The sequence below is a fragment of the Luteibacter sp. genome, assembly GCF_009912395.1.
In the GTDB taxonomy this organism is placed as follows: Bacteria; Pseudomonadota; Gammaproteobacteria; order Xanthomonadales; family Rhodanobacteraceae; genus Luteibacter.
On record NZ_WNDO01000026.1, the window covers coordinates 1 to 57,671 of the forward strand.

A 57,671-nucleotide genomic window follows, 5' to 3' on the forward strand; every position below is an offset into this window, starting at 1 on the left:
GGCAACTGCTACGACAACGCAGCAATGGAGAGTTGGAACCACAGTCTGAAGGTCGAGGCCATCCATGGTGAACACCTCGCCACACGGGAGCAGGCCAAGGCTCATGTGTTTGACTACATTGAGGTTGACTACAATCGGATCCGGCTGCACTCGACCCTGGGCTACCTCAGCCCAGAGCAGTACGAGCTGGCCAATGTCGCTTAGATAGGTGTCCGTAAATCAGGGGCAAGATCACGGTTCGAAGGAGGTACACGTGTGAACGCGCCTATACAGCCGCTGCGTCGAGGCATTCGTATCGTTTACGCAGATGAAAATCCGGGTTTCCACATCGATGTGACTCCCGCTCGGAACGTTCATGGCAATAGCGGAAAACACGGTCACGGCGCCCTTCAAGTTCCTGATCGGACAGCAGGGTGGAAGGCGAGCAGCCCGATTGCTTATTGCGACTGGCTGGACGAAGTGGCCAACATGACGCTGCCCGTGTTTGCAATGGAGTCGCTTACCGCTCGAGCGATGACGTTCGACGCCTCTCAGGAGGACATGCCAGCTTATGGCGAATATGTGGACGCGAACGTCCTGCGAGCGACCATCAAGTTGTTGAAGCGCCACCGGGATATGTGGGCTCTTGAAAATCCGCTGCGAGACTATCGGCCGATTTCCGCAGTACTCACGACGCTCGCGGGACGGGCCTACGAGCACATGTCGCATGGATCCGCTCTGATCGTTCGTCGTCCGATCGAGGCGATCATGGAACTGGTGGAGATCATGCCGCAATTCATCAACGGCAATTTGGACCACTGGCAGGTCTGTAATCCTGTGGACGATGGGGAAAACTTCGCCGAGAAATGGAACAGGCCCGACGGTCATAAATACCGGACTGCTTTCTTCGATTGGCACCGGAGCGCGAAAGAATCGTTCCATCTGGGTCTTCGCGAGACTGCGTCGCTTGAATCGTTCCAGGAAGACATGAGCCGATCGTTCGGGACTAATCGAACCTTGCTTGACAGTGTGTTGAAGGATATTCCCGCGAATTGGAGCATTCCCGGTCTGGCCCCCGGAGTAACGCGGGCATCGCTTGCATTGAGCGCGCTGAGCGGGGAGGCTGTGGCCAGTCGAGCCTCTCAGCGCCACGTGGGTTCGGTCGATCGCCTTGGCTGAGATGGCGGTGGGTCCGGCAATTCAGCGCGGCGTCCAACAACTCAGGCGTTGCTTTGGTGATGCCGCGCTTTATCTCGAAGAAACGAAGGCAGTGGGCGGTGAAGCCGCTGCCTTCTGTTTTGCTCTTCCGCCAGATTACCTTGGAATAAAACGTCGCCTAAGAATTGGATTTCCGACAGCATTTCCCTATCTTCCGTTGGATTTTTCGATAACGCCTTCTCCACGTGTGGATTGGCCGCATTGTATGGAGGGCGGGCTCTGCCTTTACACCGATGGTGAGCAGCCCGTTACATCGACGCCCGAAGCGGCGGTGGATGAGGCGATCGAAAAGGCTTTTGCGCTGATTCGGTTTTCCCTCGCCGAAGCTGACCAAGGCCGACGCGATGCGGAATTTTCCAGGGAAATTCGATCCTACTGGATGATGCAGCAGGCAGTCACGCCATACCGATTGACGTTGGTGGGAGTGCCGGCATGCAGTGGGCCCCTCTATGTGGTTAGTGATCGATCGGACTTGCAGCGAAGAAATTTTCGATACGTTGCCGCATCGAGTTACGAAGAAATCTCGTCGTTCGAGCAGCGATTCGATAGGCGCGTCTTGTCGCAGCGTTCGACGGCCCAGGCCGGTTTTTTTGCGCGACTGAGCAGTTCGCCGCCTCCGCGGCTGCCAGCAGCCGACTTCATTCCGTGGTTGATACCTCACATGGTCGAGGAAGATGTCCCCGCATTCATGCGGTGGACGAAAGACAGCGTTGATCTCGCCTCGCGTTGGCTCGTCGTTAGTCTTCCCGTGGAAGGCCTCGCGATTCATACTTTTCACCTTCGTAGCTCGGAAATTGACCGCAGACGGGCCCGTGTATACGGGCGTCGTTCAACCCGGCGAGCATCAATTCAGGCGTCAAATAGAAGTTACGCCGCAGAGTTCACGCCGACTGACGTCATGGATCCGATAGTGATTCATCATCGCGCCGGACCCGGGGTCCAAGCTCTTATGGGAAAGCGCACGGTATTGGTCGGCGCCGGCTCTCTGGGAGGGGAGACCGCGGTGCTATTGGCGCGGTCAGGCGTGGGCCACTTGACGCTTGTGGATGCGGATCGGTTTGAAGACGTCAACATAGGTCGGCACGTTCTGGGCACGCAAGCGCTTGGCGAAATCAAAGTGCAAGCTTTGCGTGCCCGTATTCTTAGGGACGTGCCAAGTGTCTCCGTGACGGCTATTCCATGTCCCGTTCAGGCCGGCGGCGCTGCGCTTAAATCAGAGCTTGAAAGGGCAGACGTTGTTATCGTTACCACTGCGAACTGGCCATCGGAAGAATATCTATGGAGCTTGAAGTCGGCCGGGGCAAATTGGTCGTTAATTCATGCGTGGAGTGAGCCACATGGTTTTGTTGGCCACGCCCTGGTTGCCCCGTCGGGTAGCTATGATGCCCGTAGGCTGTTTGACCGAGGGAGGTTCACCTCTCGGTTCTCGAATTGGCCGAACAATGGCGTGTATGCCTTGCCCGCGTGCGGGGCAAGTTACATTCCGGGGGCGCCGGTTGCGCTGTCCCGCATCGCGGGAATGACGGCTCAGTTGGCATTAGCTACGTTGATGGGGCAGCCTGCCAATCCTAGGTGGCATTCGACGGTAGGAAATCTGGATCAGCTATTCAAATATGGAGGCTCTTACGAAGGTCCCGGTTTGCCTGAGGGAGCCCATTTTCTTGAACGTGAGATGCCTTGGCCCGAGGCAATGGTTTGAACGGGTCACCGGTTTCGTGGACTTGGTCATGGCCGGACTTTGGCGTGGATCTCCTCGTGAGTAATGCGGCGCGCGATGTGTTGCATGCGGGCCGTCAAGCTCTCGGCGGTATCGAGCGAGGAGGGCTTCTCTTCGTTGATAGCGGCGACGCTCGGGGGCTGATCTTATCCCTGGTGACGCCTTCGCACCCAGATGATAAAGCCGACTCATATGCGCTTCTGCTCAGCGATACTCGCTGCCGGTTAGAGATTGAAGCAGCCAATGAGCGTGGGCTGAGGTTGATCGGCTTTTGGCATTCGCATCCCGAGACGGTTCCTCATCTTTCTGGAAAAGACATCGCAAGCTTCAAATCATTTGGTCGTCGAAACCACGTGGATATGCCCTGGCCAGTAGCAGTCATTGTCGGGCGCAGCAACTCGGTCGACGGTGTAAAGGCGTGGTCTATACGACCTTCTGGCATATATGCTGCGCAGTTAGTTGCCCCTCTTTACACGTACGTCGAAGAGTCGCCAGAGAACTAGGCCTGGCGGGGACAATTCTTGCGGCCAGATAGATCCAGACCGGTAGACCTCCCCGGCAAGATTTATCCAGCGTTGTCAAGGTTTGCTTTGGGTGGGTCAGTCTGATTTGATAGGTGATGACGACCTGAAAGTTTCGGGCTTTCGGGCGAGTCGGGTCGCTGTATCACCGTTGGATGGTACGAATCGTGATTCCTGGTAAGACTGGCTCATAAGTGGGAGGGAACCCATTGGCCACCAAGAGTGCGTTCTTGGTGTTCAGAGGAGTTTGCAACCAAATGAGATAGGCCTGCTCAACGCAAAGACCAGGAAAGTGGGTGAACGGATCGAAGCCCTGAAACATCTTGAACTTGCTGAGAACCAGATCACTCAGGAAGTAGTAATCATCACCGAGTAGGTTACGCTCCGTCGCATCCCGGCAAAGTTCACCATACAAGTCCGTCATGATTTCAATCTTCTCTCCACCTTGTGCATCCATGGGGAGTTGAAGGTTAGGGCGGCCGTTGAATCCTTCATGGGCTTCCTTGTGGCAATCTGGGCATAGGGAAATTCCATTCCCTGTCATCAATTGCATCTCTGGCATGAAGCTCTTTCGACAGATGTGGTGTGCCGATATGCCTTTGGTTTCTTTACATAGGACGCATCGATTGCCATCCCGTGTCCGAATGAATTCGCTCCAGAGTTTTAGGCAGGTTCTGAGCCTTCGGCGTTTATGAACTGCCGTGTGCAGCCGAGCAAGTGCGGCATCGATTTCTTTGATTCTTTCCACTGAATCTCCGGTGGCGTGATTTAGATAGCTGGCCAAGGATATCTATTTATCCCTCTGACGATGTCACTGCGTGGTTTTAAGAAGAGAGAGCGGATATGACGTATCAGGATGATAGTTATATTTGGTGATGACGTTTCAGAGGTGCAAAAAGGGGGCAGTATGCAAAAACTAACGTTCACGCCGTCTGGGCATGTTCCAGACAAGGAGGAGTCGCCCATTGTCTGGGGATGCCACATCTACTTAAGGGAGGATGGCACTTTCGAGTCGGACATGAAGGGGTGGCGTACCCCCAGACTTGAGTAGTAGCCGGTTTCGAATCCAATTCTCCGTTGAACCTGTCCCCAAATCGTTAGCACCTTAAATTGGAGCTGTCGGCGGGTTTGATCCCTTGCGGAATGCTTCCGCGAACTGCGCTGGCGTCCTATCCGCGAGGGAAGAGTGTGGTCGTGGGGTTAACACCAGCTTGTGTACGTAACTAACTAGCTGCTAGAAGCACGCTGATCTCGTTGTTGGACATTCCAATGCCCAGCTTTCCATCCATGTATCGCCAAGTGATCTCATGGTGCTCAATATCGTGTGATCCGATACAGTCTTTAGCCAAAATTATCTTGTAGTCTCGCTGATAAGCGTCAACAACAGTCGTACGTATGCATGCATGGGTATTGACGCCGGCAACGATGAGCTGCGAGCAATCTAATCGAGATAGCCGGTCATCCAGGTCGGTTCGAAAGAAAGTGCTGTAGCGTTTCTTCACAACGACTTGGTCATGGTCTTGCATATCCAACTCAGGAAGAATTTTCGCTCCCGCTGTGCCCGCAATGACCACGTTGATTTTCGCTGTTTTACCTCAAGCGAGGCATCGCTCAGATCCGGTGAAAATTCCTGTTTCACCCAAATCACGCTGACGCTTGCGCGCCGTGCACGAGAGATCAAGTCATTTGTGCTTGCGATAAGCTTGCTTCGTCGCTTGAAAAGCTCGTCATGGACGAAGAAGTCCGATTGCATGTCGACAATCAGAAGGGCAGTAGTCATCCTTTTCCCCAGGGGCCTTAGCCAAATGCGGCGCTGGATCAATCTTGTGCTAGCAGTCCCATTCTACTGTCCAAAACGTTCAAGGATGCGATTCTGGTAGGTGGATCCGCCGTGGTCGCCACACGTTTGAGTTCATCTGCAAGAACGGGCGATTACGCACGTACGGACCTCCTTCGTGCTAACAACGAATGGACACTTTCCGTTATTTTGTCCCATTGCTTTGCCGTTTCGTTCAAGCGGGGTGATGGATGGGTAGTTGATCACCTTTTGAATGATTCGCTTGCTTTCATGAAGGCCTGTCATGTCCCATCACACATCGCCAAAAAGCGTTTCCTCACCGGTAGCCAACCCGAGACAATGGCTTGAAGAGGCATGCGCTCTCTTTGAAGCCGGTGATCGCACCCGATCCATCGAGCTCTTCCAGAAAGCAGCTTCCGAAGGCAATCCTCAGGCACAGGTCAACCTCGCCAACATCTACGACAATGGGGATGGTATTGCGCGCGACTTTGATAAGGCGCGTTACTGGTACAAGCGCGCCGTCAGGAACGGTATGCCCGAGGCCGCATACAACCTCGGGGTCAGCTATATGGCCAGGGGAGACAAACGCTGGGCCATCCATTGGCTGAAGGTAGCCCTTGCGATGGGTGATATCGACGCTGCCGAACTCCTCCATCGCACCATGTCCGAACACCATGGATGACATTCGAGGGCTAGGCGCCCTCGTTTGTCGCGCGCAGCAGATGTCTCCAGCGACGACTTACCAGCCGTAAGGCGCCAACCGCGGCCCATCCCCATCATGGAAGAACCCACCCGTAGGTCCCATCCACCCAAGCGTCGCCAGGCGAACTGCAATCACCGCACCTTGCTCCACCGTCCTGGGCGCCCACTCACCACCCATGTCAGTGGCGACCGACCCCGGGCAGGCGGCGTTGACCTTGATGCCTTCGTTCAGAAGCTCCTTCGCCAGCTTCACGGTGAACATGTTCAGCGCGGTCTTCGACGCCGAGTAGCCGGTGGCGTGGAGGCTCCAGATGGGGGCGGTCATGTCGGCGGTGAGTGAGATCGAGCCCAGTCCGCTGCTGATCATGACGATACGTGCTTCCTTTGACTTGCGTAGCAAGGGCAGGAATGCCTGGGTGACGCGCATGGTGCCGAAGAAATTGACCTCGAAGACGGCGGCGATGCTGCCCAGGTCTTCCTCGCTGGGCGGTGACTGCAAGCCGCTGCCGATGCCCGCATTGTTGACCAGGACATCCAGCCGCCCGGACTGTGCCTCGACATGCGCCACGGCCGCGCCAACACTGGCCTCGTCGGTGATGTCGAGTTGCACGAAGTGCGCCTGGATGCCGGCCGCACGCAGCTCGTCCGCAGCGCGGGTGCCGCGATCTACATCGCGACATCCCAGCCAAACGGTATGGCCCAGCACGCCAAGCTGGCGTGCGGTTTCACGTCCGATTCCTTTGTTCGCGCCCGTGATCAGGGCGATGCGTTCAGCCGTCATGAGAGTGCCTTCGTGGGAGGAGGCTCATCGTAGGAAGACGGGTCGGAAGCGGCATTCCCGATCGTGCCGGACATTTGCCTAATTCTTCCATTCCATCTACCGTGCGCCCATGAGCCCTCGGACCAACATGGCCAGCCGCGTATTGGCGGAAGTCGCCCCTTTCGTGGCTTACCAGCCCGATGCACCGGGGCTGGCCACGCCCATTCCTCGTTTGACGGTGTGGTCCAGCACGCGCCCGACGCCACCGGCCCAGGCCACGTTCTGCCCGGTGTTCTATGCTGTTTTACAGGGCACCAAGGCGCTGACGGTCGGTGGCAATCGTTTCGAGCTGACCTCGGGCGACTGCGCGGCCGCTTCGTTCGGCCTGCCTTTTACCAGCCAGTTGGTCGAGGTGAGCCATACGGCGCCTTATGTGGCGACATGTCTCCAACTCGACACCGCCCTCCTTATCCGGGTCATGCTCGATATGCCCAAGCGGGAAGACCGCTGGGTGTGTTCTGCGGCCGGGGGGAAACTGGACGGCGCCGTGGGAGAAGCCTTCATTCGCCTGGTGGGGCTTTTGTCATCACCCGACGATATCCCGGTGCTCGGCGCCCATCATGAGGCCGAGCTGTATTACAGGCTTCTGCAGAGTTCGATGGGCGATACGTTGAGGCAGCTCGGCCAGGGCAACGGTCGGATACGCCAGATTCAGACCGCCGCCAACTGGCTTTGCGCAAACCTGGATAGTCCGTTCGTCGGCGCCGACCTGGCCGCGTCGGTGGGCATGAGCCTCACGTCGTTCCATCGTCATTTCAAGGTGGTCACCGGCTACAGCCCGATTGCCTTCCAGCGTCATGTACGCCTTCTGGAAGCGAGGAAAATGCTGATGTCGGGAAGCATCAACGTATCGGGCGCGGCCTATGCCGTGGGCTATCTCAGCACGTCCCAGTTCAGTCGCGAATACAAGCGCATGTTCGGTACGCCGCCGCTGGCCGATCTCGCGAGCGCCCACGCGGCGGTGTGATTCAGCGTGGCGCGGAGACCTGCGTGTCATCGAAAGCACGCATCGCCGCGAGACTACGTCCGGCCGCGGCAATGGCGATGCGCGCGTTGCGGGGATGCCATCCCAGGAGCTGCGTCGCCTTGGCGTTGTTGGTTCGCTTGGCATAGCCAAGGTCATGCACGAACGGTCGGACTTCCGCTTTGAAGATCGCCATGATCCGCATCACCCAGTCCGGAATGAGGCGGTGGGGTACCTGATACGCGGCCTGCCCGAGTTCGGCGCGCAGGATGTCGGCGATCTCCCGCATCGGCAGGGTGGGGCCATTCGATAGCAGGAAGCGTTCGCCGGCTGCCGCAGGGATGCTCATGGCCAGCACGTGCGCTCGCGCGACATCGCGGACGTCGACGATGGGCAGGTGAAGGTTCGGTAGCCCTGGCATATCGCCCATGAGCATGCGCAGGATCACGCGGTTGGCGCCCGAGATGTCCGGTCCCATGATCGGGCCGACGACGGCGACCGGCAAAAGCGTGGCCAACTGCATGCCATCGCCCTCCCTCGCGATGAAGTCCCAGGCGGCACGCTCGGCCAGGGTCTTGGCCTTGGTGTAGGCATCCACGCCCGGACCTTGCAGGTTGGACCAGTCGGCCTCGGTGAACGCGTGGCTATGGCGCGGATGACCCCAGCTCACGGCATGGAACGCCGATGTCAGCACGACGCGCCGGACGCCGGCCCGGCGAGCGGCGCGCAGCACGCGCAGTGTTCCGTCGTGGGCCGGTACGATCGCATCGTCTTCATGGTCCACATGTCCGGGAAGTACGGGCGACGCGACATGCATGACGGTATCCACGCCGTGGGTGGCCTCGGCCCATCCCTCGTCGCGGAGCAGGTCCGCCGTCACGAAGCTCAGGTTGCTGCCGTGAGGTACGCCGGCGTCGGTGAGTGACCGGCGAACGCGGGCTTCCTGATCGGGAGACCGAAGGGTGGCACGCACCCGGTACCCTTCCTGCAGTAGTTGAAGAAGGCAATGCCCGGCAATGAAGCCGGAGCCGCCCGTGACCAGCACGTGGACGTGACTCATGGGGTTCCTCAAGGGTTCAACGAAAACCGGCGCCGTGCCGTGCACGCCATCGCAGTGGTGTCGTCCGCTCCCATGCTCGAAACGCTCGCGCGAAAGAGTTGGGTTCGACAAAGCCCACCAGCATGGCGATCGCGATCGGGTCCAGGTCGGTGTTGACGAGCAGACGGCTGGCCGTGATGCGGCGTACCTGGTCCAGTTGCGCCTGGAAGCTGGTACCGCAGGCGATCAGTCGTCGCTGGAGCGTGCGAGCGCTCATGCCCATGCGCGTCGCGACGTGGGCGAGGCTGGTGCGGCGACCTTCACTGAGTTGCCGCGCGATGGTCACGCGCAGGTCGTCGACCAGCGCGTCCGCATCGCGAGACTCGACGAGCTGGCGCTCAAGCCCGTCGATGATGCGGGTGAAGGCGTGCTCGTCGGCGCCGACGAACGGCGCATACAGCACGTCGATAGGCAGGATCATCGCATCGACCATCGCTCCGAACGTTACGGTGCATCCGAAGTGTTGTTGGAGAAGAGCGGCGTCGGCTGCCGGTCGCGCCAACTCGATACGGATCGGCGCCACCCGTCCTTCCGATCCCTGCCGGATCATCGCGGCCAGGGAGGCCATCGTGGTATCGACCAGAAGGCGCGGTACGCGCTCTTTGGCGTGTAGCCAGCGGTAACGCACGCGTATCTCGGTGCCTGCGGCCTCCACGTCCACCACTTCTGGGCAGGTAAGGCGCTTGTAGCGGGCCAGTGCCAGCAAGGCGCGCCGAAGGTCGGGGGCGTGGGTTGCCACGATGGCGGCGTGGCTGAAGCCTTCGGCGACCGCCCTTTCGCCAAAACGCAGCCCGGCCGAACGATCGTCAAGGAGCTCTTCGGCCGTGGTCCAGAGGCGGAAGAAATCCTCGGTGCCCAGCGACGGTGCCGGGACGACGCCGGCCTGTGCGCATAGCGCATCGAACGCGATGCCGGTACGCGCGAGGGCGAGGGGGGAGACCGGGAACGTCGAGGGCGATGCCATGGGGCCAGCATAGGTAACCTCATGGGGCGGAACAAATCCGATCGCGCCAACCTGCCTGGGGTGGCCGGCGTTGCCTTCAGGAGGACGTTACGGCCCTATGGACGCGGTGGATCCCCGGACGCGGATGCTGGCGCTATAGTGAGGACAGGCGCCTCTCCGGTTAAAAGTCCGGGCTCTCACCCACAGAAGTGCAAGGGACTTGCTCATGCTGGCTAAAGGTCGACGGTTGGTCATGCTCGCCTGTATCGCTCTTACTGGCGTGCATCAGGATGTATTCGGGCAAGGCGTAAGTCGGTTCGATCAGCTGATAGCGATAGAGCGCGCAGCGTCCACGGCGGAGGCTACAGACCGGTCATCGGGTTTGAAAATCACCCAGGCATACGAGAGGCTCTATCCCTTCGATCGAAAATCGGTCTCCCGCATGGATGGGGCGACCGCGCGGGAGGGTTTCGATGCCGCCGAGGTGGCGGCCTTCTACGGTAGCGATTCGTCTTACGTCGACCAGATGCATGCCTATCTGACTCGGCTCGAAACGCTGCATGCCGCCAGCGATCGACAGTACGCCAAAATGCAAGGCATCGATGTGATGCATCGGCGATTCAAGGACGCCATCGCGATAGCCCGAAGCCATCCGGTCGAAGGCATGCAGTCCGTGCCGCGCGTTGAGGGCTGGGTGGATCAGGGTACCTCGCCATCGTACCTGGTGCCCTCCGATGATCGTCTCTCCCTCCATTATGCGAATGCATCGCTGCACGGTCGGCAGGTCATCGTCATCGCTCACCCGCTCTGCCACTTCTCCGTCAATGCCATGCATGCCATGGAAGCGCGAGGCAAAGCGACGGTCGAGGCATTAAAGCGCATGCGCTGGATGACGCCGCCAGAGATGAATCTGTCCCTCACTGCCATCACCGGGTGGAATCGCGACCATCCTGAAGCGGCCATGGCCTTGGCTACACGGTTGTCGGATTGGCCCATACTCGACGACTGGAAGACCCCGACGTTTTACTTCATGGAAGACGGCAAGGTCGTTGAGAAGATTTCGGGATGGCCGCCTGTCGGTGGAGAGGAACGCTTTTACGCTACCTTCGACCAATGGACGGCCGGGGGCTCTGGCCAGAAACATCCATGATCGAGACGCCTAGCCGAACGTGTCCTCCCTGATCACTTTGCGCCATGTGCTTGTATAAGAACGGACTGCCCTTTCGGGGCATCGAGTATGCCGTTGATGGCATCCGCAATGGCATAGACATCGTTCCGGTTCTGGCTGGTCATGAGGATGATGGTTCGCCCCTTTGCGGGGAAAACCATCAGCAGCGCCTCGAAGTTGTGATCGTTCCCGTCATGCACATGTTTCACCAGCCGGTCGCCATCCATCTCGCCGTGGCCCAGGCCGGTCTGTCGCTTGGGGTCAGGGCTGGCCAGGATCTGACGCGTGCTTTCGGGTGTTATCAGGCAAAACATCGTGATGCAGTTGGACCAATGGAAAAGGTCATCCACGGTCAGCGCCGGCCAGCCCGAGAGATAGACCTTCAGGGTGTCCTGCGTGAGGTTAGCGCTGAACCCGCGCGCTACGCGCGGCGTGCCCTCGACGGGGTCGATGACGGCATCGGTGACCTTGGCCTTCGGAAAGACACGGCTTCTGACAAAGTCGTTGAAGCCCATGCCGCTGACCTTCTCGATGATCCGGCGACGCAAGAAGGTATTGTTATTGTTGTACGCGTAATGGGTCCTGGGCGGAAAATCGAGCTTCTCCAGCGCGCGAAGATTTCGAAAGGCATCGGCGTCGTTGTTCACCGTATTCCAGTCGATGTCAGGCAGGCCGCTCGTGTAGTGAAGAAGGTCGTTGATCGTGACGCTCTTCGACCAGGACGGAAGGTCGGGTATGAACCGGGACACGGGGTCGGAGAGCGACAGTTTGTGCTCCTGGGCGAGCATCAGTATCCCGACAACATCGAACTCCTTGGCGATGGAACCTATATCGAACCGGTCCGACAGGGAGAGCGGCACCTTGCGTGTAGCGTCCGCATAGCCAACCGCCCTGCGCAGGATCACCTTTCCCCGGTCGGCGACCAGGACATTACCGTTGAGGGTGCCGGTATCGCGTGCATGGTCGAGATAAGCATTCAGGGAGACCACCTGAGGCTCGGTGGCCATGGCCGTGCCGGAAAAGGTGGCAGTACATAAGGCCCCGAGGGCCACGCACGAGAGGATGAATTTCACGATCGGAGCCCGGGCGGTTCGAGAAGCCCATTCGATGCGAACGGCCCGGGAAGGGTTTACATGAAAGATAGTGCGATTTAGGGCTTGCTGGTATCCACTGGCACGCACTTGGGCGGCGTGTAGATCGTTTCATCGCCAGCCATGCCAGGAATCTTGAGGTCCGAGCAGGTAAAGGTGCGGCCATCGCGCTTGATGGTGGTGCGATAGGTGAGCGTCTGCGGCCGTATGCTGCCCGGCGCGGTGCTCTCCAGGCTGTCGAAGGTCAGTTCGGAGGACGAGTGAACGCCGAGCGCGTCGACGGTCTTGATCATCAAGGGGCCGGGGATCGGATCAAGGGACGTGTTCGTGGCGCATCCCGTCAGGGAAAGCGGTAGGCAAAGAAAGAGCCACTTGCTCTGCGTGGCGATCATTCGGGACAGTGGTGTCGAAGGCATGCGGCATGACCCTGATAAGAATGAGATTTTGTACATGGAGCTACATCAAGACATTGTCATGATGATAATCGATGGGCGGGGTGGGCATATCTGGTTTTCGAGTATGCGCGCCATGCGGTCATTGCTATCCTTGGCAGCGCGACGGTGAGGCGTCGAACCCCAAGCACACGTCAAACCATGGAATCGGATTTACCTATGAATAGAGGGTGTTGGATTCTTCATGGCGTTATAGGCGTGGCTGCTGCCACATGCGGTTCACCTGCTTCGGCCCAGTGGATATCGACTGCACCGCAGCCGCCGATAGAGAACATTTCCAGCATCATCCAGGAAAGGAAAAACACCCAAGTCTTCCAGGAGGCGGTGACCAAAGCCGGAGGATGGAGGATCTTCGAAAAGCTTGGTGATATCACGGTCATGGTCCCCGACGACGATGCGTGTCGTATCGCGCAGGTCAACGGAAGCTTCAGTGGGCTTCACACCGAAACGGAAGCTCGTGACTTCGTATTTCGCCATGTCGTCAAGGGCCAGGTCAACCTGCAAAGTGTCGATCGGCCCAGGACCCTCGGCGTCATTGAGGGCGAACGCGTGATAGCGAACTGGGTGCCGGTCAGCAGTCCCGTGCAGTCGGTAAGGGAAGGGCAGGTTGCCTATGCGACCGCACTTTCGGGAGCGCCGCTTCCCCTCAGGGTCGAGAAAGGAAGCGCCTATATCGGCCGTGCCCGGATTCAGGGCGCGACGGGTTTTGTCGTATTGGGCGGTAGTGTCTTCGTCGTGGACGGGTGCGTTATTTGAACTGAGCGAAGTCCACGGGCTCCTTGACGAAGTGGCCCGTGCCGGTCAGCACGCGTTCGACATCTGCGATCACGGCGGTGTTGTTGACCTTCGCCGAGATGAAAAGACCCCAGATATCGTCGTCGATCTCGTAGTGGCCGCCAGGGTAGCGCCAGTAACCGAAGTAACGATCCTGGGACATTGCGATATGGGGATCGTCGAGGCCTTCCGGATGGCGGAGCTGGGTTGCGCCCAGCGCATCGCGCAGTATCAAGCCGATGTTGGGAAAGCCTTCTTCCCGGTGATCGTCCATGATCTCAACAAGCAACTCGCTACCGTGATACACCGGGCGAATCCTGAAACGGATGGCTTTGGACATGGCTGCGCTCAGATGTTGCGGTGATAGAACCGGTTGTCCACGGCCATGCGTGGAAACGTTTCAGACAGGGCATTCGGATCGATGGATACGACGCCGTGCTTTTCATGGAAGCGACACCCATCGGTATGCGTCGAAGCAAAAAAAGATGCAACGATAAGTTGCAAATTCCCCACGCACCTACAGACATGACGAAAGCGATCTGATACTTTCGCCTCGTTGCCTGTGGATCGGATGCAAAGAAGAAGCACAGGCAACCTCGCTCACCCCATGGGTGATAAGCGCAGCCGCCCGGGTGCTTGCAACACCCGAACGGCCACTTCCTCAACCTTTCACAACAAGGCTGAAGCAATGTCGAAGTCTACGTCATTCCCGTGTCCACCGCTTGGACGCGGCATTCCCCCCGACGATCATCGCCCGGCCCTGAGTCCTTCCGGACGCAGCTGACGCGCCTCGGCGCCCTGGCGATCACCTGCCTGTTTGCCTTGCCGATCCTGCCCGGCGCGTTGCCGTGTGGGCGGAAGGGGTCGCCTGACGCCGAATCACTGCGCTGGACGCCGGCTTCCCGATGGGGGAGGCACGGGAGCCAGCGCTTGTCACCCGAGCGATGAGGGGCGCGTCGAGAGGCGCGCTCCGGGGTGTGGCACGGCTACAAACGTGCCGCACCTCGGGTCCGGGTACCCTGGGGAGATATCTCAATGAACGCACCGAACGACGCCGAGCGGCTTGGCGAGGGCAGTTACGTGCTCGATCCGGAGGTCGGCCTGGATACCTTACTGGACGACGCGGGCGAATGGCTGGCGTATGCGGAAGGCATCAACGAAGTGTTGGCCGAGTGCTTTGCCGATCTCGATGTACCGAACAGGCGCCATCTGATTCGACTTCTGGGTGCGAGTACGTTGCTGACGCGCATGGGTATGCAATGCGTGGCGCAAGCAAAGGTGCGGCGTATCTGGGATGCGAAGGCCGTGCTGGGTGCGCAATGATGGATCTACCTGTTGTTCCGATTCTCACCGGCGGTGTGGTGCTGCTCGCGGTGAACGTGATGGTCTACCTCGACCGCATGAACGGTCGTTCCCGGGCCTGCCAGAGCGCGCGGGATTTTTGCTATGTGTCGTTTGCTTTCTTTCTCGCCGGAACGTTCGCGTTGCTCGATCTCACGACGCATGCGTGGATCGATCCGATGACGAACGTGGCATTGGCCGTGCTCAAGGCAACGGGCGTGGGCCTGGCATTGACGACAGCCTCGGCGCTCGGCTTCTGCATCGCCTCCCGCACACACCTGTAGGAGCGCGCTTGCGCGCGATGGGGCTTGCGGTGGCCTGCATCGCGCGCAAGCGCGCTCCTACAAGAGCTGGCATGGGCAGCCTGCGAGGCTTGTCGTGCCAAAAACATCTGTAGGAGCGCACTTGCGCGCGATGGGGCTTGCGGCGGCCTGCATCGCGCGCAAGCGCGCTCCTACAAGAGCTGGCACGAGCAGTCCGCGAGGCTTGTCGTGCCAAAAACATCTGTAGGAGCGCGCTTGCGCGCGACGGGGCTTGCGGCGGCCTGCATCGCGCGCAAGCGCGCTCCTACAAGAGCTGGCATGGGCAGTCTGCGAGGCTTGTCGTGCCAAAAACATCTGTAGGAGCGCGCTTGCGCGCGATGGGGCTTGCGGCGGCCTGCATCGAGCGCAAGCTGTAGTGGCCCCGGGGAGGCGACGAATCCTTTAGTTAAAGAGGCACTGGACGCGGTACCGAAAATATTCGTCCGCTGTTTCACGGTTGTTTCGGGGAAATCAACGCTTACAGCAACCTTCTCAATACCGGGACGAAGATCCAGGGGGGGGCTGCGGCCGCCGTACGAGTGCCAGGAGGCTACGCGCTCAAGATATGGGAGGCGTGTCCTTCGTTCCGTTCCGTATCGGAGTATCTTGGTGTCAACCTTGTATCGCCAAAATGACTCGGATCAAATCGATGTACGCCGATCCTACCAATGCTGTGCAACTCGTAGCCTGTATCTATGAGGCAATCGATCGAATCGACGTATCCCGCGACTTCCGGACCATTCCGCTTGTTGCCGCGAGTTTTTGCGACGCAATTCACGACTCCTTTTGCGATTCCCATAAGAATGCATTGGCGGCCGCCCATCGGTATCTATCGTCGGGGGAAATCACTGAAGCCGACCAGTGGATACATGTATTAGCAGGGCGAGTCGGAAGCAGCTATCCATCAGGGACCGACGCATCATTCATAGCGAGGGAACGCCTTGTGTGGGGGGAGCTCAACAGAAACACCGTGCCTACTGTAGAGGCCATTGAGTTCCTTCTTCGGAGTGGAAAGATCGCTGGTGTGCCTTTCGAGCGAATGCTCGAAGCGGTCAAACGATCCATGGGCGGATTTTTTCCGGATCCGTTGCATGCGGAAGGCGATTCGCCTGAGCCAACGTGTCCGTCGAAGGGGAAAACCTCAATGAACATCGCCATCCAGTCCGATCCGCTTCCCGACATATGTCAGCTTGTCCGAGCCATGGGCTCTTCGCTGGAAGATTTCGACTGGCATGTTGGGAATATGGAGGCCGTGCCTTGGCCTGTTGACAACCGAGAGGGTTGGCTGAGCGGTCGCGAGTTGTCGGAGCGCCTTCTCGTGGAGCCCGTACAAATTTTCTGGGGCGTGCTCGATGCATTCCCTGTAGGGATGCGGACGGATGTCGAGATTCTGCCATGGGCCGATGGAAATCTCTCGGTCTGGGAGCCCGGCGCAAAACCACAGATCGACGGCGCCCGTTTCGAGATTGTTTTCTGGGATAGCGGAGAAGTCTTGTTGATAGGACTTTCCGAGGCGGAGCGTGTCCGGGTGAAGGACGCCTTTCCTGAAGCGCGCTTCGTCGGTCATTCGACAGGCTAGTCTGAACGCATCCAGAGAGGACTGCTCGAAGCGATTCAGGCACGGGATGTTGCGTGTGCGTAGTGCTGAGCTCTGCACCCCGCTGACCAGTAGGAGCGCGCTTGCGCGCGACCCGCGGCAGCGGGCCAGATTGCCGCTGCCGCGGGTCGCGCGCGAGCGCGCTCCTACAGGGTGTTACGTCAGAACGAGTAGCGGGCTGTCAGCTGCAGCGACCAGCGCGACTGTGCACGATCGTCTTCCGTGACGTACGTGCCCGGGTTGTAGTTGCCCTTCGCATCCACCGGTAGCGCGTACACGTACTTTCCCGTCGCCGGATCCACGCCCACGAAGTTGGCCAGGCTGCGCATGTACGGGTAACCGATATCGCGCACCTGACCCCACCGCTTGTTGATCAGGTTGGTGACGTTGAAGATATCCAGGCGAAGCTCGCCCTTGTTGCCCTTGAACAGGCCCGGGATCTCCTGGCGGATGGAGAGATCCACCTCGTTCACCCACGGCGAGTGCGCGGCGTTGCGCTGGGCTACGCGGCCCTGGCTGTCCTTCAGGTAGCTGTCGCGGCCGATGTAGCTGTAGAACTGGTCGATCGTGCCCTGCTTGGTACCCGCCTGGAACAGCACGTCACCCGGCTTGGGGATGTACGCCAGGCCCAGCGGCGAGGACGTGCCGGTGGCGGCGATGCCACTGACGTCGTTGCCGAACACCCAGCTGTATGGCTGGCCGGTGTGGCCGTCGTAGAACGCCGAGACGCTGGTGTTGTAGTCGCCGAAGAAGCGGTGCTGCCAGCTCAGCGACGCGATGATGCGGCGCTGAACCTCGAAGTTGCTATGGCCCGTGGCATCCGCATTGGGATTGAACACGGCATCGTTCGCCCAGGTGCTGGCGGCCACCTTCTCATTGCCCGAGCTCACATCCTTCGAGCTGCCGAACACGAAGCCCAGCGAGCCGGACCAGTCGGAGTCGGACGTGAACGGCTTGGACAGCTGCAAGGTGCCGTAGGTGGCCTGGCCCTTGCTGGTGTTGCTCAGGTAGATCACGTTGCCGAAGCGCGGATCGCGGTTGGCGCGCGGCGCGGCGCAGATGCCGCCCTGCGTGGCGCAGATCGCCTGGCCGGTGGCCGTCTTGCCCACCGTGCGGAAGGCGTTGGGATCGGTCGTGGTCCAGTAGCTCTGGCGACCGTCCGGCAGCACGCCGGTAGCAGCGCCCAGGTTCAGGTCCTGGAAGCGCACGCCGTTCTTCGTCTCCAGGTGCTCCACCTCGGCGGTGAACACGAGGTTCGACCACGGCAGCTGGTGATCGAAGCCGAGGCTGGCCTTCCACACTGTGGGCATCTTGAAATTACGGTCGGTGACGTCGACTTCGGGCGAGCCGCCCTTGCGCACGTTGTTCGGAATCAGCGGGTTCATTGGGTCGGCCGTGAAGCCGGTGCCGTTGGACGACGAATAGCTGGTGAGCGACAGGCCGTTGTTCGTGTACGGGTTGGAGAGCCACACGCCCGGAGGTGCGCCTTCCGACAGACCGATGCCGCCGCGCAGCTGGGTGGCGCGCTCGCTGTCGAACGCGTAGTTGAACGACGCGCGCGGTTCCAGCACGCCGTTGCCGTCGATCGTCGCGTTGTTCGGGTAGCCCGGGAACGCGGCGTTGAAGGTCGGGTTGGCCATCGGCGAGCCGCTGACCTTGGGCAGGTCGTAGCGCAGGCCGTACTGCAGCGAGAGGTTGCCGAGCTGCCAGGTGTCCTGGGCGAAGAAGCCCCACTGGGTCAGGTCCCACTTCGCGGCGATGCTCGACAGATCGCCGTCGGTCGGACGATAGACCGAGTAGCTGAAGTAGTTCTTGTTGGCGAAGGCGTCGATGCTCGGGAACACGTACGCGCCGAACTCGGTGCGACCGAACAGGTTGTAGAACTCGTCGCGCTGGTAATCCAGGCCGGCCTTGATCGAGTGGTCGCCCACGTTCCAGGTGCCGGCGAAGAAGCCATTGTAGGAACGGATGCCGAGGATGTTGTAGTGGCGGAATTCTTCCTCGCCCAGGTTCACCGACGGACCGGTGATGGTGTTACCGGTGATGGTGCCGTTGGTGTAGACGCGCACCTGCGGCTGACGCGTGGCGACGGTCGGCGAGGCATCGTACTTGGAATACGAGAACGAACCTTCGGTGGAGAACGAATCATTCCATTCGTCGTAGGTATTCAGCACCCACTGTGAGTCTTCGCGGTGCTTGGTGAACCAGTAGCTGGACAGGCTCAGGCTGGGCGAGGTTGACGAGGTGCTGTAGCCGTTGAGGTTGGGCTGCTCGCTCTTGGTCTTGTCGTAGCGCAGGCTCAGGCGGTGGCCGTCGGCGATGTTCCAGTCGATCTTGAACAGGCCGCGCTTTTCTTCCTGGTTGGCGCCGCTGGCCGTGGCCGTGCCCGGGTTCATGCCCAGCTGGCTGGCGATGGACGAGATGCGGTCGATGTCGCCCTGGCTGATGGGGACGATATTGCCCTTGCCGGAGCCGAGCGGGCCGAAGTTCGGCGCGGAGGCGACCGTCTTGGACTTCTCGACGCTGGCGAAGAAGAACAGCTTGTCCTTGATGATCGGGCCGCCGAACGTGGCGCCGCCGGTCCACTGGCGGGTATAGCCCTTGAACTCGTTGCCCGCGCGGTCGTCGCCGACCATGTTCGAGGCGTTGCGGTACACGTAGTAGGTAGAGCCGTGGAAATCGTTCGTGCCGCTCTTGGTCACGATGTTGATGTTCGCGCCCACGGCACGCTTGTTCACCACGTCGTAGTCGGCGGTGTTGATGTTGTACGCCTCGATGGCGTCCAGCGACACGGGCTGGTTCAGCGCGGGCAGGCCGTTGTCTTCCAGGCCGAACGAGTCGTTGGTGGGCACCGAGTCGATCGTGATATTGTTGTAGCGGCTGTTCTGGCCGAGTGCCGAAATCTCGCCCTTGCTCTTGTTGGTGATGGTGATCGCCGGATTGAGGCGGGCGATGTCCTGGATAGAGCGATTCGGCACCGGCAGCACGTCGAGCTGCTGGCGCGATACGCGCACACCCATGCCCTTGTTGTCGGCGTTGAAGGTCTGCGCCATCGCCACGTCGGAGGCGTTGGCGTGCACCTGCACGTTCTCGAGGTTCGTCGCGGTGGAGGCCGGGGTGGCCAGCGACAGATCGAGGTTGGTGTCCTGGGCCAGCTGGAGGTAGACGCCGTCGCGCTCCGCCGTGCCGGCGGGCGTGGTGGCGATCACCTCGAAGGGGCCGCCCAGGCGCAGGCCCTGCGCGCGGTAGCGGCCATCGGCGTCGGTCGTCACTTCCCGGGTGGTGCCGGAGGGGACATGGACGATCTTCACGGTGCCGCCCGAGACGGGGGCGCCGCTGGCGTCCAGCACGCGGCCGCTCATGGAGGAGGAGGTGTTCTGGGCCTGGACGGCGCCCACGGCGAACAGAGCAGCGATGGCCACGCACAGCGTGCGGCGCCGGACAAGAAGTTCCATGTTGTTCCCTGACGATGGTGCGGAGTGGTTTCCGCGTGTGAGGCTGCGGCCGCGCACGGTACGTCAGGATAATTTACGATCCGCTGCAAAATTCTTGCGGACCGGTGACGGGCACCCGCCAGATGTCCGTTCTGTGAGGCAGGTGGCACTCCGCGACCATGCGCCGGGCCGGTCGGGCCCGGCGCATGGGGGCGAGGTCACTCTACGTGATAGAGCACCGCGGCACCCGGCTTGGCCTCGAAGGCTGGCACGGTACGCTGCTTCAGCGGCTGGCCCTTGGCGTCCCAGACCAGGGTATCCTGCGGGTAGTCGTCCTTGCGGGTCATGGCGTCGATCTGCTTCACGATCACCGCCGTGCTTTCCTTCACTTCGGGGTTCCATTCGAACACGCCCACCCGGCCGTAGAAGGCCGCCGGTGCATCGGCGTCGAGGCGACGATCCGGGCACATCACGAGACCGCGTTCCAGCATCACACGTAGCGCACCCACGGGAACGGCCTTCACGGTCGGCGTGGTGCGTTCGGTACTGTGGCCCGGGCAGACGTTGGCAGAACGGGTCACCATGTTCTCCACCACTTCGCGGTCGGATTCCGCGAGGGCAGGCATGGAGGCGAGTAGCGCGAGCAGGACGAGCGGGGACTTCCAAGACATGGACCAACTCCTCTGAAGGTAATACGGATCCCGATGATTCCCCGGGCCTATTATCTACAACTGGCTTCAAGGTGGGGAATGTAGGATTCGCAGGCGCGCACTGGTCCGTTGTTTGTCGATCGGGTACCTTCGCCCCGATAGGGGCACTGGGGTGAAAGCGTGGGAGTGACGAGTACATGGACGCATCGCATCGGACTGCTTGCCATGGCCTTGGTGAGCACGACCTGTTTTGCAGCGAATGACATGACCGTGTGCCAGTTGTACGAAAGTCGGAATAACGCGCCATCGGGTCGCATACGCGTTGTCGCGACTGCATGGATGGATCGCGGTCATGGGGCCATGTTGAAGTCTTCTACCTGTCGCGCGGGAGAAACGATCGACTTTCGATTCGCCGGCGATGTACCAGAGGGCACGCGAATGAAGGCGTTCGACCAAGCCTTGACCGGAGACGTCATGGATCGATCCTTGCGCGCTTTCGATGTCCGGGTCATAGGCCACTTCACCGGTGCTTCTGTCGCGAACTCCCATGGAATGTTTCATATCGAGGACGTGGAATGGTTCCGTCGTACCTCGGAAGAGCATGGCCACTGATGGCGAGCCCGCCATCCTGTCGATGTAAGAATGTTCTTAATCTGTTAAGATCGCCGTCCAAACGATGAGCCAGCCCGTGAGCAAGCCCCAGTCGTGACACGAACGAGGGCGCCACGCGTGGGCGCCCGGGGTCTCTATCTCGGGGTTTTCATCATGTCTCATCGTATCCAGGGCCGACCACGGCTCTCCCTGCTTTGCCTTGCCTTGATCGTCGCGGTTCCCACCATGGCGCACGCGTATGTCGATCCGGATGTCGACGACAAGGACAAGAAGGCCACGACGCTCGACGCCGTGAAGGTGCAGGGTGAATCCGCGCCGACGTATACCGTGAACCGTTCCGCTGCCACGACGCGCCTGCCGCTCACGTTGCAGGACACGCCGCAGTCCATCAGCGTCATCACCGAGCAGCGCATCAAGGACCAGAACCTCACCAGCCTGCGCGCGGTGCTGGACAACACGACAGGCGTGAATTCCACCGCCTACGATTCGGAACGAGTGGTGTTCTGGTCGCGCGGTTTCCAGATCGAGAACATGTCGTACGACGGCGTACCCATCGCGTCGAGCCTCAACATCAGCTCGGCGGATTCGTCGCTCGATCCGTCCATCTACGAACGCATCGAGGTGGTCCGTGGCGCGACGGGCCTGTTGAGCGGCGCCGGCAGTCCGTCGGCCATGATCAACTTCGTGCGCAAGCATGCGGACAGCCGCACGCCCGAGGCCGAGGTGTCGGTCAGCTATGGCTCGTGGAACACCCAGCGCGAGACGGTGGATGCGTCCGTGCCGCTGAATGCGTCGGGTAGCGTGCGCGGCCGTTTCGTGGCGGCGCACCAGGATGGCGATTCGTATATCGACCGCTACCACAGCCAGAAGAACGTGGCGTATGGCGTCATCGATGCGGACCTGGACGACAACACCACGCTGAGCGTGGGCTACGACTGGCAGAAGACCCGTCCTACCGGCGTCACCTGGGGTTCCTATCCGGTGTTGTTCTCGGATGGCGGTTTCATCCACTGGCCGCGCGGCTTTTCGTCGGCTGCGGATTGGACGCACTGGAACAACACCACGCAGACGGCCTTCGTCGACCTGAAGCACGCGTTCGCCAATGGCTGCCAGGTGCACGCGATGGCCAGTCATCGCAAGACCGATGCGGACTCCACACTGTTTTACGTCTTCGGCGCACCGGATCGCCAGACGGGTGGGGGCCTCACGCCGTATGCGTACAAGAGCTTCCAGCGCGGTAGCCAGAATAACCTCGATCTCTACGCGTCCGGTCCGTTCAGCGCGTTCGGAAGGGAGCATGAGCTGGTGGTTGGCCTGACCGGATCGCATTACCGGAACGATTACTTCAATCACCCGCATGGCGATCTTCCGGATATCGGCAATTTCCTGGATTGGACGGGCAACTATCCGTATCCAGATTTCTCGGCGGCGAGCGAGCGGGTATCCATTGCCCGTACCGAACAGAGCGGTGCGTATGCGGCGGCCCGGCTATCGCTGGCCGATCCATTGAAGCTGATCGTAGGTGCGCGCTACGCCCGCTGGAAGAACGACACCAACGACAGCACGGCCGGCATCTACCATGAGAAGGCCAGCAAGACGATTCCCTATGCCGGCCTGATCTACGACATCACGCCCCAGTATTCGGCCTTCGTGAGCTACACGCAGATCTTCGATCCGCAGACCAACCGCAAGGCGGACGGAAGCTATCTCCAGCCGGTGCTTGGCACCAGCCGGGAAGCCGGTATCAAGGGACGGCATTTCGATGGCGCACTCAACACCTCGCTGGTGTTCTTCGATACCCGCCAGGATCACGTGGCGGACGCGCTGCCGGGTGTCTTCCTGCCCGACGGCACCACGCAGGCGTATCGCTCGGTAGACGGTACACGCTCACGTGGCTACGAATTCGAGGCGTCGGGTGCGCTGTCCAGCAGCTGGAACGCGACGCTGGGCTGGTCGCATTTCAACGTGAAGTCGCCGGACGGTGGCGCGCTGCGGCCTTCGTTGCCCCGCACCCTGGTGCGCGTCTTCACCACCTATACGCTGCCCGGCTCGTGGAGCGGCCTGACGGTGGGCGGTGGCGTGAACTGGCAGGGTCCGTCCAAGGCCGATATCGACGACGGGCACGGCGTGGTTCGCCTGCATCAGGCTTCGCAGACCTTGCTGGGCGCGATGGCCCGTTATGCGATCGACGACCACGCATCCGTCCAGTTCAACGGCGACAACCTGTTGAACAGGAAATACTTCGTGCTGGATGACGCCAGCAACCTGTACTACGCGCCCGGATCGACCTGGACGGTGTCGTTCAACTACAAGTTCTTCTGACCGACACCACCGGTGCCCAGCTCAGGGCGGAGGCGGCTGGATCGTCTTCGCCTTGAGCTGCTGGTTCAGCACCAGCCAGCCGATGAAGCTGCCCACGGTAAGCAGCGTGGTGACCCACAGGTGGACCGCCATGGAGGTCTGCATGTCGCCGAAGCCGAACAGGTTGTAGCCGAATCGCATGCTGATGAAATGCAATTCACCCAGCGTGGTGGCGACGGCCAGCCAGACAAAGCCCTGGTTGCGGGTTCTCTGCCAGGCGTTCAGCATCAAAAGCAGGATGCCGATGGACGCCAGGAAGCCGACGATCTGCGGAAGCGCGATGACGATGTCCCCGTAAAAACCCATGTGTCCTCCCCTGGAAACGTATCTGACGAGTCGTGGACCAGCGCGCAGCGCCGGGCGTGGCGAGTATGGGGTGGGATACCGGCGGGGTAAAGGGATCGCATTACATCGATGGGCGAATTGGGCATTTTGCCGGCTTACCACACGCTGGTGCGATAGCTTCTTGCCGATTGCCCACTATCGTCCGGAGTTCCGTCATGCGCGTACGTCTTTCCATCTCTCTTGGGCTCGCCGTATGGCTTGCCGCGGGTTCCGCCACGGCGTCCACGCCGCCCGTCACCGGGCTCGGCCAGTCCTGGCCGAACACCACCGACGCCAGTGCGAATCCTGGTTATCACGTCTACGTGTTCCAGCGTCTCGGCGTGCGCTATGTCCAGGTCAACGACGCATCGGGCGGTGTGCGCGGCGCTATCGCCTACGATGGCAAGAGCATCGGGGGCCTGCCGGTCGGTACGGATGCCAGCCATTGGGTAACCCCCACGGAAGGTACCTACGTGCCCTCGCGGATGGCGAACGGCGTGACGGTCTATAGCGACGATGTCATGACGATCACCGTGGCGGTCCAGCCCGACGGTTCGATGCTCATGTCTGCCGCTCCGGTGGACTGCCATGGAGATCCGGCGGAGTGCAGCCTCAAGAACCCGCTGGTGCCGTCCTCACCCTGATCGAACGTCACGCGGTGAGGTGATGTGCCGCTCGGTACGAACGCGCGCCGACCAGCAGGGCGCCAGAGATCAATAGCGCCAGCACGACCTGGCTTCGGATCATGTCGGGGTCGCGCAGAGCCGACCCGGTGGCGGCGAGCGCGACGCTCGCCGCCATGCCGACGATGGCACTTCCGTGCCATCCATGGCGCCATCCCACAAAGACGATGGGCAGCATCATCGCCATGCGTGCCACCTGGCGTATCGTCTCGTCCTGTGTGGTCGTGGCGATCCACGCCAGTCCGGCGAGTAGGGGCAACGCCACCAGGACGAAGTCGCGGAAGAGGGGGCTGTGCCAGAGCGTTTCGATATTCGCGCCCGGTGCGCGACGTATCCGCTCGTGCAAGGCAAGCACGGTGGGTGTGACCGTGAGTGCACCAAGATAGGCGCCAAGCACAAAAATCCAGAAATAGGCTGGCACCGACATGTCGGGCCATTTGCCTGGCGATTCGAGCAGCGCCGCGAGCATGGTGAGCGAGGTCGACGCGGCGGTGATGAGCGAGCATCCCAGCGTGGCGGCAAGGAGCACGCCCATGCGTAGCTGACCGTTGCGGTTGAACAAGGGGCGATGGCGAAGCAGCGGTTTTACCCACGCCATGCACAACACGACCATCGGGACGGAGGCCGAGATCGCCCAGGGTGTTCCGAAGCGTGGCGCGCATAGCACGGCGTTTTCGATCAAGGGCAATGTTTCGCCGAGTATCAGTGCAGGCCAGTAGCGCACAGGTAAGAGGAGCAGGCAGGCCAGGCGCAATCCGGCGGTCAGTATCCAATGGGAAAACGACACATACCGAGCGAGTTCATAGCACGCAGCATAGGCACCGGCGATCGCCAAGTGCTGACCCCAGCGGTTCCAGTGAGTCGCACTTGCGTTCACGCCTGTTCCTTCGTCGGTGGGGTGTGGCTCAAGAGTGCCACGATCCAAACAGGGTTTTTTTTGACGTAGTACCTTCCGGGCAAACGTCGTGGACACTCTTGCCGAATAGGCGTCGCGACGAGGTAGACGGTGCGCTTGCGGTGGTCGCGACGTGCGCGATGAAGGTTGCAGACGAAACGAGTTCGCGCCAAACATGTTATGTTGTAACAATATTGGAGTGCGCATATGACTGCTCGTTTTCGTTTCGTCGCGACGGCGACCTTGCTGGCGATGGTGCCTTTCGCTTATGCCGGGACGTCGAACGACGCCACGCGCATCGGTCGGACCAGCGTGCCCAAGGCAGCGGAATTCCAGGAGCTCTACGATTTCGACGCAGCGGCCCAGACGTTGCCGGACGCCACGTTTCCCTATGAGGTGCGCGTCCACCGTGCCCATGTCGTGATGCTGGCGGAGCGCGGCATCATCGGGCACACCGACGCCGCGAAGATCCTCCGCGGCCTCGACGTCGTGGATGCGCGGGCGAAAACGGATGCGTCGCTGCGCACGTACCTGCCTTTCGAAGCCGCATTGATCAAGGCGATTGGCCCGGTGGCCGGGCGCATGCACACCGGGCGCAGCCGGAACGACCTGGCCAACACGGTGAATCGCATGTACTACCGTGAACGCCTCGACGAGGTCATCACCGCGTTGATCGCACTGCGTGCCACGGTGGTGGACAAGGCGGCGGATCACCTCGATACGGTGATGGTGGTCTACACGCACCGCAAGGAGGCCCAGCCGATCACCCTGGCGCATTACCTCATGGCGATATCGGAGAGTCTCGGCAAGAGCATCGACCGTTACGAGCAGTTGTATGCGCGGATGAACCAGAGTCCCCTGGGCGCGGCGGCATCGGCGGGTACGGGGTGGCCATTGGACCGCAAGCGCACGGCCGATTTGCTCGGCTTCGATGGCCTGGTCGTCGATACCATCGAAGGCACGGCGGGTTGGGACCATATCGCGGAGTTCGCCTCGGACAACGCGATCTACCTCAGTGGTCTGGGTCGATTGGCTTCCGAGATCCAGCTATGGTCGACGGACGAGTACCGTTCGGCCGAGCTCGACCCTGCCTTCGCGGGTATCAGCTCCATCATGCCGCAGAAGAAGAACCCCGATTCGCTGGAACGCACCCGGCAGATCGCCGCCAACAGCGTCGGCGCGTTGACCTCGGTGCTCACCTCGCTCAACGCCATCGAGTACCAGCACAGCGTCGTGCGCGTGCCGCTGGAGCCGCGCTCGATCGATGCGCTGATGGCGGCCACGCATGCCATGACCGGTGTCGTGCGAACGCTGCAACCGGACAAGGCGCGCATGCTGCGCTACGCGGCGGAGAACTTTTCTACCATGACGGATTTGGCGGATGCTCTGGTCCGGGAAACGGGCATCGATTTCCGCGAGGCGCACGAGGTGATCGCGCGGGTGGTCAACGAAGCGATCGACAAGGGTGTCACTGCGAACCGTATCGACAACGCGATGATCCAGCGTGCCGCCAAGGCCCAGCTTGGCCACGGCCTGACGATATCCGATGCCGCTATCCGCGATGCCCTCGATCCCGTTCGTGGCGTGGCCAGGCGAAATGGCGAGGGCGGCCCCGCGCCGGATGCCGTGCGCCGCATGATCGCCACGGCGAGGACCGAGATCGCAGCGGAGCGTGAACGCGAGGGCCGGCGCCGCGATGCGCAGGCCGTGGCATCGCGGCGACTCGATGCCGCGGTGTCGTCGGTGGAGGCGTCCGGCAAGCCTCAGTAGGCGATGGCCTCGTCACGCTCGCCGATCGATGTCACGGCCGCCGTGCGCAGCCGGTATTCCATCAGCAAGGGTGAGGGGAAGCGGCACTCCGGATGCATGCGGCCCAACTGGAGGATCGAACCGGAGACGCCGCTCATCAGGCCGGGATTGTAGGCGTCGCGGGCCAGGCCGCCGACCATGCCGTGCTCTTCGATGCTGGAGAGCACGAGGGCCACACCGGGCATCTCAACAGGCGGCACCAGAGCCGGATCGATGCGCGCGGCGCGATCCATGAGTTCCCATACGCTGAGGTCGCCGTGGCACAGCGTATGGTTGTGCCCCCAGGCACCGGCCGCCGCCGCGCGAACGGCGCGACGAAGCGTATGCAGATGGCGGGGATCGCCGGTGCGTTCGTACAGATCGCAGGCGGCGAAACCGATGCCTACGCTGCCGTGGCACCAGCTGTCGGCGAAGTCGCGGCTTTCGGGCTTGCGTACGTCGATCCAGTTGCCCGACGCGTCATGCCACAGCGATTCCTCGAAGTCGAAGGCGCGCTCGGCGAGGGACAGCCAGCGCCGCCGGTCATCATCGTCACCCGCGCGACTGAGGCCCAGGCGTGCAAGGGCCCAGCCGGTTCCCGTGGCGCCATGGGCGAACCCACCCAGCGGCTCGTCGAAGACGGAAGCGGGCCAGCGTGCGCCCTGCGCATCGACGATCGCGGTGGCTTCCAGATGGTGTCCCGCACGCGCCGCCAGCGACAGCCAGCGTCGGTCGCGCGTGGCTTCCGCGAGATTGAGCAGGGGCACGATCATGCCGCTGACGCCTTCGAGGATATCGAGGACAGTTTCGTTCTCGATGTCCTTGCGTTCCAGACGAACGGCCTGCCGTATCGCTTCGTCCAGCCATCCCTCGTTCGGGCGGACCTGGTCGAGGGTAAGCCATGTCTGGATTTGCGATCCCAGGCCAATGAAACCGCCGACCGCGTCGGCATCGTCGATCCGCTCGGAGGCGCGGAGCACGCGCAGCGCACCCTCAAGGGCCTCGTCGACGCCCTCGATGGCATCGGCGCGGCCGTGCCGTACCTCTTCCGCGTAGCTGGCGAGCGTCAGGACGATACCGCCCAGGCCTACGTAGAGGTTTGGCTGCAAGGTGCGCATGGTCCAGCCGCTGCGGCCGAGGATGGGGCTGATCCAGGTGATCGTGCCGTCGTCGCCACGTACGGACAGGCGCAGCAATTGTTCCAGGGTCCGTCGCAGCAGCGCCCGCCGACGCCGGTCGAGGTCGGCGGCATACGGATGCCGGGCGGCAAGATCGTAGGGGAGGCGTTTGTCGTCGTTGAGGCGCACGTTGAGATGCGCGGTCACGAGCGCGCCACGAATGGTCAGTTCCTCCAGTTCGAGGCGCATGTCCAGCCAGGCCTGGAACACCTCGCCCAGTTGGGCCGGATCGAGGGCATTGGCGAAGACGGGGACATCGCCGTAGCGCATGTCGTCGATCTCGCCAGCGATGATGGTCGGATCGGACGGGGCGATAGGAATGGCGGCGGCGTTGAGCGAGAGCAGCTCGGTGGCCCGCGCTACCGCGGCGGCTTCATCGTGCAGCGATGCGGGGTGCCAGAGCATGCGCATCACTTCTACGTAGGCCTGGGTGGGTCGCAGGATCTGCCGGATGCGGCAGCCGACGAAGGCGTGCAGAAGCGGCTTGAGTGCGCCTTGGCGATGCATTTCCGACAGCGTTGCCGTGACGCTCAGGAAACCATCGACGATCCGTTCCCAGAAGCGCGAAATGTCCGGATCCGCGCAGGGATGGTTCTTGGCCGCGTCCAGGTCGATGCTGACCAGCCCGACACGCGCGTCGGTGGTGCCGCCGTTGACGATTTCCGGCACGCGGATCTTCGGCTGTTCGCCGCGTAGGGCGCCGATGGCGGAAATATCCACGCCGTCCAGGCCGAGGGTGGGCGAGCGGAAGGGGACAAGTCCCGTGCGCAATACCGACGAGCGGATCAGTGCCTGGGCGAGATCCACGGCCTGCCCCTTGCCCGAGGGAGGTAGCGGCACCTCGGTGACGAACAAGCTTTCGACGTCCACCACGTGCGGGACGATCGACGTAGCGATGAGGTTTTCGTAGTGGATATCGGTACCGCCGAGCAAGCGCATGACGGCGAGCCAGTGCCCGACGTTGCGATAGAAGATGTCCAGCTCGGCATCGTCGCGGCAGTGGACGTGCTCTACGTGATGGGCCCATCCGTACGCTCCCCGATCGAACACGGCGGGAACGCGGATGCGCGAGGGATCGCCCGGGAATACGGTATCGAGGAAGCGTTCCAGCGCCGCGTCCACGCGGAGCGAGCGCGGCTTGTACATGAGCGTGCCACCGGCAAAGTCCAGCTTCGCGACGGATTGGCCTGCGTCGTGGACATCGCCTTCGCCGAGATGGATCGCGCGCAGCGCGCCAAGCGTGTGTCCACTGAACGTCGACAGGGCCTCACGGTCGATGGCGATCCGGTCCAGCATCGTCACGATGGCCTGGCGCTGCTGTTCAAGTACGCGGGTCAATCGTGGTGCAAGCGCGGGATAGCGTCGCTCGATCGCTTCGATGAACTCGCTCGTGGTGGCCCGGGCGATGAAGGCGGCGAAGCGGATGTCGTCGGAACCTTCCGGCAGCTCGCCGCCAAGCTTGGCGGCATGCAGTTCGAGTAGGAGGACGCGATTGAGCTTGCGCTCGGCATTGAGCAGCAACGCACGATCCGCCATATCGGAGACGAGGCGTCGTTCGTCGTCGTCGAGGCCGGGTTGGGAGGCGATGTCCGCCGCGAGTTGCCGACGCACGTCGGTCGTGAGGAAGGCGATGACAGGAGCGAATGCGTTCTGCGGCGCGGAAGCGTCCATGGACCGTCCCGGATATCCCGTGGTAAGACCGAAGGAGAAGGGATAGCCGTGGCGGCCTGCCACGGCTATCGGTGCTACGGCTGCTTGTTAGCAGCAGGCACCCGGCCGGGAGGCCGTACAGGAGCTACAGCGGGAGTCCAGCGCCACTTCGGCGTTGGTCATCGCGATCATCGTGTTGGTCAGGCCCTCGGTGTAAAGCGAGCCCGCCGGATTGTCATACCCACCTACGCTATCGGCACCACTCAACCAACCCACAAGGATCTTGTCGGTCTGCATTGGAGTACTCCCTGGTGTTATGGGTCTGCGCCCGGAATGAGAAGGACGTGCATCGCAGCGGGCGCTTCCGCGACGACGCCATCGGATCATTCTGCAGAGTCGCGGACAAGGACTTGGCGTTACGTGCCGAATTTGCATGGCGAACGCGACAGGTATCCGCACGGCCTCTCTGGCAGGATGCACGTTACCGGCCAGCGAAGGAGGGAAGGACACCTCGATGATCCTGAAACGCTTCATCATGCGGCACCGCGGCCTGGTGCTGGCTGCGGTGGGTCTATCGGCGGCGAGCGCGCTGTCGACGATGATGCTGCTCTCGCGCATCAACGACCTCGCCGCCCACGGTATCGGTACCGATCGTGTCGGCCCGCTGCTGGCCGGCGCCGGGTGGCTGCTGGCTGTGCTGGCAGCCAGCACGACCTCGCAATTTATTCTCGCTCGCCTGGGCGGCGATCTGGTGGCGCAACTGCGCCTGGACCTTTCGCGCCGTTTCATCGACCTGGAATACGAGAAGCTCGCCAATGAGAAGCACACGGTCTTCGGTTCGCTCATCGAGGACGTGGCCAGCATCGCGCCGCTGGTGCTCGTGGCGCCGTTGCTTGCCTACAACGGCCTGCTGCTGGTTCTCTACGTCGTCTACCTTGGCAGCGTCTCGTTGCCACTGCTTGGCGTCATGCTGGTGTTCCTCGGCGCGACGGCGCTGACCTCGATCGTGTTCGAACGTCTACTTCGTCATCGCTTCGACGGCGTGCGCGCGGCTAATGAAAAACTGTATGAGTACTTTCGCTTCATCAGCGAGGGGAAAAAGGAAATGTCCCTCAACACCGCGAGGGCGCGGCATGTCGAACGGGAACTGATCCGTCCGGCGATCTTCCATGCCCGCCGCCTGACGGTACAGGTGCATACGGGGCTCGGCTTCAACGAGGCCTGGTCGGCGGTGATGCTGTACGCGTCGGTGTTCGTGATCGTCTATCTGGGAAGCGCCGCGCTTTCGCTGCCCCAGGCGACCATCCTCCGCTTCGTGATCGGTGCCCTGTTCCTGAGCGGACCGGTCGCCTTCATCGTCAGCGCGGCGCGACAGGTTGGCGTGGGTACCGCGGCCCTGCGGCACCTCCAGAAGGTCGGTCTGGACCTCGATAGCGATGCGATTCCGATTCAGGAGGAGAGCCTCGCGGCGGATAGCTGCTCGTGGCATCGAATCGCGTTGCGTGATGTCAGCTACGCCTATCCCGGTGACCAGGAAGACCGTGTCGCCTTAGGGCCCGTGGACCTGGAAGTGCGGCGTGGGGAGCTGCTGTTCATCGTGGGGGGGAACGGCAGCGGCAAGTCGACCCTCCTTCTTCTGCTGGCGTCGCTCATCGCACCGCGTTCCGGCGAACTCCTGGTCGATGGTGCGCCCGTGGCAGCCGATATCGATCACCATCGGCGCCGTTTTACCGGTGTGTTCGGTGATTTCTTCCTATTTCCGCATGTGCTCGACGATAAGGGCGATCCGTTGCCGGACGAGCGCATCCGCGAACTGCTGGCGACGCTGGGTCTGGGCTCGCTGGTGAGCGTGGAAGGCGGAGAGCTATCGAAGCTCACCTTGTCCACCGGGCAACGCAAGCGCCTGGCGCTTCTCCAGTGTTATGCGGAAGACCGCGATATCTTCTTCTTCGACGAATGGGCGGCCGACCAGGACGTCCACTTCCGCGACTACTTCTACCGCTCGCTCCTGCCGGACCTGAAGGCGCGCGGGAAGACCGTGGTGGCGATCAGTCACGACGACCGTTATTTCCACCTCGCCGACCGCGTCGTGAAGCTGGACGCCGGTCGTATCGTGTCCGATACCCGACAGCGTGCGAATGCCGGGGCTATGGCGGAGTCCTCGACGCTTTTGTCCTGAAACAGCGGCCGGCCGGGGCCATGTCAATCCGGATCAAATCCCCGTCCAGGCGGAACCGGTAGGATCGTTCCCGTAGAGCGAACCGGGGGCGGGCATGGCGGTGGTGCAGAAGGCGGTCTGGTACATCGAAAGCCACTCCGGCGAGGCGCTGGCGTTGGCGGATGTCGCCCGGGCGGTGGGGGTGTCGCCTTACCATCTGGCCCGGGTGTTCCAGTCCGTCACGGGATGTCCGGTGGTGCGGTATCTGCGCGCTCGTCGATTGAGCGAAGCCGCGCGCCAACTTGCCGATGGCGCGCGTGACATCCTCTCGGTGGCACTGGCGGCGGGGTATGGCTCGCACGAGGCGTTCACGCGGGCATTCCGCGAGCAGTTCGGGCGTACGCCCGAGGACGTGCGGCAGCACGGGTTGGGCAACGTGACGTTGGTCGAGGCGATCCGCGTGATGCAGGATGCGCCACCCGAGGCCCAGGTGCCTCGGGTGGTCGATGCCGGGCCACTTTTGCTCGCAGGCCTGGCGGCGCGCTATCGAGGCACCGATACAGCGGGCATTCCGGCTCAGTGGCAGCGTTTCGAGATGGGTCTGTCGCCGTCCCGCCGAACTCGGTATGCCTATGGCGTGTGCTTTAACAACGACGACGACGGCAACTTTGATTATCTGGCAGCCTACGAAGTGGCCAGTTTTACCGGCGCGCGCACGGATGACACGCGACTTCGATTGCCAAGGCGCCGTTACGCCGTCGTCCGTCATCACGGCCATGTCGGCTCCATTCCGCAGACCTGGCGGGCACTTATGCAGTCATGGTTGCCGGCCGCCGGCCTGATCGCAGCGGATGCGCCGGAATTCGAACGCTATGACGAAGCCTTTGATCCGGCCACGGGACGGGGCGGCGTCGAGATATGGGTGCCGCTCGACTGAGCGTCAGTCTTCACCACGGGGAACTACCATGCGAATCACGATTCTCGCCTTACTGGCGATATCGTCCCTCGGCGTCCATGCGGCGACCGTGGGAGAGCTGCACCGAACGACCACGACAGCGACGGCGGCCCTGCGGGACGCCGGTCATTCGGACCGCCTGGCGATCACCGTCTGGTATCCCGCCGTGGATGGTGTACAGGAAATGCCACTGGATATCGGGCCGCCTGGCAAGCCGCTGTTTCTTCCCGGGCACGCGGCACCCGATGCGCCGTTTGCCGCCGGCCGCTATCCGGTGGTGTTGCTGTCGCACGGCTTCGGCGGCACGGCGCGGATGATGGGATGGTTCGGGACGGCGCTCGCACGACGTGGTTATGTCGTGGTGGCGGTGGATCATCCTGGCAATAATGGACGGGGCGACATCACCCTGACCGGTGCCGCATTGTGGTGGGAACGCGCGGAAGATCTGAAGGCGGCCTGGCGGGCCGTGCAAGACGATGCCACGGTATCTGCGCATCTGGATACGCATCGCCTGGGTGTCGCGGGGTTCTCGGCGGGTGGATTCACCGCGCTGGTGGCGGGTGGTGCGCGAGTGAATGTCCCTCATTTCGTCGCTTTCTGCGACAGGCATCCCGACGATGGCGTGTGTCGTCCGCAGATGGAAGCACCCCAACTGGCCCAGGTGGATCGGCACAGGCTGGCCGGCGATCCCGTGCTCGGCCCCCAACTGCCGAACGCCGGCAAGGACCATTCGATTCCTGGCGTGAAAGCGGTTTTCGCGATGGCACCCGCGATCGTGCAGGGGATCGATCCCGCTTCGTTTGCCCGTCTAAGGATGCCGGTAGGCATCGTGGCAGGAGAGAGCGACGATGTCGCGCCGCCGGCCACCAATGCCGATGTCGCGGCGTCCGCTATTCCTGGCGCACGGATCGATCGTCTGGTGGGCGTAGGGCATTACGACTTTCTCGCCGATTGCACCGAGGCGGGCCGGTCGGTGGTTCCGCAATGTACGAAGGCGAAGGCTCAGACCCTGGCTCATGAGCGAGCCATCGCCGATGCGCTGCGCTTGTTCGCGACGATGCCGGGAGCGCGATAGACGCGGCGGGGGACGACGCCATTCAGGGAAAGATGCGATGTCCGCAATCCTGGCGTCTGCGTAGGATGGACGGAGATCAACGGACGATCGTCGCCTTATGCCCTTCGAGCTTCCCATGCCACCTCCTCCGCCAGCCATCGTGGCGTTGGCGTCGAGGGTGGAGGCTTCCCATATAACGCCCGTAGACGCCGAGAACGTTGTTGCGGCGGCGTGGCTCGAACTACGCAGGGATGCGACGTTCGGGCGTTTCTGTCGGCGCTATCACGCTGATCCCGAAAGCCTGGTCGCGCATCCGGATGGAACCTTCTCCCTTCGTTCGGTAGATGACGACGGGATCACCGAGATTCATTTCAGGCCATTCGATAGCCAGGGACGCTTCACAGGGCCTTTTGCCCTGGAAACGGACGCAGCGAAATGGAAGTCATCGCTCGATATCCTCCTTAGTTACACCTATGCTCTCGCACGCGATATCGGCAATGACGCGGTCGGTATTTCCAGGATGAATGGCATGCTGCTGGACCGTATGCTGGAACGTATCGACGGGGAGGGCGTGGAGAGGACGCGGACAGCGTCAGTGGTGCGCGCGCTCGAGTTGTTTGCCTCGCTGTATCGAAATGACGATGGTCACGTCATACCTGGGGCAGATATCGGGGGGTACCGGTATGCAATCGATCAAGACGCGTTCGCGCGCCGCTTCGATGCGGATCACCGCATGTCGTATCTCACGGGGTGGGTGACGGCGCTTCCGCGGGAGGAAATATCGTCGCGCGTGGCGATGCGGGTATTGGGAAAGCTAGCCGGCCATCTGAAGTCCTTGTACGCCGATGATGTCATGCTGCCGATGAGCCCTGATGAGGAGGGCAAGCGATGGTTCGTCGAATCGATGCGAAGCCGGGTGGTTTCGGGCGCTGCATCGCGAGGTGTCGCCATCGATGGCGGCACGGCGGATTTCGCGGCCAATGTGCTTTGGTGCATTCACATGGATGATCTGGCGGTGCGGAACGCGTTGCCGTCATTGCCTAACGTAGCGATTCCGACGGTCGGCAACTCGGCAACATCTTCTTTTCCGTCCTCGTCCGTTGGGTCGGGTGCCTCTCCTTCGATCACCTATTCCCCCGACACGACGTTTCCTCCACGTTCCGTTGAGTCCGACAGGCCCTCCTCGCCGGTCGGAAAGGAGCCGCCTGCGATCGATGACGGCATGGCCTATCGGCCATGGACCATGGTGGTAAAGGTCGCCACGGTGGTGGGTGCCGTGCTCGTCTTCGGCGCTGGCGTGGTCACCGCGCTTACGGCGTCGCAGAAAGCCGCCGTGGTCCTGCTGGGAAATGCTGCGGCGGCTGCGGGCGCGACCTTGCTTGCGATCATGGTGCCGGGTGTCGAGAACGTGGCAAGTGCGGTTGGTACCTCGGGCCTGCTCTATGCCAGTGCCGTCGACTCCCTGGTAGCCAACGGCGTCGCACCGCAGCTCGCAAAGAGCGCGGCGATGGTTGAGGTATCCGGCGTCTATATTCTCGTCGGTGTCGGCGTGGCGCAGAGCGGCGAGGCGCTGGAAGCGTTGAAGCATCATCCGGGATGGCGAGCGGCACTGAAGGCAGCAGCCAGCATCCTCGCGACGATCGGTACCGCGGCGGCGGGTACGCCTGCGGCCGACAAGGCTGACCAGGCCAGTATCGCGGATCCGCAATACCGCTTTTTCAACAAACATCCCGATGTGCCCGAGCGCCTGGGGCACACGGGTAATGGTGCGGTCCTCGTGGGTGTCGGTGTCTTGCATACCGTGGACGAGATTCCTGGGGAAAACGAGACGCCACCCGATGACAACACGGCACCGGAAGACGAATCCATGTCATGGTGGCAGGTGTTGTTGTCGTTCTTCGATCCGTCCGGACTTCCCTCCCGTCGATCGCCCTAGTGAAGGAGAACCCAAAAAGACCTGGCCATCCCCTTGCCCCGTAGGATGACCAGGTTCCGCACGTGAGCGGACAAGGGTGGTGGGATCAGAACCGGTAGGTGGCGCCGACGTTGAACATCATGCTGCGGTTGGCGGCGCTCGCGCCGAGGGCGATAGGTTCGCCTTCGAGGGTTCCCCGACCGGTGCCTCTTGTTTCGTAGTACTTCTCGTAGCTGGTTCGTGCGGATAGCGACCAACGGCTATCGATGGCGTAGTCCGCCTTGACCGATGCGCCGATCATCTTCGAGTTGCCGCCGCGAAGGCTGGAAATGTAGTTGCGCGGGATATGGTTGTCCCGATCTGTTCCGCGAGCCCACAACGAACCCGTGAGTTCCCCGGACACGGTCCATTTGCCGCGTTGGAAATCCGTGGCGATACCCAGGTAAGGCGCGCGCCAGCGCTGGGTATAGGTGATGCCCTTGCCGTCGAATGCCTCGACGGTGTCGCGAAAGCCGTCGGCTTCTTGATACTGGCTGGAATAGACACCGCTTCCGCCGTTGCCGTCCCAACTCAGCTCCTTGTAGCGATAGCCGGCCAGTCCACGGAACGAGAAGTCGCCTGTCGAGGCAAAGGTGTAGCCGACGCGGGTATCGATACCGGAGGCTTTGCGCAATGTCGTCTGGGGGTGCGTTGAACGATCGGTCCAGTCGGCCAGGCCTTCGTCGATACCTTCAAAATCATAGTCCCTCATGCGTGTTCCGCCGGAGGCGACCTTCGTCCATGCCTGGGTATCCCAGGTCCAGCGCTCGTCGATGCGGAATCGGAAGTCGGCACCGATTACCGGTGCGGAGGCCGTACGCCAGTTCAGCTGGCTTAGCCGGTTGCCATCGGGCGTGAACACCCTTTCCTGCGACTTGTTATGCAGCGTGCCGGTAAACAGGCTGCCGCTGAAACGTTGGTTGTCCACGACGGTACGACGGCTGTCCGTATCGACATCGGCTGCCTGGGCGAGGGGCGCTGCGAGCGCAGCAAGGGAAAGGAAGGCGGCTGTGTGGGAGGCTTTCATTTCTGTATCACTCCTGATGGATAAGCGCGACGACTGGGGATTCGCCGCGCCCCCCAAGCTATCGGCGCGTGCCGTATGCGCCTATCGGATTCGTCCTAGAAACGCGTGTTTACGGCGCCATGTCGCGCATTGGAGACGATCGCTACATGAGCGGAACGATTCCGGCGCGAAGGGATCACCCGGCCTCGTGCCCTATCCGCTGCGATGTATTTCGCCATTCATGACCAATGGCACGGGGGCAATGAAGCTGACTGGGCGTTAATGAAAGGGATGCCCCGCATCGGGCAGATGCTGTCGAATGCTCAATCCGGATATGCCATGACGTTCCCGATGTTGCCGTCCAGCCGCCGCGCGCGCTGGTTTGCGGTCCTCTGCTCCGCATCGCTGCTGCTTTCGCCGCATGTTCTTGCGGAAGAAAAGAAGGCCGATGCCTCCTCCCACGAAGACAAGAAGAGCGAGTCCGATCTCCCTCCGTTGCCTGCGGACAAGACGATCCACCAGAGCGTCCGCGTGGACGGCCGTATGCTGTCGTACGACGCCACGGTGGGCACCATCGTCGTGCGCAACGACAAGGGCAAGAAGATCGCCGAGGTGGTCTATACCGCCTATGTCGTGCCACACAAGGGCCCGGGTCGGCCGGTGACGTTCGCCTTCAACGGTGGTCCCGGTGCGTCGTCGGTGTACCTCAACATGGGCGCGATCGGTCCGAAGCGCGTGCAGTTCGGCATGGATGGCAACGCGCCGTCCGACGCCGCGGTGACCAAGGACAATCCCTCCACCTGGCTGGACATGACCGACCTAGTCTTCATCGATCCGGTGGGTACGGGGTTCTCGCGTTCGCTGGAAGACGACGATGCGACGAAGAAGGATTTCTACGAGACCGAGGCGGACATCAAATACCTCTCGCGCGTGGTCTACGACTGGCTGGTGAAGTCGGGCCGCCTGCGCGATCCGAAGTACGTCGTCGGTGAAAGCTACGGCGGCTACCGCGCGCCGCGCATCGCCTACACCCTGCAAACCGGCATGGGCGTGGGCGTGAACGGGCTGGTGATGGTTTCGCCGTACATCGACCCGGCCGCGATTGGCGATGGCGATTCGCTGTCGCCGTTGCCCTGGATGATCAACCTGCCGTCCATGGCCGCCGGCCACCTGGAAGAGCAGGGGCGGTTCTCGCCGCAGGCCGTCCAGGAGGTCGAGAACTACGTGCGCAAGGACTTCGTCGTCGATTTCCTTGCCGGTCGTTCCGATCCGGGCGCCGTGGCGCGCATGGTGCAGAAAGTTTCCGGCTATACCGGCCTGGATCCCGCGCTGGTGGCGAAGCTCGACGGCCGCGTGGGTATCAGTACCTTCCTGCGCGAGGCGCATCGCTCGGAGAAGAAGATCGGCAGCGTCTACGACTCCAACGTCACCGCATGGGATCCGTTCCCGGGTGCCGCGCGGCAGCAGTCCGGTGACCCGATCCTCGAGGCGATCATCGCGCCGGCTACCAGTGCCGTGGTGGACTTCATCACCCGCGAGGTGGGCTGGAAGCCCGATGCGCATTACGAAGCGCTGTCGTTCAAGGTCAACGAAGCGTGGGATCGTGGTTCGCCCGACGACAAGCCCGTCGCCGACCTGCGCAAGGCCATTGCCAACGACCCGAACATGCATGTGTTGATCGCGCACGGCTACAACGACCTGTCGTGTCCGTTCTTCGCGTCACGCTTGATCCTCGACCAGATGCCGGCCTTCGGGCAGGCCGAACGGGTGAAGTTGGCGATCTATCCCGGCGGTCACATGTTCTACGGGCGCCCGGATAGCAACCGCGCGTTCAAGGCCGATGTCGGAAAGATGTTCGGCGTGAAGTGATCCATCCGGCGATGCGCCGCCCTGTCGGCGGCGCATCGATCCGCATCCTGGATACCGGTGCAAGCGGCTTAATACACAAGTTATAACTTGCTAAATGGCGTGAGCGAGGAATATCCTAAGTAACCGCTTGGATATTTTTTCCGTCTTCGGAGCCACCGGGATGCCCATGACGACACTGGATATCGCCGACGTCGCTCGCCTGTCGGGTATTCCCGTCGCGTCGTTGCGCTACTACGAACAACGTGGACTCATCGCCTCGGTGGGGCGTTCGGGTCTGCGACGCCTGTTCGCGTCGGAGGTGCTGGAGCGCCTGCACCTGATCGGCCTGGCACGGATGGCCGGTTTTTCGTTGCGGGAGATCGGCTCCGTCTTCGCCTTGCGGGGCGACAGGCCGCTCGAACGGCTGGCGCTCCAGGCACGGGTGGACGCGCTCGACGAGACGATTCGACAGTTGAGCGCATTGCGCGATGGCCTGCAGCACGCGTGTACCTGCGACCAGGCGGACTTCACGCGCTGCGACGATTTTCGCGCCATCGTCGACGGGCGGATCGACGAGCCTCAGGCGGTGGCCGGTGCGATCCGGTAGACACAACGCCCACCCCCCGACAGCAGGTGCTTCTCCCGCGTGACGGTGGCGCCGGTGCCCACGACGGCGCGGAACAGCTCGAGTTCGCTACGGCAGAAGCCCTGGCAGACCTGCGCGGCCGCGCAGATGGGACAGTGCTGTTCGATGAGTAGCCAGTCCTTGCCGTCGCGCTCCACGTGGGCCATGTAGCCCTCGTCCGAGCGCAGCACGGCGAGTTGTTTCAGGCGCTGTTCCAACGATTCGCCGCCGCAGGCGCCGAGGTAGTCGGCGCGCATCCTGGCTTCGCGCCGGGCAATGAGTTCATTCAGGCCGTCCTCGCCGAAAACCTCGCGCACCGCGCCGATCAGCTGGACGCTGAGCTGCGCATGCGTGTCGGGATAGCGCGTGTTTCCCGCCTCGGTCAGTCGCCACAGTTGCCGCGGCCGGCCTGCGCCGGTCGGCGCTTCCTGCTGGCCTTCGATCAGGTTCGCGCCGACGAGTTTCTGTACCTGCTGGCGGGCGGCTTCCGCCGTCATGCCCAGTTCGCGCGCCAGGCTGGCCGTGGCGATGGGTCCCTTCGTCTTGATGAGGAAGAGCAAGCGGTCGGTGGCCGGGGTGAGCACCGTCTTATCGAAGCTTTCGTTCGTTTTCGCCATCGGTGTTGCCGCGGCATTTATCCAAGTCGTCGTGATCGGCATGGTCGCATCGGGCGTGCGCAAAGCGCAAGAAACGCCATGCCGCTCACGGCTCAAGCACTTGGAATATCCACCACCAGGGGAATCATCGCGGCCTGCCCCCGATAGGTGCCATCGGCATCCGTCAGCTGCCACACCGTGACGTTCTCGATCCAGAAACGTCGGCCGTCCCGGGTGATACGCACGCCGCGGTAGTCCTGGACGAAGCCATGGCGATTCACCTGGTCGAGAAAGGCCTGGCGCTCGGACCGTTCCGGCGCTTCGGCGGAGAAGCGCGAAGGCAGGGCGGTGAGGGTGTCCCAGTCGTAACCGAAGATCGCCTGCACTCGCTTGTTGCCGTACATGAAGACCGGGTCGGCCGTGGTGTCGTGGGCGAGCAGGCCGAAGGGAGCCGATTCGTACAACCACCGGGCGCCCCGTACGACGCCCAGTCCGGCCGGCACCAGGGACGTACCCAGCAGGCGTTCGTAGCTGTCCGTCAGGAGGCGGAAGAAGGTGGCGTCCGTTTGCAGCGACATCGGTGGATCTCATGGGTGGGGGCCACTGTGATATCGCGGCGCCTCTCCCTGGTCATGATCGAATCCATCGCGATTGGCCATTCCAGCGCAGGGGGCGAATTACCATTTGGAAATTTTTGCTTGCCATGGCAATTAGTAGTCTTCTATCATTTTCGCCATGCACCCCCGGGACAAGCTCTACATGCAGTTGACCACCCTGGTGCCGGCGACGAGCCGGCGCTGGATGCGTCTGGTCGACATGCGCCTGGGCGACCTGGATGTCACTTCCGCCACCGTGGTGCCGCTGATCTTCATCAGCCGCTCGAAGGGCGGCATCAACCAGGTGACCCTGGCCGAGCAAGTCGGTGTCGTCGGCCCGACCCTGGTCCGCACACTGGACAAGCTGGTGGAGCTGGGCCTGGTGGTGCGCGAGAACGACCCCGGCGACCGCCGTGCGAAGACCCTCTGGCTCACGGAACGCGGCCAGGAGATGGCCGACCTGCTCGAGGCGCGGCTGATTGCCGTGCGCCGCGAGGTGTTCGACCGCCTTCCCCCGGACGACATCAAGGCGGCCGTCCGCGTCCTGCAAGCCCTGATGGACGTGGTCGGCGGCGAGCGCGACGACCCAGAAAGCTGATCCATGAACCTGCCGACGGCATCCGACTGGCTTTATTCGGGGAAGGCCTTCCTCGCGGCCGTGCTCGCGTTCTATATCGCGCTGCTGATTTCCCTGCCGAACCCGTACTGGTCGTTCGCGACGGTGTACATCGTGTCGCATCCGCTGACTGGCGCCACGCGGTCGAAGGCCGCGTATCGGGCCATGGGCACGTTGATCGGCGCGGCGATGGCGCTGGCGATCGTACCGACCTTCGCGTCCAGCCCGATGATGCTGGTGCTCGCGGTGGGTATCTGGAGCGCAGTGGCGCTTTACCTTGCGCTGCTCGACAACAAACCGAGCACGTACATCTTCCTGCTCGCCTCGTACACCACGCCAATGATCGCCGTGCCCTCGATCCTGGCGCCGGGTAACGTGTTCGATCTGGCCGTGGCGCGTTCGGAGGAGATCCTCCTGGGCATCGTCTGCGCGAGCGTGGTGAGCACGGTGCTGTTTCCGAGCCGCGTCTCGCCCGTGTTCGGCGAACGCCTCGCCACGTTGATGAACGACGCGGCCCACTGGGTGGCATGGCGACTGGCCGATCCGAAGCGCCGCGGTCGACCGACCCTTCGCCTGCTCAGCGACATCACCGCGCTCGACGGCCTCATCACCCATCTCGCCTACGATGCGTCGCGCAAGGCGCAGACGGAGGAGGCGCGGCAGATCCGTTTCCGCATGACGATGCTGGTACCCCAGGTCGCGTCGCTGGGCGATGCCATCCGCGCGATGCCCGAGTGTGACGACGCACGACGTTGCCGTGCCGTCCTCGACGAGGTGCTGGCCTGGGTCGGCGAGGGCGCCGATGCCACGCCGGAGCAGGGCGATCGTCTGCGCCTCGCCATCGCCGATCTACGTGCTGGGTTGGGTACGCCGACGCTGGAGACACTGGCGCTCGCCAATGCGGTGGATCGCTTCGGTGATGTTGTCGACCTCTGGCAGGACTGCGCGGCCCTGCGCATCGCCTTCGGGCGACCCGAGCATGCGCCGACACCACTGGCCTATCGCGCCGTGATGCCCGATGGCCGTCGCCATTACGACCATGTGCTGATGGCACATGCCGCCATCGCACCCGCGATGGCCTTCGTGCTCGCCGGCTGGGCATGGCTCTACAGCGGTTGGCCGGGTGGCGGTGGTGGCGTGGTCATGGTGGCGGTCGCCACCGCCTTCTTCGCGGCCTCCGACACGCCTGCGCCGCTGGTCGGGCGGTTCCTGTTGTGGGAGGCGATCAGCGTCGCCGTGGCCCTGGTGTATGTGTTCTACATCCTGCCGCAGGTCACCACGTTCACTGGTGTGGCGTTGGCGCTGGCGCCGCCGCTGATCGTCGTCGGCCTGTATACGGGGCGACCCTCGTTCAACATGGGCGTGCTGTTGCTGACCTCGCAGAGCATCAGCGACATGGTCTTGCGCAACAGTTCTGCCGCCGACTTCGAGGTGTTCGCGAATTCCAGCCTGGGCATCATCCTGGGCCTGATCTTCGCCGTGGCATGGAGCGCCGTCGCGCGCCCCTTCGGCGTGGAGATCGCGGCGCGTCGCCTGGCCCGCGCCAACTGGCGCGACCAGCGCCGGCTCGCCAGGCGTGATCGCTCCCCAGCGTCGCGCGCGGCGCTGTCCGCGATGATCGACCGCACCGCCCAATGGCTGCCGCGACTTGCGTTGCTCTCCGGCGCTGGACCGTTGAATCTCGATGCGCTGCGTGACCTGCGTGTCTGCGTGGCGTTGATCGAACTGCGCCATCGCGTCACCGCCCATCCGCGCATGACCGCTGCGGTGGATCGTGTGCTCGATGCGAGCGCGACGTACTTCGACGACTGCATCGACGAACACGCCGCGCTCCTGCCTCCGCGCGAGCTGCTGGCCGCGATCGACGATGGCATGCGGGCCGTCTTGGACGATGCGCCCGGCGTGGCTTCCACCCTCCTGCGTTACCGACTCGCGTTGCTGGCGCTGCCGCCGGCGGCGCCCAAATCCCCCGTTCCCTCCGACCAACCCCTGACCGTCATCCCCCAGTGAACACCTCAATCTACGGTGAGTTCAGCCTGCACGGCGTCTACTTGCCCACGCTCCTGGCCCTGATGGGCCTGGCCTACGTGCTCAAGACCGGCGTCCGTTTCGTCCTTGGCAAGACCCGCTTCTACGCATGGGTCTGGCATCCGGCGCTATTCAATTTCGCGGTCTATGTGCTCGCCCTTACCGGCGTGATGGCGTACACCTCGGGAGCGCCGCGATGAGCCGTTTCCTTCGCAAGACCGGTCCGATGGCCGTGACCGGCATGGTTGTCGCCGTGGCGCTGGTCGCGGGGTGGCACATGTGGCGCCGCTACGACGACGTGCCGTGGACGCGTGACGCGCATATCCGTGCGGATGTCGTCCAGGTGGCGCCGGACGTGTCCGGCTGGGTCTCCGAGGTCTACGTGCACGACAACCAGCACGTAAAGCAGGGCGAGCCGCTGTTCGTCGTCGACCGTGCTCGCTTCGAACTGGCCGTGCGTCGCGCGGATGCCGCGGTGGAAGAGCAGCGCGCGGTGGTGGATCAACTGCGTCGCGAGGCGGCGCGCAATCGCGAGCTGAGCGACCTCGTCGCGCGTGAGGCGGCAGAGCAGGTCACCGCGAAACTCGCGGCGGGCGAAGCACGTCTGCATGCCGACGAAGCGGCGGCGGACAGCGCCCGGCTGGATCTCGAACGCACCGTGGTGAAGGCACCCGTCGATGGCATCCTGAATGATCGCGTGGTGCGCGTGGGTGACTACATGACCGCGGGGCATGCACCATTCGCGATGGTCGATGCCCATTCGTTTCATGTGGATGGCTACTTCGAGGAAACGCGTCTGCATGGCGTCAAACCGGGACAGTCGGTGACCATTCACGTGATGGGCGAGCCGGACGATCTGCACGGTACGGTGCAGAGCGTCGCCGCCGGCATCGCGGATCGCGAGCGCGCGGCCGGTCCGCACGAATTACCCGACATCAATCCCACGTTTAACTGGGTACGTCTCGCCCAGCGCATCCCGGTACGGATCAGCATCGACCATGCGTCCGACGACCTGCTGCTGATCGCGGGCCGCACGGCGACCGTCACCATCCGCACCGACAGCACGAAGACGGCGTCGCGTTCATGAATCGCCTTGCCTGCCTGGTGGGTGCGATGACGGCCATGCTGGCCGGTTGTGCGAGCGTCGGTCCGGATTACAAACTGCCGGACGAAGCCATGGTCAACGACTCGCGCGCCAATGGCGCGTTCGTCGATACGGACGCGAGCGCCGTGGATGGTTCCCATACGGCACGCGACGACTGGTGGAAGCTGTACGACGATCCTGTGCTCGATGGCCTCGTAAGCCAGGCGCTGTCGGCCAACATCGCCCTGCGTGCCGCCGATGCGAACCTGCGTCGGGCGTATACCGCGCTGGATATCGCAGACGACGAGGGCGGGTTTTCATCCGAGGCCTCGGCCAGCGTGAGTCGTGCGCAGATCTCGGCGGAATCGCTGCTGCACACCGAGAAGCTGCCCGTATACAACCTCGCGGTCGGCGGTGTGCAGGCGTCTTACGAGTTCGACCTGTTCGGCAAGCTGCGGCGGGGGGCGGAAGCCGCCTCAGCCGACGCCGAAGCCGTGAAGGCTGCGCGCGACCTTGTTCGTATCACCGTGGCGGCGCGAACCGCCGAGAGCTACATCGGGATGTGCGACGCGTCGCATGATATCGATGTCGCCGAGCGTACGGTCGGTATCCAGGAGGGGGCGGCCAACGTCGCACAGCGCATGTTCGCTGCAGGCCTGGGCAACAAGCTCGATGTGACGCGTGCTGCAACCCAGGTGGATCTCGCGCGAGCGGCATTGCCGCCGCTGCGCAAGCGTCGCGATTCGGCGGAGTACGCGCTTGCCGCGTTGTTGGGTCATACACCGGGCGATATCCCCGATGCCGCGAAGTCCTGCCATCGCGCGCCCACGATCGACAAGCCGATTCCGGTCGGCGACGGCATGGCCTTGCTGCGTCGGCGGCCGGACATCCGCGCCGCCGAACGTCGTCTCGCCGCCGCGACGGCGCGCATCGGCGTCGCGATCGGCGATATGTATCCGACGGTCAGCCTCGGCGCGGGCCTGGGCACCAATGGCCTGATGGACGACTACGCCAAGGCGCCAGCACATTACTGGTCGCTGGGGCCTTTGATCAGCTGGTCCATTCCGGATCATTCGTCGAAGCTGCGCGTGCAGCTGGCGCGCGATGGCGCGGATGTCGCGCTGGCGAACTTAGACGAGACCGTCCTGCAGGCGTTGAAGGAAACGCAGACGGCGCTCAGCACGTATACGCATGCGCTGGACCGCGAGGACACGTTGCGCCAGGCCTTCGACGAGGCGACGACCGCCTCCGCGCAGGCGCGCGAGCTTTATAGAAATGGGCGCACGCCTTACCTCAGCGCGCTGGACGCGGAACGTTCGCGCGTGGCCGCCGAAGCCGCATTGACCGATGCAGAATCCAGCGTGTCCGAATCCCGCGTACGGTTGTTCCTGGCGCTGGGTGGTGGTTGGCAGTAGGCTCCGGCGTCGACGGCCGCGACGCCTGCCAGGTTGGCGCCCTGAGCTTCTAGCCGATATCGACCCGCTCGGCGAGGAAATCGAGGAAGACACGCACGCGTGGCGGGACGTATCCACCCTGGCCGATGTAGACGGCGTGCACTTCCTCGAGATCGCCGGGGTTGCAGTCTTCCAGCACGGCGATCAAGCGACCGGCGGCGATGTCGTCGCGCACCTGGAACGCGGCCAGGCGGGCGAGACCCAGGCCGGCCAGGGCGAGTCGTCGCAGCGCTTCGCCGTCGCTGGCCTGCGCGTTTCCTTCCGGCGGCAGGGTGGTGTCCTCACCGCGATATCGCAGCGGCCAGCCCGAACGCGACCGTGTGTAGTTGAAGCCGAGGCGATTGTGCGCGAGCAGTGCCGCAGGCGTGTCGGGGACACCGTGGCGGTGGAGATAGTGCGGTGAGCCGACGATCATCATCCGCGTGCTGCCGAGTCGACGGGCCACGAGGCTCGAATCCTTGAGCGGTCCCGCGCGCACGGCCACGTCGGCGCGTTGTTCGAGGATGTCCACCACTTCGTCGGTGAGCACGATATCCAGGCTTACGCCGGGATGGCGCTCCAGGAACTCTGGCACCAGGGGTAGCAGGAAATGATGGCCGAAGGGGACGTTGGCATTGATGCGCAGGCGTCCCTGCGGAGTCGCTTGGTCGCCTGCGCCACGCTCGGCGTCGTCCAGGTCCGCGAGGATGCGGACACCGCGTTCGTAAAGCGCGCAGCCTTCGGGGGTCAGCTGGAGTTGCCGGGTCGAACGGTTCACCAGCCGTGCGCCCAGACGCTGCTCCATGCGCGCGACGAGCTTGCTGACCGCCGAGGGCGTCATGCCGAAGGCCCGGGCGGCGGCGGAAAAGCCACCGAGCTCGATGACCCGCACGAACACTTCCAGCTCGCCCGATCGATTGACTTCCAGACGCGCCACGCGTTGCTCCTTGGTGAATTCATTTCACAAATGCTGTGCCTTCGGCCAGTCTAGTTGAAAGTGAGCCATGAACCCATGATGGGTGGAAGATCGGTCATGAGCCCTTGGATATGAGCAAGCACGTCCTTTCCCGTTTGTCCACCCTGGCCCTGTTCTTCACCGCGCCTGCGATGGCGGCCGGGCCCGCGTGGGTGGCGACGTGGCAGGCCAGTCCGCAGCCGGTGTGGGGCACGGAGTTTCCGTTTCCCACGTATCTTCCGGGTAGCCTCGACAACCGGACGATTCGTCAGGTGGCGCGTGTGAGTCTCGGCGGGACGCGTCTGCGAATCGTGCTGTCGAACACGTACGGCGGACAGCCGGTGCGCGTCGGCAAGGCGACCGTCGCGATACCGGGGGCGAAGGGTGCCGTGGTGGCCGATAGTCTTCGCGTCGTCACGTTTGGCGGAAGCGCCGAGACGAGCCTTCCGCCCGGCGCCTCCCTGGTCAGCAATCCCATCGCGCTCACGTTGCCGGCGTTGTCGCAAGTCGCAGTCAGCGTCTATCTACCGGAGGCGACGCCGGTGACGGGCTTCCATTGGGATGGCAAGCAGACGGCATGGATCGCCCAGGGCGACCAGGTCGCGGCATCCGGGCTGCATGACGCGACGGAAACGACGGCCCGCCCGTTGCTCTCGGGTATCCAGGTCGAGACGATCAGTACGCCAAGAGCCGTAGTGGTACTGGGCGACTCCATCACGGACGGCGCGAGCGCCAGTCTCGACAAGGATCGTCGCTGGCCGGATTTTTTGGCTGCGCGTTTTGCGCCGCGCGGGATCGCTGTCGTCAACGCGGGCATTTCCGGCGGCCGCTTGCTCAGCGATGGGATGGGCGTCAACGCGCTTGCCCGCCTCGATCGCGACGTGTTCGCTCAGCCGGGTGTGCGCGACCTCGTCGTGATGATCGGCATCAACGACATCGCATGGCCCGGCACGATCTTCGCGCGAGGGGAGCGTCGGCCGACGCTGGAAGCACTGCAAGCTGGCTACCGCCAACTGGTCGCGCAAGCGCATCTTCACGGTATCCGCGTGACCGGCGCCACGCTCACGCCTTTCGAAGGCGCGCTACCCGGTACACCGATGGCCGACTACTACGACGCGGACAAGGATGCACTGCGAAAGCGGTTGAATGAATGGATCCGCAAAAGTGATTTGTTCGATGCCGTGATCGACTTCGATGCGTTGCTTCGCGATCCTAGCCATCCCGACCATCTTCGCGATATCTATGATTCGGGAGACCATCTCCATCCCGGCGACGAAGGGAACAAGGCCATGGCGAACGCGGTGAATGTCGAAGGCTTTCTGAAAAACGTAGGTTCCTTAGCGCGATGACCTTAAGTTCCGTCGTTCCAGCGAACGCTGGAACCCAGCGCGGGGCGATCTGTTATCGCGTCGCGACCTCCTACGCAAAAGCCGATGCGACGCCCCCGCGGTGCTGGTGAACTGAGGCGCTGGGTTCCTGTTTTCACAGGAACGACGAGCTGGCGAACCGTCGTTCCAGCGCACGCTGGAACCCAGCGCGGGGCAATCGGTTATCGCGTCGAGTCCTCCTACGCAAAGGCCGATGCGACGTTCTCGCGGTGCTGGTGAACCGGGGCGCTGGGTTCCTGTTTTCACAGGAACGACGAGCTGGAGGTAGCGGCACCCCGCCTATCGTCTTCTCAGCTGCACAGGAACGACAGGGCCGGCGTACACTGCGCGTCCATCGATCACGTGTCCGGAATCGCCATGTTATTTCGTACCACATGCCTGTGCGGAAAGGTTTCCATCGAACTGCATGGCGAACCTTCCGCCCGCGCGAACTGCCACTGTTCGTCGTGCCGGGATTTCTACGGCGTGCCGCTTTTCTCGGCGACGGCCTGGCAGGCCGATAACGTACGGATCGACAGCGGTGCGACGCGTTCGTTCAAGCACCCCGAAAAGGACATGACCAAGACCTTCTGCGAAAACTGTGGCGAGGTCGTGTTCGGGACGAATCGCCTCGGCATGCGCGTGGTGCCCAATGCCATGGTCGCCAGAGCCACGGACGGCAGCATCCAGGAACACTGGGCGCCGACCATGCACCTGTTCTATCGCCAGCGCCTGACCGATATCCAGGACAACCTTCCGAAGTACCTCGAAGGTTGGGACGGCCCGCTGTTGTAGGAGCGCGCTTGCGCGCGATGCGAGGTATCGGCAGCACCCATCGCGCGCAAGCGCGCTCCTACAGGTGTAGTAGGGGCGTATAAACAAAAAAAGCCACCCCGACCATAAGCCGGGGTGGCTTTTCAACAACACGCTTAGCCGTGCAGATCGAAACGATCGAGGTTCATCACCTTCGTCCAGGCCGCGACGAAGTCATGGATGAACTTGCCTTCACCGTCCGAGCTGCCATAAACCTCGCTCAGCGCACGAAGGATCGAGTTCGATCCGAACACCAGGTCGACGCGGCTGCCGTTCCACTTGTGCTTGCCGGTGCCACGCTCCTTGCCTTCGAAGGTTTCGCGGCTCGGTGACGTGCCCTTCCACTCCGTGCGCATGTCGAGCAGATGGCGGAAGAAGTCGTTGGTCAGCTTGCCCGGACGGTCGGTGAAGACGCCCAGGTCGCTGCCGTCGGCATTGGCTCCCAGCACGCGCAGGCCACCGACCAGCACCGTCATTTCCGGCGCGGTCAGGGTGAGCAACTGCGCCTTGTCGATCAGCAGCGCTTCGCCCGGGATGCTGTAGCGTCCCTTGAGGTAGTTGCGGAAGCCATCGGCGATCGGCTCCAGCGGAGCGAACGACTCGACATCGGTCTGCTCCTGTGAGGCATCGGTGCGACCAGCCGCGAACGGCACGCTCACGTGGTGACCCGCGTCCTTCGCCGCCTTCTCGATACCGACGCTACCGCCAAGCACGATCAGGTCGGCCAGGGACACCTTCTTGCCGTCGGTCTTCGACTCATTGAACGACTTGCGCACGCCTTCCAGTGCATCGAGCACCTTGCGCAGCTGCTCGGGGCGATTCACGGCCCAATCCTTCTGCGGGGCAAGGCGGATGCGCGCGCCGTTGGCGCCGCCACGCTTGTCGCCGCCACGGAAGGTGGAGGCCGAGGCCCACGCGGTGGAGACCAGCTCGGACACGCTCAGGCCCGTCGCCAGGATCTGCTCCTTGAGCGCCTTCACGTCGGCATCGTCCACCAGGGCATGGTCGACCTTGGGGATCGGGTCCTGCCAGATCAGCTCTTCGGTCGGCACGTCCGGACCGAGGTAGCGCGCACGCGGGCCCATGTCGCGGTGGGTCAGCTTGAACCAGGCGCGGGCGAAGGCGTCGTGGAAGGCAAGCGGGTTTTCGTAGAAGTGGCGGGAGATTTTCTCGTATGCCGGATCGAAGCGCAGCGCCAGGTTGCTCGTGAGCATCGTGGGGCGATGCTTCTTCGTCTTGTCGAACGCGTCGGGCACGTCTTCTGCTGCGTCCTTCGCCACCCACTGGTGTGCGCCGGCCGGGCTCTTGGTGAGTTCCCACTCGTACTTGAACAGATTTTCGAAGAAGTAGTAGCTCCACTTCGTCGGCGTCTGCGTCCAGGTGACCTCGAGGCCGCTGGTGATCGCGTCCTTGCCGACGCCGCTGTGGAAGCTGCTCTTCCAGCCCAGGCCCTGCTGTTCCAGGTCGCCACCCTCGGGTTCGGCGGCGACGTTGTCGGCCGGGCCGGCGCCATGGGTCTTGCCGAAGGTGTGGCCGCCGGCGATCAGCGCGACGGTCTCTTCGTCGTTCATCGCCATGCGCGCGAAGGTCTCACGGATATCGTGCGCCGAGGCGAGCGGGTCGGGATTGCCTTCGGGGCCTTCCGGGTTCACGTAGATCAGACCCATCTGCACGGCGGCGAGCGGGTTTTCCAGGTTGCGGCCCTGGGCGTCGGTGCGGTCCTTCTCCTTGCCGTGGATCTCGGGATCGGCGACCAGCTTGCCTTCGTCCTCGCCCTTGGCGCCGCCCTTGCCGTAGCGGTCGTCGCCGCCCAGCCATACGGTCTCGGTACCCCAGTAGACGTCCTGGTCCGGTTCCCAGGTGTCTTCACGGCCGCCGGCGAAGCCGAAGGTCTTGAAGCCCATGGATTCCAGCGCGACGTTGCCGGTGAGGATGATCAGGTCGGCCCAGGAGAGGCTTTGACCGTACTTCTGCTTGATCGGCCAGAGCAGGCGGCGCGCCTTGTCGAGGCTGACGTTATCGGGCCAGCTGTTCAGGGGCGCGAAACGCTGCTGTCCGCGACCGCCGCCTCCGCGACCGTCGCCGGTGCGGTACGTGCCGGCGCTGTGCCAAGCCATGCGGATGAAAAGACCGCCGTAGTGGCCGAAGTCGGCCGGCCACCAGTCCTGCGAGTCGGTCATCAGGGCCTTGAGGTCCTTCTTAACCGCCTCGAGGTCGAGCTTCTTGAACGCCTTGGCGTAGTTGAACGCAGGGTCCAGGGGATTGGACCGGGACGAGTGCTGGTTGAGCAGGTCGACGCGGAGTCGTTTCGGCCACCAGTCGGTATTCGTCGTACCGCCGCCGGCGGTGTGGTTGATCGGGCATTTCGATTCGTTCGACATTCGCGCTACTCCTCACTGGTTTGGCCGGGACGAATGATCGATCGCCGGAGGGACGTGGCTAGGGCACTTCCCCAGGATCATAAGTAACGTATCACCGTAGAGAAAATTGATTGATTCAATAATGGCAAGAGGCACCGTCTATCGATGTAAGCCCTTGTTGCGGCGCACGATGGCACGGGCCTGTCCAGACTACATTGAACGCACCATGTGTCGACTGAAGCATCGTGAGGCAAAATCCCTACGACGACCAAGGTGTGAAATGAGGCGGGTCTTGTGTTTGTGATCATCTCGGGATGTTCAGGAGGCGGCAAGTCGACCCTCATCGCTGAACTTGCGCGTCGGGGACAGGGTGTTGTCGAAGAACCTGCCCGGTGCATCCTGGCAGAGGACAAACGTAGAGATGGGAATGCCTTGCCCCTGGCAAACGCGCAGGCGTTCGCGCGCCGCACCCTGGCGATGTCGATAGCGGATCATAAGGAGGCGCGGGGGCTCACCTTCTTTGATCGAGGTATCGTGGATGCGGCGGTCGCGATGACGGCGTCCGGCGACGAACGCCCGGCGCAGGAGATTGCGAGTTATCGATACGATCTCGTCGTTCTCGCGCCACCCTGGCCCGAAATCTATGAGAACGACGAAGATCGTCGGCATAGTTTCGAAAAAGCCCTGCGCGACTATGAGAGGGTGCGATCCGCCTATGTGAGCGCAGGATACGCACCCATCGTGTTGCCTCGCGCTAGCGTTGCAGATCGTGCGGACTTCCTTCTCACGAAAGCGCTAGGTTAACGGGGCGGGTGGATGTTTGTAGTCGAAGCGATGGAAAGACCGCGTTGAAGCCTTAGATCAAGTCTCGCAACGTAAGCTGCACTTGGTTGACGGCATTTTTCCGGAGGAACCTCAGCTGGACTTTTGTGCCTGGCGACTGATTGCGAAGCATCTTGCGAAAATCGTACAGCTTGATGGATTGAATCGGTTCACCGTTGACCTCCGTGACGATATCGCCCGCCCGGAGGCCAGCGGCCGCAGCCGGCGTGCCGGGACCTACATCCACGATTTCGAAGCCCTTCCCATTATCGTTGACCCACATGCCGGACCGGTCGAATGTATCCAGATCTTCGATCGGGCCCGGGATAGGCTTGAGGTACATGAGCTGGTGATCGTAGTCGAAGGTGACAACGAAGCGCTTCAGCACACCACCACCGACGTTGCTCGGAAATGCCTCCATACCTCCTGCGCCTCCCTTGTCCAGGCTGAACTCGGCAAGGGGAGCGGGTATCGTGAAGCCGTCGAGCTCCAGGTCCTTTCCATGAAATACGAAGCCCCGTGATGGACCGCCGACGCCCCATCCGGTGAGCGCTTCGGCCCCCGAAGGCTCGCGATCGCGTAGACGGTGCTTCTCGGCGAAAGCGCGGTTCAGCGATAGGGCAGTGCGAGCACCGGTATCTATGCCAAAACGATCCGGAATACCGTCGTACGTTCCGAGGACCTCGGGAAACTGATGGTAGAAACGAAAGCGTACTGGCGTGCCGGCCGTCGCGGGGTTGAAGTGCTTCTTGTCGATGAAGGTGATCTGCTTTTTCCCATAGTCAATGCGGGTAACGAAGCGTGCGAGGAATTCGTAGCCAATCATTCCCTGTTCGTCGATACCTTCCGCCGCGTTGGAGAACTTCAATACGGTAACGACCTGGTGGTTGAGCGTGGCCCCGCCGACAGAGATGGAATCCACTTTCGCAAGTCCGCTTTGCGAGACGTCGTTGCCGGCGCCTCCGGCGGTCTGGCTACCCTGTGCGTGGACGCCGAGCACCTGAGCGGTCGCCGGCGTGAGAATATCGTGGCCTCCCGTGTCGACGATAAACGTCATCGGTTTGCTTCCATTGACCGATGCGTCGACATAGATATGGTTGTTGACCAGTTGAAACGGAACCGTCGTTTCGCCCTTGTCACCCGTTAGCGCATAGTCGTTCATCGCCGTGATCGGCAAGGCGTAATAGGCGGCCGACCGCGTCGGTTCGAACCGCGCGGTTGTCAGGGTCATCGTCTGGCGGTTGGCGGCGCCGCTACCATCATCCACGACGATCGTATGCGCGATGGGAACACCATCCACATCGGTGTAATCCGCGTACGATGTCGTGATGACCTGGATACTTTGGATCTCCACGGTTCGCGCCAGGCGATGCGTCACCGTGTCGAACCATGCGTCGAAGGGCTTGCCATCCCGTGGCGTGACAGTGAGTACATCGAACGTTTTCCTGCCTTCCGTCTTTCGACCGTTGTTCTGAATCCGTGCGCCGGCTCGATCACCATGCCACCAAAGGTTGCATCCGCGATAGGCCTCGTTGACGGCCAGCTGCCGTACGTCGCCTCCGGCCTGTTCGGTCGCGATGCCCGAAGTCTCCTTTTCCCAGGCTTTCTGGCCGTCGAAACCGGTGGCGCCGCTACTCGGGCCTATGTGGTAACGATCGACGAACGCACATCGCTGAAGATCGATGACGGACGACATCGTGCCAGTGAGACCCTGGCCCGCATACGAAAACTGGCTATCCAGTGTTTCCTTGCCGGACCAGGTATCGGCGCCCATTGCCTTGCGATTGGCGGCGAGAAGCCTGTCGATATCGTCAGCCTTGCTGATACCCGCGGTGATGACGAGAATGCTTGCCAGGAATGCGTGGCGCATGGATGACCCCGTGAAGAGACGATATGTGATGTGCGCTGCCGCCCTCGGTGGACGCAGCTCGCCTCACGCACGCTAGGGGAGTGCCAAGGGTGCGTCTTGAATCCAGTTGACCGGTGGCGTCCCGGAGGTTTTAGCAGGGGTGGGCGACGACGGGATCGACCGGCGCCAATCGCCGGGTGTAAAGCCCGTCAGTGCCAGGACGGACCGGCTCATATGTGCCTGGTCGGCAAATCCGAGCGACGAGGAAATCTCGCACAGCGATTGTCGTGTCTCGCAGAGGCGCTGCAAGGCAGACCGAGTTCGCGAGCGAGCACGAAACGCCTTCGGTGACGTGCCATAGGCGCGCTGAAATCCGCGACTGACCGACTCGGGTCGCAACCCCGTCTCTTCGGCCCATTGCCGCAAGGAAAGGTCCGCATCCTGTCGAAGCCGTTCAGCAAGCAGGTCGGGCCAATCCTGGTGCCGTTGCTCGGACGCATCCCAGGTCGCCGCAAGGTGATGCCATGCGTCCCGTGGCGAATGTCGTGCGATATGCAGCAGTCCTTCAGGATCTGTCGTCGTTCCAAAGAGCGGGAGGCGATAGTTCGTCGGAACCGGCAGGACGAGCAGTTCGGCTCCGTGCCGTGAAAAACAATCCGTATGAGAATCATAAGCGCGATGGATCAACACGTGGCCCGCTTCGACCGTGCGCCGACCTTCATCGCCCGCTTCCATATAGCCGCCGCTCAAGACTACGGTGGCAAACGCCGCGTCATGGCAATGACGACCAAGTCGCTGGCAAGCGCCATGGCATTGATGGCCCATATCCGTCTTTGCGAACGATATCATCAAGATACGACTCGTAAGATGTCGGAATGCGTGTTGCACGACCAGAGGAACGTCATCCACGAAACGCGAACTGGAATCCATTCCTCGTGGTGATGGAATGCTTGGAGATGATCGACGTTTTGGCGCCGCTGGCAGTATAGATCGCTGTGAAGGCCCGGCAGTACCGTGCCTATTGACCTACTTCTCATCAACACCTTGCAAGAAGACAATGCGGCTATGCCTCGCCCTGGGGCACATGCCTATGAGGGGGTGCCATGCTCAAGTCGCATTGCTTGGTTGCGCTCACCGCTTTCATCGCGCTGCCCGCCTTTGCGGCAGACATACAGGTGCGTAATGAGGTTTCTTCCGACCAGGTGATGTCGGGGCGGTTGCTGGTTATCGCACGCCGTGTGGCTCCCTCCGAGAGCACCTTGCCCACGCAGATTGATATCGAATCCTTTTCACCAGAGGATGGTCTCGCCGTGATGGGCAGGGACGTCGATGGCATGCAGCGTGGAGCGACACGCCGCCTCGACGATGAGGACGCTGCCTGGCCGACATCGCCATGGAAGTTGCCGGCGGGCGATTATTGGATGCAGGCCCTGCTCGACACACGTCGAGACTATGGTCATTTCGGCCGTGGGGGCGGTGACCTCACCGGACCGGTCCGGCGCATACATGTCGATGGGCGGCCCTTGAATATTGAATTGACGCTGGACCGCGTATGGCCTGCGGTACAGCCCTGGGTATTCGATCCGCGGACCGCGCGCTTCATCGTCGATGCGATTCCACATGCTCGAGCCAATGCTCGACCCTATGTGTTCAACAGTTCATCGGTTAGCGCATTTTTCGGCCGTCCTGTGGATCAGCGTGGCTGGGTGCTTTTACCGCCAGGCTACGATGCAAGGAAAAAATACCCTACGGTTTATTCGCTATCGACCTATAGCGGCGACTTGGCACGACGCAGCTTTGACGTGACCTTGATCGATCTCTTGATGGCGCGTGGCGATTTGCCGGCCATGGTCTGGGTCTTTCCCGACTACTCTGTGCCAGGAGGCACCCATGAGTTCGTGGATTCGGTCAACAACGGTCCTTGGGACCATGCATTCGTCGACGAACTCATACCCTGGATCGAAGGGCACTATGCTGTCGATACATCCCCCTGCAAGCGGTTATTGACGGGCCATTCTTCAGGAGGTTGGTCATCGCTCTGGTTGCAGGTGCATCATCCCGAGACGTTTGGAGGCACCTGGTCTACCGGCCCTGATCCCATCGATTTTCACTCCTTCCTCAATGTTGATATCTATGCAGACGTGGCCAACGCGTACCGCTTCGCCGACGGCACGCCGATTCCCGCAGCCAGGGCGCGAGGCAAAGTGGTGGCGCGCTTTGAGGACGTCGCACGCATCGAGCGGGTTCTAGGCGGTAGCGGTGGTCAGTTGACCAGCTTCGAATGGACCTATTCACCCCGCGGCGACGATGGTAGGCCCATGCCACTATTTGATGACCGCACCGGTGCGGTGGATAAGGCTGTCGCATCGGCGTGGGCTAGCTACGACATCGTGGCGTATTTGCGTGCGCATCCGGATCCTCGGCTCAGGGGAAAGCTTCATGTCATCGTCGGTGCGGAAGACAATTATTATCTCGATGGGGCGGTTCGACGGTTGGCCGAGCTACCTGACGCAGCAGACGTGCGGATTCTTCCCGGACGTACCCACAACAACCTGTACCAGATCGGCGACGACCCATTAGGCTTCTTTCGAACGATCGGCCACGAGATGTCGGAAACGATCCGTAACCATCAAGGATTGCAAAAGTAAAGGCTCTCATCGCCGCGAAACATGAAGCCCGCCTCGCCATATGTGATGGACAGCGAGGTGTAACTCATGGATGGCGTACTTCAATACCGTATCCAGGCAGCCGCTAATTCGGTATTCGTGCTGCCGCGATAAATGAGGAGAACCCATGCTTAGGTGGCCCATCATCTTTGCGCTTGCCTTGTCGTCCCTGACAGTAGCGCGAGGCGCATCCGGCGCCGAACAGGTCGACTACGCGCTGGCTCCAGGCATGGCGAATGGCGAGCTGTCGGAGTTCGTGGTGTCTGTGCGGTTCCCGGCGAACGCATCCGGAACCACGGGTTTCGGATGGCTGGCAAGTTGGCGCGGCGATCACCAGTTGAGCCGATACGTACGCGATCTCACGGTCGATGGCGCGACGCAGGTGATTCAGGATGCCCCGGGTCACTGGCGCATCGATGCACAGGGCGGCAGGCCGCTGACGGTGCGATACCGGATCGTGCCCGGCGCCGATCCTTCGCCAAACCCGGGCCGGTTCGATCGTAGCGCCCCGATCATCCACGGAAATGTCTTTTCGGCGCTGGGTATGGCCGTCTTCGGCCGGCCCGATGGCAGCGAGAAAAGTCCGGCCACGTTTCTCTGGCAGGCGGGTTCGGCCCATATCCCCCTGGTGTCGGATCTTCAGCACTTGTCTGCACCTGGGCAATCCGCTGGCCGTCCGGGAACGACCGAAGACATTCTGATGAGTACCCTGATCGGAGGCGCAGGCATGATCGGCGCGACGGCCGTGGCTAACAAGAGTGAGCCGCGAGTGGGCATGCTTCCGGGCAGCGTGGCCAAGCCTGCGGAGTTCGTCGCCGCGGTGCG

At 62.3% G+C, this 57,671-nt stretch carries 52 protein-coding genes (1 of these 52 running past the window's edge); 32 read left to right on the forward strand and 20 right to left on the reverse strand.

Features of this window, described 5'->3' with window-relative positions:
- The 4 genes from GAK28_RS19440 to GAK28_RS19455 form a co-directional block, all read left to right on the forward strand.
- Positions 1-204, forward strand: a 204-nt coding sequence (locus GAK28_RS19440; protein ID WP_291779886.1) for an IS3 family transposase, incomplete at its 5' end; no start/stop codon positions are given.
- A 51-nt stretch (positions 205-255) separates the two neighbouring features.
- Positions 256-1,158, forward strand: a complete 903-nt coding sequence (locus tag GAK28_RS19445; RefSeq protein WP_291783274.1) for a nucleotidyltransferase — start codon at positions 256-258, stop codon at positions 1,156-1,158.
- Position 1,159: 1 nt separating this feature from the next.
- Positions 1,160-2,896, forward strand: coding sequence for a ThiF family adenylyltransferase (locus GAK28_RS19450; RefSeq protein WP_291783473.1), 1,737 nt, complete (start codon positions 1,160-1,162; stop codon positions 2,894-2,896).
- A gap of 44 nt (positions 2,897-2,940) precedes the next feature.
- Positions 2,941-3,417, forward strand: coding sequence for a Mov34/MPN/PAD-1 family protein (locus GAK28_RS19455; RefSeq protein ID WP_291783277.1), 477 nt, complete (start codon positions 2,941-2,943; stop codon positions 3,415-3,417).
- Between the two features lie 163 nt (positions 3,418-3,580).
- Here the strand turns inward: GAK28_RS19455 and GAK28_RS19460 are convergent, their stop codons facing one another.
- Together GAK28_RS19460 and GAK28_RS19465 are read right to left on the reverse strand one after the other, a co-directional pair.
- Positions 3,581-3,997 (reverse strand): hypothetical protein, encoded by a 417-nt coding sequence (locus GAK28_RS19460; protein WP_291783282.1) that lies wholly within the window; start codon positions 3,995-3,997, stop codon positions 3,581-3,583.
- Between the two features lie 936 nt (positions 3,998-4,933).
- A complete protein-coding gene (locus tag GAK28_RS19465; RefSeq protein WP_291783285.1) occupies positions 4,934-5,215 on the reverse strand; it encodes an isochorismatase family protein in 282 nt (93 codons plus the stop codon).
- Between the two features lie 301 nt (positions 5,216-5,516).
- Between GAK28_RS19465 and GAK28_RS19470 the strand changes: the two genes are divergently transcribed.
- Positions 5,517-5,915 (forward strand): tetratricopeptide repeat protein, encoded by a 399-nt coding sequence (locus GAK28_RS19470; RefSeq protein ID WP_291783288.1) that lies wholly within the window; start codon positions 5,517-5,519, stop codon positions 5,913-5,915.
- Between the two features lie 57 nt (positions 5,916-5,972).
- Here the strand turns inward: GAK28_RS19470 and GAK28_RS19475 are convergent, their stop codons facing one another.
- The gene (locus GAK28_RS19475) at positions 5,973-6,716 is read right to left on the reverse strand and encodes an SDR family oxidoreductase (RefSeq protein ID WP_291783292.1); all 744 of its coding nucleotides are present in this window, start codon (positions 6,714-6,716) and stop codon (positions 5,973-5,975) included.
- A 109-nt stretch (positions 6,717-6,825) separates the two neighbouring features.
- On the opposite strand from GAK28_RS19475, the gene GAK28_RS19480 reads away from it, so the two are divergent.
- A complete protein-coding gene (locus tag GAK28_RS19480; RefSeq protein WP_291783294.1) occupies positions 6,826-7,722 on the forward strand; it encodes an AraC family transcriptional regulator in 897 nt (298 codons plus the stop codon).
- A 1-nt stretch (position 7,723) separates the two neighbouring features.
- On the opposite strand, the gene GAK28_RS19485 is transcribed toward GAK28_RS19480, so the two are convergent.
- Together GAK28_RS19485 and GAK28_RS19490 are read right to left on the reverse strand one after the other, a co-directional pair.
- Positions 7,724-8,779: an NAD-dependent epimerase/dehydratase family protein gene (locus tag GAK28_RS19485; RefSeq protein ID WP_291783297.1), complete on the reverse strand. Its 1,056-nt coding sequence runs from the start codon at positions 8,777-8,779 to the stop codon at positions 7,724-7,726.
- Between the two features lie 16 nt (positions 8,780-8,795).
- Positions 8,796-9,782 (reverse strand): AraC family transcriptional regulator, encoded by a 987-nt coding sequence (locus GAK28_RS19490; RefSeq protein WP_291783300.1) that lies wholly within the window; start codon positions 9,780-9,782, stop codon positions 8,796-8,798.
- A 205-nt stretch (positions 9,783-9,987) separates the two neighbouring features.
- On the opposite strand from GAK28_RS19490, the gene GAK28_RS19495 reads away from it, so the two are divergent.
- On the forward strand, positions 9,988-10,911 hold the full coding sequence (locus GAK28_RS19495) for a hypothetical protein (protein WP_291783303.1): 924 nt from the start codon (positions 9,988-9,990) through the stop codon (positions 10,909-10,911).
- 32 nt (positions 10,912-10,943) lie between these two features.
- Here GAK28_RS19495 and GAK28_RS19500 read toward each other — a convergent pair whose 3' ends face one another.
- On the reverse strand, positions 10,944-12,002 hold the full coding sequence (locus GAK28_RS19500; protein ID WP_291783306.1) for a serine hydrolase domain-containing protein: 1,059 nt from the start codon (positions 12,000-12,002) through the stop codon (positions 10,944-10,946).
- Positions 12,003-12,079: 77 nt separating this feature from the next.
- Entirely contained in the window at positions 12,080-12,436 is a 357-nt protein-coding gene (locus GAK28_RS19505) for a hypothetical protein (RefSeq protein ID WP_291783309.1), read from the reverse strand.
- A gap of 234 nt (positions 12,437-12,670) precedes the next feature.
- On the opposite strand from GAK28_RS19505, the gene GAK28_RS19510 reads away from it, so the two are divergent.
- Positions 12,671-13,228, forward strand: a complete 558-nt coding sequence (locus tag GAK28_RS19510; RefSeq protein ID WP_291783312.1) for a fasciclin domain-containing protein — start codon at positions 12,671-12,673, stop codon at positions 13,226-13,228.
- On the opposite strand, the gene GAK28_RS19515 is transcribed toward GAK28_RS19510, so the two are convergent.
- On the reverse strand, positions 13,221-13,586 hold the full coding sequence (locus tag GAK28_RS19515; RefSeq protein ID WP_291783316.1) for a hypothetical protein: 366 nt from the start codon (positions 13,584-13,586) through the stop codon (positions 13,221-13,223). The two genes, GAK28_RS19510 and GAK28_RS19515, sit on opposite strands and share 8 nt — an antisense overlap.
- Before the next feature lie 695 nt (positions 13,587-14,281).
- Here GAK28_RS19515 and GAK28_RS19520 point away from each other — a divergent pair.
- The 3 genes from GAK28_RS19520 (at position 14,282) to GAK28_RS19530 (ending at position 16,468) form a co-directional block, all read left to right on the forward strand.
- Positions 14,282-14,569, forward strand: a complete 288-nt coding sequence (locus GAK28_RS19520) for a hypothetical protein (protein WP_291783320.1) — start codon at positions 14,282-14,284, stop codon at positions 14,567-14,569.
- Positions 14,569-14,871 carry a hypothetical protein gene (locus tag GAK28_RS19525; protein ID WP_291783323.1) on the forward strand — a complete coding sequence of 101 codons (303 nt, stop codon included), beginning with the start codon at positions 14,569-14,571 and terminating at the stop codon, positions 14,869-14,871. The genes GAK28_RS19520 and GAK28_RS19525 overlap by 1 nt, the downstream gene beginning before the upstream one ends.
- A gap of 667 nt (positions 14,872-15,538) precedes the next feature.
- A complete protein-coding gene (locus GAK28_RS19530; RefSeq protein WP_291783326.1) occupies positions 15,539-16,468 on the forward strand; it encodes a hypothetical protein in 930 nt (309 codons plus the stop codon).
- Between the two features lie 179 nt (positions 16,469-16,647).
- On the opposite strand, the gene GAK28_RS19535 is transcribed toward GAK28_RS19530, so the two are convergent.
- Together GAK28_RS19535 and GAK28_RS19540 are read right to left on the reverse strand one after the other, a co-directional pair.
- Positions 16,648-19,941, reverse strand: coding sequence for a TonB-dependent receptor (locus GAK28_RS19535; RefSeq protein WP_291783329.1), 3,294 nt, complete (start codon positions 19,939-19,941; stop codon positions 16,648-16,650).
- Positions 19,942-20,138: 197 nt separating this feature from the next.
- Complete coding sequence (locus GAK28_RS19540) at positions 20,139-20,567, reverse strand: hypothetical protein (RefSeq protein WP_291783476.1); 429 nt, start codon at positions 20,565-20,567, stop codon at positions 20,139-20,141.
- A 363-nt stretch (positions 20,568-20,930) separates the two neighbouring features.
- Between GAK28_RS19540 and GAK28_RS19545 the strand changes: the two genes are divergently transcribed.
- Both GAK28_RS19545 and GAK28_RS19550 read left to right on the forward strand, forming a co-directional pair.
- Complete coding sequence (locus tag GAK28_RS19545; protein ID WP_291783331.1) at positions 20,931-21,182, forward strand: hypothetical protein; 252 nt, start codon at positions 20,931-20,933, stop codon at positions 21,180-21,182.
- A gap of 153 nt (positions 21,183-21,335) precedes the next feature.
- Complete coding sequence (locus GAK28_RS19550; RefSeq protein WP_291783334.1) at positions 21,336-23,504, forward strand: TonB-dependent siderophore receptor; 2,169 nt, start codon at positions 21,336-21,338, stop codon at positions 23,502-23,504.
- Between the two features lie 21 nt (positions 23,505-23,525).
- On the opposite strand, the gene GAK28_RS19555 is transcribed toward GAK28_RS19550, so the two are convergent.
- Entirely contained in the window at positions 23,526-23,849 is a 324-nt protein-coding gene (locus GAK28_RS19555) for a hypothetical protein (protein ID WP_291783337.1), read from the reverse strand.
- A gap of 194 nt (positions 23,850-24,043) precedes the next feature.
- Here GAK28_RS19555 and GAK28_RS19560 point away from each other — a divergent pair, with 194 nt between their 5' ends.
- A complete protein-coding gene (locus GAK28_RS19560; protein WP_291783340.1) occupies positions 24,044-24,511 on the forward strand; it encodes a hypothetical protein in 468 nt (155 codons plus the stop codon).
- 7 nt (positions 24,512-24,518) lie between these two features.
- Here the strand turns inward: GAK28_RS19560 and GAK28_RS19565 are convergent, their stop codons facing one another.
- Entirely contained in the window at positions 24,519-25,427 is a 909-nt protein-coding gene (locus GAK28_RS19565; RefSeq protein ID WP_291783343.1) for an MASE1 domain-containing protein, read from the reverse strand.
- 225 nt (positions 25,428-25,652) lie between these two features.
- Here GAK28_RS19565 and argH point away from each other — a divergent pair, with 225 nt between their 5' ends.
- Complete coding sequence (gene argH, locus GAK28_RS19570; RefSeq protein WP_291783346.1) at positions 25,653-27,215, forward strand: argininosuccinate lyase; 1,563 nt, start codon at positions 25,653-25,655, stop codon at positions 27,213-27,215.
- On the opposite strand, the gene GAK28_RS19575 is transcribed toward argH, so the two are convergent.
- Positions 27,209-30,082 carry a type 2 lanthipeptide synthetase LanM family protein gene (locus GAK28_RS19575; protein ID WP_291783349.1) on the reverse strand — a complete coding sequence of 958 codons (2,874 nt, stop codon included), beginning with the start codon at positions 30,080-30,082 and terminating at the stop codon, positions 27,209-27,211. The genes argH and GAK28_RS19575 overlap by 7 nt on opposite strands.
- Before the next feature lie 87 nt (positions 30,083-30,169).
- On the reverse strand, positions 30,170-30,358 hold the full coding sequence (locus GAK28_RS19580) for a DUF6229 family protein (protein WP_291783353.1): 189 nt from the start codon (positions 30,356-30,358) through the stop codon (positions 30,170-30,172).
- Positions 30,359-30,575: 217 nt separating this feature from the next.
- Here GAK28_RS19580 and GAK28_RS19585 point away from each other — a divergent pair, with 217 nt between their 5' ends.
- The 4 genes from GAK28_RS19585 to GAK28_RS19600 all read left to right on the forward strand — a co-directional run bounded on the left by GAK28_RS19585 (position 30,576) and on the right by GAK28_RS19600 (position 36,164).
- Entirely contained in the window at positions 30,576-32,240 is a 1,665-nt protein-coding gene (locus GAK28_RS19585; protein ID WP_291783356.1) for a cyclic peptide export ABC transporter, read from the forward strand.
- Between the two features lie 94 nt (positions 32,241-32,334).
- Positions 32,335-33,156 carry an AraC family transcriptional regulator gene (locus GAK28_RS19590; RefSeq protein ID WP_291783359.1) on the forward strand — a complete coding sequence of 274 codons (822 nt, stop codon included), beginning with the start codon at positions 32,335-32,337 and terminating at the stop codon, positions 33,154-33,156.
- Between the two features lie 28 nt (positions 33,157-33,184).
- Positions 33,185-34,249 (forward strand): alpha/beta hydrolase, encoded by a 1,065-nt coding sequence (locus tag GAK28_RS19595; RefSeq protein WP_291783361.1) that lies wholly within the window; start codon positions 33,185-33,187, stop codon positions 34,247-34,249.
- 97 nt (positions 34,250-34,346) lie between these two features.
- The gene (locus tag GAK28_RS19600) at positions 34,347-36,164 is read left to right on the forward strand and encodes a hypothetical protein (protein WP_291783363.1); all 1,818 of its coding nucleotides are present in this window, start codon (positions 34,347-34,349) and stop codon (positions 36,162-36,164) included.
- 85 nt (positions 36,165-36,249) lie between these two features.
- On the opposite strand, the gene GAK28_RS19605 is transcribed toward GAK28_RS19600, so the two are convergent.
- A complete protein-coding gene (locus GAK28_RS19605) occupies positions 36,250-37,209 on the reverse strand; it encodes an omptin family outer membrane protease (RefSeq protein WP_291783366.1) in 960 nt (319 codons plus the stop codon).
- A 318-nt stretch (positions 37,210-37,527) separates the two neighbouring features.
- Here GAK28_RS19605 and GAK28_RS19610 point away from each other — a divergent pair, with 318 nt between their 5' ends.
- Positions 37,528-39,057, forward strand: coding sequence for a peptidase S10 (locus tag GAK28_RS19610; protein WP_291783369.1), 1,530 nt, complete (start codon positions 37,528-37,530; stop codon positions 39,055-39,057).
- 166 nt (positions 39,058-39,223) lie between these two features.
- On the forward strand, positions 39,224-39,643 hold the full coding sequence (locus GAK28_RS19615; protein ID WP_291783372.1) for a MerR family transcriptional regulator: 420 nt from the start codon (positions 39,224-39,226) through the stop codon (positions 39,641-39,643).
- Here the strand turns inward: GAK28_RS19615 and GAK28_RS19620 are convergent.
- Positions 39,616-40,278, reverse strand: coding sequence for a metalloregulator ArsR/SmtB family transcription factor (locus GAK28_RS19620; RefSeq protein ID WP_291783375.1), 663 nt, complete (start codon positions 40,276-40,278; stop codon positions 39,616-39,618). The genes GAK28_RS19615 and GAK28_RS19620 overlap by 28 nt on opposite strands.
- 92 nt (positions 40,279-40,370) lie before the next feature.
- A complete protein-coding gene (locus tag GAK28_RS19625) occupies positions 40,371-40,835 on the reverse strand; it encodes an MEKHLA domain-containing protein (RefSeq protein WP_291783378.1) in 465 nt (154 codons plus the stop codon).
- Between the two features lie 181 nt (positions 40,836-41,016).
- On the opposite strand from GAK28_RS19625, the gene GAK28_RS19630 reads away from it, so the two are divergent.
- The 5 genes from GAK28_RS19630 to GAK28_RS19650 are packed head-to-tail and all read left to right on the forward strand — an operon-like array spanning position 41,017 to position 45,996.
- Positions 41,017-41,451: a MarR family transcriptional regulator gene (locus GAK28_RS19630; protein ID WP_291783381.1), complete on the forward strand. Its 435-nt coding sequence runs from the start codon at positions 41,017-41,019 to the stop codon at positions 41,449-41,451.
- A 3-nt stretch (positions 41,452-41,454) separates the two neighbouring features.
- The gene (locus GAK28_RS19635) at positions 41,455-43,479 is read left to right on the forward strand and encodes an FUSC family protein (protein ID WP_291783385.1); all 2,025 of its coding nucleotides are present in this window, start codon (positions 41,455-41,457) and stop codon (positions 43,477-43,479) included.
- An 8-nt stretch (positions 43,480-43,487) separates the two neighbouring features.
- A complete protein-coding gene (locus GAK28_RS19640) occupies positions 43,488-43,697 on the forward strand; it encodes a DUF1656 domain-containing protein (protein WP_291783478.1) in 210 nt (69 codons plus the stop codon).
- Positions 43,694-44,584: an HlyD family secretion protein gene (locus tag GAK28_RS19645; RefSeq protein WP_291783387.1), complete on the forward strand. Its 891-nt coding sequence runs from the start codon at positions 43,694-43,696 to the stop codon at positions 44,582-44,584. Before GAK28_RS19640 ends, GAK28_RS19645 begins: the two co-directional genes overlap by 4 nt.
- A complete protein-coding gene (locus GAK28_RS19650; protein WP_291783389.1) occupies positions 44,581-45,996 on the forward strand; it encodes a TolC family protein in 1,416 nt (471 codons plus the stop codon). Before GAK28_RS19645 ends, GAK28_RS19650 begins: the two co-directional genes overlap by 4 nt.
- 49 nt (positions 45,997-46,045) lie before the next feature.
- On the opposite strand, the gene GAK28_RS19655 is transcribed toward GAK28_RS19650, so the two are convergent.
- Positions 46,046-46,951 carry a LysR family transcriptional regulator gene (locus tag GAK28_RS19655; protein WP_291783392.1) on the reverse strand — a complete coding sequence of 302 codons (906 nt, stop codon included), beginning with the start codon at positions 46,949-46,951 and terminating at the stop codon, positions 46,046-46,048.
- A 110-nt stretch (positions 46,952-47,061) separates the two neighbouring features.
- Here GAK28_RS19655 and GAK28_RS19660 point away from each other — a divergent pair, with 110 nt between their 5' ends.
- Both GAK28_RS19660 and GAK28_RS19665 read left to right on the forward strand, forming a co-directional pair.
- Entirely contained in the window at positions 47,062-48,318 is a 1,257-nt protein-coding gene (locus GAK28_RS19660; RefSeq protein WP_291783395.1) for an SGNH/GDSL hydrolase family protein, read from the forward strand.
- Between the two features lie 396 nt (positions 48,319-48,714).
- Positions 48,715-49,131, forward strand: a complete 417-nt coding sequence (locus GAK28_RS19665) for a GFA family protein (protein ID WP_291783398.1) — start codon at positions 48,715-48,717, stop codon at positions 49,129-49,131.
- Between the two features lie 134 nt (positions 49,132-49,265).
- On the opposite strand, the gene katG is transcribed toward GAK28_RS19665, so the two are convergent.
- Positions 49,266-51,530 (reverse strand): catalase/peroxidase HPI, encoded by a 2,265-nt coding sequence (gene katG / locus GAK28_RS19670; protein ID WP_291783401.1) that lies wholly within the window; start codon positions 51,528-51,530, stop codon positions 49,266-49,268.
- A 273-nt stretch (positions 51,531-51,803) separates the two neighbouring features.
- Here katG and GAK28_RS19675 point away from each other — a divergent pair, with 273 nt between their 5' ends.
- On the forward strand, positions 51,804-52,313 hold the full coding sequence (locus tag GAK28_RS19675) for an AAA family ATPase (RefSeq protein WP_291783404.1): 510 nt from the start codon (positions 51,804-51,806) through the stop codon (positions 52,311-52,313).
- Between the two features lie 52 nt (positions 52,314-52,365).
- Here the strand turns inward: GAK28_RS19675 and GAK28_RS19680 are convergent, their stop codons facing one another.
- The gene (locus GAK28_RS19680; RefSeq protein WP_291783407.1) at positions 52,366-54,201 is read right to left on the reverse strand and encodes an aspartyl protease family protein; all 1,836 of its coding nucleotides are present in this window, start codon (positions 54,199-54,201) and stop codon (positions 52,366-52,368) included.
- 669 nt (positions 54,202-54,870) lie between these two features.
- On the opposite strand from GAK28_RS19680, the gene GAK28_RS19685 reads away from it, so the two are divergent.
- The 3 genes from GAK28_RS19685 to GAK28_RS19695 all read left to right on the forward strand — a co-directional run.
- Entirely contained in the window at positions 54,871-55,122 is a 252-nt protein-coding gene (locus tag GAK28_RS19685) for a hypothetical protein (protein ID WP_291783408.1), read from the forward strand.
- 161 nt (positions 55,123-55,283) lie between these two features.
- A complete protein-coding gene (locus tag GAK28_RS19690; protein WP_291783411.1) occupies positions 55,284-56,828 on the forward strand; it encodes an alpha/beta hydrolase-fold protein in 1,545 nt (514 codons plus the stop codon).
- A gap of 247 nt (positions 56,829-57,075) precedes the next feature.
- On the forward strand, positions 57,076-57,671 hold the beginning of the coding sequence (locus GAK28_RS19695) for a hypothetical protein (RefSeq protein WP_291783414.1). It continues 1,033 nt past the right edge of the window; the window shows 596 of its 1,629 coding nt (coding positions 1-596); it begins with the start codon at positions 57,076-57,078; its stop codon lies off the right edge, out of view.

Bases quoted from the DNA above. Each gene is read 5' to 3' on its own strand.
- GAK28_RS19450 (WP_291783473.1), top strand. From the start codon at position 1,160: ATGGCGGTGGGTCCGGCAATTCAGCGCGGCGTCCAACAACTCAGGCGT.
- GAK28_RS19460 (WP_291783282.1), bottom strand. From the start codon at position 3,997: ATGCCAGAGATGCAATTGATGACAGGGAATGGAATTTCCCTATGCCCA.
- GAK28_RS19465 (WP_291783285.1), bottom strand. From the start codon at position 5,215: ATGACTACTGCCCTTCTGATTGTCGACATGCAATCGGACTTCTTCGTC.
- GAK28_RS19470 (WP_291783288.1), top strand. From the start codon at position 5,517: ATGTCCCATCACACATCGCCAAAAAGCGTTTCCTCACCGGTAGCCAAC.
- GAK28_RS19475 (WP_291783292.1), bottom strand. From the start codon at position 6,716: ATGACGGCTGAACGCATCGCCCTGATCACGGGCGCGAACAAAGGAATC.
- GAK28_RS19480 (WP_291783294.1), top strand. From the start codon at position 6,826: ATGAGCCCTCGGACCAACATGGCCAGCCGCGTATTGGCGGAAGTCGCC.
- GAK28_RS19485 (WP_291783297.1), bottom strand. From the start codon at position 8,779: ATGAGTCACGTCCACGTGCTGGTCACGGGCGGCTCCGGCTTCATTGCC.
- GAK28_RS19490 (WP_291783300.1), bottom strand. From the start codon at position 9,782: ATGGCATCGCCCTCGACGTTCCCGGTCTCCCCCCTCGCCCTCGCGCGT.
- GAK28_RS19495 (WP_291783303.1), top strand. From the start codon at position 9,988: ATGCTGGCTAAAGGTCGACGGTTGGTCATGCTCGCCTGTATCGCTCTT.
- GAK28_RS19505 (WP_291783309.1), bottom strand. From the start codon at position 12,436: ATGCCTTCGACACCACTGTCCCGAATGATCGCCACGCAGAGCAAGTGG.
- GAK28_RS19515 (WP_291783316.1), bottom strand. From the start codon at position 13,586: ATGTCCAAAGCCATCCGTTTCAGGATTCGCCCGGTGTATCACGGTAGC.
- GAK28_RS19520 (WP_291783320.1), top strand. From the start codon at position 14,282: ATGAACGCACCGAACGACGCCGAGCGGCTTGGCGAGGGCAGTTACGTG.
- GAK28_RS19525 (WP_291783323.1), top strand. From the start codon at position 14,569: ATGGATCTACCTGTTGTTCCGATTCTCACCGGCGGTGTGGTGCTGCTC.
- GAK28_RS19530 (WP_291783326.1), top strand. From the start codon at position 15,539: ATGTACGCCGATCCTACCAATGCTGTGCAACTCGTAGCCTGTATCTAT.
- GAK28_RS19535 (WP_291783329.1), bottom strand. From the start codon at position 19,941: ATGGAACTTCTTGTCCGGCGCCGCACGCTGTGCGTGGCCATCGCTGCT.
- GAK28_RS19545 (WP_291783331.1), top strand. From the start codon at position 20,931: ATGTTGAAGTCTTCTACCTGTCGCGCGGGAGAAACGATCGACTTTCGA.
- GAK28_RS19550 (WP_291783334.1), top strand. From the start codon at position 21,336: ATGTCTCATCGTATCCAGGGCCGACCACGGCTCTCCCTGCTTTGCCTT.
- GAK28_RS19555 (WP_291783337.1), bottom strand. From the start codon at position 23,849: ATGGGTTTTTACGGGGACATCGTCATCGCGCTTCCGCAGATCGTCGGC.
- GAK28_RS19560 (WP_291783340.1), top strand. From the start codon at position 24,044: ATGCGCGTACGTCTTTCCATCTCTCTTGGGCTCGCCGTATGGCTTGCC.
- argH (WP_291783346.1), top strand. From the start codon at position 25,653: ATGACTGCTCGTTTTCGTTTCGTCGCGACGGCGACCTTGCTGGCGATG.
- GAK28_RS19575 (WP_291783349.1), bottom strand. From the start codon at position 30,082: ATGGACGCTTCCGCGCCGCAGAACGCATTCGCTCCTGTCATCGCCTTC.
- GAK28_RS19580 (WP_291783353.1), bottom strand. From the start codon at position 30,358: ATGCAGACCGACAAGATCCTTGTGGGTTGGTTGAGTGGTGCCGATAGC.
- GAK28_RS19585 (WP_291783356.1), top strand. From the start codon at position 30,576: ATGATCCTGAAACGCTTCATCATGCGGCACCGCGGCCTGGTGCTGGCT.
- GAK28_RS19590 (WP_291783359.1), top strand. From the start codon at position 32,335: ATGGCGGTGGTGCAGAAGGCGGTCTGGTACATCGAAAGCCACTCCGGC.
- GAK28_RS19595 (WP_291783361.1), top strand. From the start codon at position 33,185: ATGCGAATCACGATTCTCGCCTTACTGGCGATATCGTCCCTCGGCGTC.
- GAK28_RS19600 (WP_291783363.1), top strand. From the start codon at position 34,347: ATGCCCTTCGAGCTTCCCATGCCACCTCCTCCGCCAGCCATCGTGGCG.
- GAK28_RS19605 (WP_291783366.1), bottom strand. From the start codon at position 37,209: ATGAAAGCCTCCCACACAGCCGCCTTCCTTTCCCTTGCTGCGCTCGCA.
- GAK28_RS19610 (WP_291783369.1), top strand. From the start codon at position 37,528: ATGACGTTCCCGATGTTGCCGTCCAGCCGCCGCGCGCGCTGGTTTGCG.
- GAK28_RS19615 (WP_291783372.1), top strand. From the start codon at position 39,224: ATGACGACACTGGATATCGCCGACGTCGCTCGCCTGTCGGGTATTCCC.
- GAK28_RS19620 (WP_291783375.1), bottom strand. From the start codon at position 40,278: ATGGCGAAAACGAACGAAAGCTTCGATAAGACGGTGCTCACCCCGGCC.
- GAK28_RS19625 (WP_291783378.1), bottom strand. From the start codon at position 40,835: ATGTCGCTGCAAACGGACGCCACCTTCTTCCGCCTCCTGACGGACAGC.
- GAK28_RS19630 (WP_291783381.1), top strand. From the start codon at position 41,017: ATGCAGTTGACCACCCTGGTGCCGGCGACGAGCCGGCGCTGGATGCGT.
- GAK28_RS19635 (WP_291783385.1), top strand. From the start codon at position 41,455: ATGAACCTGCCGACGGCATCCGACTGGCTTTATTCGGGGAAGGCCTTC.
- GAK28_RS19645 (WP_291783387.1), top strand. From the start codon at position 43,694: ATGAGCCGTTTCCTTCGCAAGACCGGTCCGATGGCCGTGACCGGCATG.
- GAK28_RS19650 (WP_291783389.1), top strand. From the start codon at position 44,581: ATGAATCGCCTTGCCTGCCTGGTGGGTGCGATGACGGCCATGCTGGCC.
- GAK28_RS19660 (WP_291783395.1), top strand. From the start codon at position 47,062: ATGAGCAAGCACGTCCTTTCCCGTTTGTCCACCCTGGCCCTGTTCTTC.
- GAK28_RS19665 (WP_291783398.1), top strand. From the start codon at position 48,715: ATGTTATTTCGTACCACATGCCTGTGCGGAAAGGTTTCCATCGAACTG.
- katG (WP_291783401.1), bottom strand. From the start codon at position 51,530: ATGTCGAACGAATCGAAATGCCCGATCAACCACACCGCCGGCGGCGGT.
- GAK28_RS19680 (WP_291783407.1), bottom strand. From the start codon at position 54,201: ATGCGCCACGCATTCCTGGCAAGCATTCTCGTCATCACCGCGGGTATC.
- GAK28_RS19690 (WP_291783411.1), top strand. From the start codon at position 55,284: ATGCTCAAGTCGCATTGCTTGGTTGCGCTCACCGCTTTCATCGCGCTG.